The 55,335-nt window shown below is 70.3% G+C and carries 55 protein-coding genes (2 of these 55 cut by a window edge); 31 read left to right on the top strand and 24 right to left on the bottom strand.

The features are described 5' to 3' along the window. Positions 1–679 carry the 5' end (the start) of a tetratricopeptide repeat protein gene (locus ACIA8D_RS00520; protein ID WP_399227714.1) on the bottom strand. Its footprint begins 2,531 nt before the window's first position, so only the first 679 of its 3,210 coding nucleotides appear in the window; the start codon lies at positions 677–679; the stop codon falls past the left edge of the window. Between the two features lie 119 nt (positions 680–798). Between ACIA8D_RS00520 and ACIA8D_RS00515 the strand changes: the two genes are divergently transcribed. After that, positions 799–2,829, top strand: coding sequence for a thioredoxin domain-containing protein (locus ACIA8D_RS00515; protein ID WP_399227713.1), 2,031 nt, complete (start codon positions 799–801; stop codon positions 2,827–2,829). Between the two features lie 14 nt (positions 2,830–2,843). Here the strand turns inward: ACIA8D_RS00515 and ACIA8D_RS00510 are convergent, their stop codons facing one another. The 3 genes from ACIA8D_RS00510 to ACIA8D_RS00500 form a co-directional block, all read right to left on the bottom strand. Further along, on the bottom strand, positions 2,844–3,455 hold the full coding sequence (locus ACIA8D_RS00510; RefSeq protein ID WP_399227712.1) for a TetR/AcrR family transcriptional regulator: 612 nt from the start codon (positions 3,453–3,455) through the stop codon (positions 2,844–2,846). Between the two features lie 11 nt (positions 3,456–3,466). Then, a complete protein-coding gene (locus ACIA8D_RS00505; protein ID WP_399227711.1) occupies positions 3,467–5,020 on the bottom strand; it encodes a DHA2 family efflux MFS transporter permease subunit in 1,554 nt (517 codons plus the stop codon). A gap of 129 nt (positions 5,021–5,149) precedes the next feature. Then, a complete protein-coding gene (locus tag ACIA8D_RS00500; protein ID WP_399227710.1) occupies positions 5,150–5,833 on the bottom strand; it encodes a hemolysin III family protein in 684 nt (227 codons plus the stop codon). A gap of 229 nt (positions 5,834–6,062) precedes the next feature. On the opposite strand from ACIA8D_RS00500, the gene ACIA8D_RS00495 reads away from it, so the two are divergent. Further along, positions 6,063–7,901 carry a phosphoenolpyruvate carboxykinase (GTP) gene (locus ACIA8D_RS00495; protein WP_399227709.1) on the top strand — a complete coding sequence of 613 codons (1,839 nt, stop codon included), beginning with the start codon at positions 6,063–6,065 and terminating at the stop codon, positions 7,899–7,901. A gap of 61 nt (positions 7,902–7,962) precedes the next feature. On the opposite strand, the gene ACIA8D_RS00490 is transcribed toward ACIA8D_RS00495, so the two are convergent. Both ACIA8D_RS00490 and ACIA8D_RS00485 read right to left on the bottom strand, forming a co-directional pair. Then, positions 7,963–8,361: a hypothetical protein gene (locus ACIA8D_RS00490; protein ID WP_399227708.1), complete on the bottom strand. Its 399-nt coding sequence runs from the start codon at positions 8,359–8,361 to the stop codon at positions 7,963–7,965. Between the two features lie 110 nt (positions 8,362–8,471). Continuing rightward, entirely contained in the window at positions 8,472–9,683 is a 1,212-nt protein-coding gene (locus ACIA8D_RS00485; protein ID WP_399227707.1) for a pyridoxal phosphate-dependent aminotransferase, read from the bottom strand. Positions 9,684–9,934: 251 nt separating this feature from the next. Between ACIA8D_RS00485 and ACIA8D_RS00480 the strand changes: the two genes are divergently transcribed. Further along, a complete protein-coding gene (locus ACIA8D_RS00480) occupies positions 9,935–10,555 on the top strand; it encodes an alpha-ketoglutarate-dependent dioxygenase AlkB (RefSeq protein ID WP_399227706.1) in 621 nt (206 codons plus the stop codon). A gap of 17 nt (positions 10,556–10,572) precedes the next feature. On the opposite strand, the gene ACIA8D_RS00475 is transcribed toward ACIA8D_RS00480, so the two are convergent. After that, a complete protein-coding gene (locus ACIA8D_RS00475) occupies positions 10,573–12,171 on the bottom strand; it encodes an amidohydrolase family protein (protein WP_399227705.1) in 1,599 nt (532 codons plus the stop codon). A 196-nt stretch (positions 12,172–12,367) separates the two neighbouring features. Continuing rightward, on the bottom strand, positions 12,368–13,678 hold the full coding sequence (locus ACIA8D_RS00470) for an amino acid deaminase (RefSeq protein ID WP_399227704.1): 1,311 nt from the start codon (positions 13,676–13,678) through the stop codon (positions 12,368–12,370). A 133-nt stretch (positions 13,679–13,811) separates the two neighbouring features. Between ACIA8D_RS00470 and ACIA8D_RS00465 the strand changes: the two genes are divergently transcribed. From ACIA8D_RS00465 to ACIA8D_RS00440, 6 genes are all read left to right on the top strand, one after another. Beyond that, on the top strand, positions 13,812–14,888 hold the full coding sequence (locus ACIA8D_RS00465) for a sugar kinase (protein WP_399227703.1): 1,077 nt from the start codon (positions 13,812–13,814) through the stop codon (positions 14,886–14,888). Further along, entirely contained in the window at positions 14,885–15,652 is a 768-nt protein-coding gene (locus ACIA8D_RS00460; RefSeq protein WP_399227702.1) for an IclR family transcriptional regulator, read from the top strand. Before ACIA8D_RS00465 ends, ACIA8D_RS00460 begins: the two co-directional genes overlap by 4 nt. Next, positions 15,649–16,059, top strand: coding sequence for a RidA family protein (locus ACIA8D_RS00455; RefSeq protein WP_399227701.1), 411 nt, complete (start codon positions 15,649–15,651; stop codon positions 16,057–16,059). The genes ACIA8D_RS00460 and ACIA8D_RS00455 overlap by 4 nt, the downstream gene beginning before the upstream one ends. A 113-nt stretch (positions 16,060–16,172) precedes the next feature. Beyond that, complete coding sequence (locus tag ACIA8D_RS00450; protein WP_399227700.1) at positions 16,173–17,654, top strand: GntP family permease; 1,482 nt, start codon at positions 16,173–16,175, stop codon at positions 17,652–17,654. 92 nt (positions 17,655–17,746) lie between these two features. Then, on the top strand, positions 17,747–18,232 hold the full coding sequence (locus ACIA8D_RS00445) for a hypothetical protein (protein ID WP_399227699.1): 486 nt from the start codon (positions 17,747–17,749) through the stop codon (positions 18,230–18,232). Positions 18,233–18,305: 73 nt separating this feature from the next. Next, positions 18,306–19,637, top strand: a complete 1,332-nt coding sequence (locus ACIA8D_RS00440) for an Nramp family divalent metal transporter (protein ID WP_399227698.1) — start codon at positions 18,306–18,308, stop codon at positions 19,635–19,637. A gap of 64 nt (positions 19,638–19,701) precedes the next feature. Here ACIA8D_RS00440 and ACIA8D_RS00435 read toward each other — a convergent pair whose 3' ends face one another. Continuing rightward, a complete protein-coding gene (locus ACIA8D_RS00435; protein WP_399227697.1) occupies positions 19,702–20,730 on the bottom strand; it encodes a chitinase in 1,029 nt (342 codons plus the stop codon). A 280-nt stretch (positions 20,731–21,010) separates the two neighbouring features. On the opposite strand from ACIA8D_RS00435, the gene ACIA8D_RS00430 reads away from it, so the two are divergent. From ACIA8D_RS00430 to ACIA8D_RS00400, 7 genes are all read left to right on the top strand, one after another. After that, entirely contained in the window at positions 21,011–21,952 is a 942-nt protein-coding gene (locus ACIA8D_RS00430; protein ID WP_399227696.1) for a hypothetical protein, read from the top strand. A gap of 43 nt (positions 21,953–21,995) precedes the next feature. After that, positions 21,996–22,715: a Flp pilus assembly protein CpaB gene (cpaB, locus tag ACIA8D_RS00425; RefSeq protein ID WP_399227695.1), complete on the top strand. Its 720-nt coding sequence runs from the start codon at positions 21,996–21,998 to the stop codon at positions 22,713–22,715. 196 nt (positions 22,716–22,911) lie between these two features. Further along, positions 22,912–24,498 (top strand): CpaE family protein, encoded by a 1,587-nt coding sequence (locus ACIA8D_RS00420; RefSeq protein ID WP_399227694.1) that lies wholly within the window; start codon positions 22,912–22,914, stop codon positions 24,496–24,498. A 101-nt stretch (positions 24,499–24,599) separates the two neighbouring features. Then, entirely contained in the window at positions 24,600–24,929 is a 330-nt protein-coding gene (locus ACIA8D_RS00415) for a TadE/TadG family type IV pilus assembly protein (RefSeq protein WP_399227693.1), read from the top strand. Positions 24,930–24,938: 9 nt separating this feature from the next. Beyond that, entirely contained in the window at positions 24,939–26,306 is a 1,368-nt protein-coding gene (locus ACIA8D_RS00410; protein WP_399227692.1) for a CpaF family protein, read from the top strand. After that, on the top strand, positions 26,303–27,259 hold the full coding sequence (locus tag ACIA8D_RS00405; protein WP_399227691.1) for a type II secretion system F family protein: 957 nt from the start codon (positions 26,303–26,305) through the stop codon (positions 27,257–27,259). Before ACIA8D_RS00410 ends, ACIA8D_RS00405 begins: the two co-directional genes overlap by 4 nt. 7 nt (positions 27,260–27,266) lie before the next feature. Then, complete coding sequence (locus ACIA8D_RS00400; protein ID WP_399227690.1) at positions 27,267–28,169, top strand: DUF5936 domain-containing protein; 903 nt, start codon at positions 27,267–27,269, stop codon at positions 28,167–28,169. A gap of 6 nt (positions 28,170–28,175) precedes the next feature. Here the strand turns inward: ACIA8D_RS00400 and ACIA8D_RS00395 are convergent, their stop codons facing one another. From ACIA8D_RS00395 to ACIA8D_RS00385, 3 genes are read right to left on the bottom strand one after another with little or no spacing between them, the layout of a single operon-like run. Beyond that, positions 28,176–28,856: a hypothetical protein gene (locus ACIA8D_RS00395; RefSeq protein WP_399227689.1), complete on the bottom strand. Its 681-nt coding sequence runs from the start codon at positions 28,854–28,856 to the stop codon at positions 28,176–28,178. A 4-nt stretch (positions 28,857–28,860) separates the two neighbouring features. Then, positions 28,861–29,241: a hypothetical protein gene (locus ACIA8D_RS00390; protein ID WP_399227688.1), complete on the bottom strand. Its 381-nt coding sequence runs from the start codon at positions 29,239–29,241 to the stop codon at positions 28,861–28,863. A 58-nt stretch (positions 29,242–29,299) separates the two neighbouring features. Continuing rightward, entirely contained in the window at positions 29,300–30,712 is a 1,413-nt protein-coding gene (locus ACIA8D_RS00385; protein WP_399227687.1) for a zinc ribbon domain-containing protein, read from the bottom strand. A gap of 432 nt (positions 30,713–31,144) precedes the next feature. Here ACIA8D_RS00385 and ACIA8D_RS00380 point away from each other — a divergent pair, with 432 nt between their 5' ends. The 5 genes from ACIA8D_RS00380 (at position 31,145) to ACIA8D_RS00360 (ending at position 34,180) form a co-directional block, all read left to right on the top strand. Beyond that, a complete protein-coding gene (locus ACIA8D_RS00380; protein WP_399228044.1) occupies positions 31,145–31,333 on the top strand; it encodes a hypothetical protein in 189 nt (62 codons plus the stop codon). After that, positions 31,330–31,941, top strand: a complete 612-nt coding sequence (locus ACIA8D_RS00375; RefSeq protein WP_399227686.1) for a pilus assembly protein TadG-related protein — start codon at positions 31,330–31,332, stop codon at positions 31,939–31,941. Before ACIA8D_RS00380 ends, ACIA8D_RS00375 begins: the two co-directional genes overlap by 4 nt. Positions 31,942–31,962: 21 nt before the next feature. Next, positions 31,963–32,550, top strand: coding sequence for a hypothetical protein (locus tag ACIA8D_RS00370; protein ID WP_399227685.1), 588 nt, complete (start codon positions 31,963–31,965; stop codon positions 32,548–32,550). Position 32,551: 1 nt separating this feature from the next. Then, complete coding sequence (locus tag ACIA8D_RS00365) at positions 32,552–33,163, top strand: OmpA family protein (RefSeq protein ID WP_399227684.1); 612 nt, start codon at positions 32,552–32,554, stop codon at positions 33,161–33,163. 201 nt (positions 33,164–33,364) lie between these two features. After that, positions 33,365–34,180 (top strand): alpha/beta fold hydrolase, encoded by an 816-nt coding sequence (locus ACIA8D_RS00360; RefSeq protein ID WP_399227683.1) that lies wholly within the window; start codon positions 33,365–33,367, stop codon positions 34,178–34,180. 71 nt (positions 34,181–34,251) lie between these two features. Here ACIA8D_RS00360 and ACIA8D_RS00355 read toward each other — a convergent pair whose 3' ends face one another. Both ACIA8D_RS00355 and ACIA8D_RS00350 read right to left on the bottom strand, forming a co-directional pair. Then, positions 34,252–34,446: a hypothetical protein gene (locus ACIA8D_RS00355; protein WP_399227682.1), complete on the bottom strand. Its 195-nt coding sequence runs from the start codon at positions 34,444–34,446 to the stop codon at positions 34,252–34,254. Between the two features lie 109 nt (positions 34,447–34,555). Then, positions 34,556–34,861, bottom strand: a complete 306-nt coding sequence (locus ACIA8D_RS00350; protein ID WP_399227681.1) for a winged helix-turn-helix domain-containing protein — start codon at positions 34,859–34,861, stop codon at positions 34,556–34,558. A gap of 204 nt (positions 34,862–35,065) precedes the next feature. On the opposite strand from ACIA8D_RS00350, the gene ACIA8D_RS00345 reads away from it, so the two are divergent. After that, complete coding sequence (locus ACIA8D_RS00345; RefSeq protein WP_399227680.1) at positions 35,066–35,305, top strand: hypothetical protein; 240 nt, start codon at positions 35,066–35,068, stop codon at positions 35,303–35,305. Between the two features lie 193 nt (positions 35,306–35,498). Here ACIA8D_RS00345 and ACIA8D_RS00340 read toward each other — a convergent pair whose 3' ends face one another. After that, entirely contained in the window at positions 35,499–36,809 is a 1,311-nt protein-coding gene (locus ACIA8D_RS00340; protein WP_399227679.1) for a cytochrome P450, read from the bottom strand. A gap of 207 nt (positions 36,810–37,016) precedes the next feature. Between ACIA8D_RS00340 and ACIA8D_RS00335 the strand changes: the two genes are divergently transcribed. Next, positions 37,017–37,817 carry a methyltransferase domain-containing protein gene (locus ACIA8D_RS00335; RefSeq protein ID WP_399227678.1) on the top strand — a complete coding sequence of 267 codons (801 nt, stop codon included), beginning with the start codon at positions 37,017–37,019 and terminating at the stop codon, positions 37,815–37,817. Between the two features lie 62 nt (positions 37,818–37,879). Beyond that, positions 37,880–38,572, top strand: a complete 693-nt coding sequence (locus ACIA8D_RS00330) for a DUF6882 domain-containing protein (protein ID WP_399227677.1) — start codon at positions 37,880–37,882, stop codon at positions 38,570–38,572. 21 nt (positions 38,573–38,593) lie between these two features. Here ACIA8D_RS00330 and ACIA8D_RS00325 read toward each other — a convergent pair whose 3' ends face one another. Beyond that, positions 38,594–38,944, bottom strand: coding sequence for an ArsR/SmtB family transcription factor (locus ACIA8D_RS00325; RefSeq protein WP_399227676.1), 351 nt, complete (start codon positions 38,942–38,944; stop codon positions 38,594–38,596). An 80-nt stretch (positions 38,945–39,024) separates the two neighbouring features. Here ACIA8D_RS00325 and ACIA8D_RS00320 point away from each other — a divergent pair, with 80 nt between their 5' ends. After that, positions 39,025–41,007 carry a heavy metal translocating P-type ATPase gene (locus ACIA8D_RS00320; protein WP_399227675.1) on the top strand — a complete coding sequence of 661 codons (1,983 nt, stop codon included), beginning with the start codon at positions 39,025–39,027 and terminating at the stop codon, positions 41,005–41,007. 483 nt (positions 41,008–41,490) lie between these two features. Here ACIA8D_RS00320 and mgrA read toward each other — a convergent pair whose 3' ends face one another. After that, positions 41,491–42,528: an L-glyceraldehyde 3-phosphate reductase gene (gene mgrA, locus ACIA8D_RS00315; protein WP_399227674.1), complete on the bottom strand. Its 1,038-nt coding sequence runs from the start codon at positions 42,526–42,528 to the stop codon at positions 41,491–41,493. Between the two features lie 108 nt (positions 42,529–42,636). Between mgrA and ACIA8D_RS00310 the strand changes: the two genes are divergently transcribed. The 4 genes from ACIA8D_RS00310 to ACIA8D_RS00295 all read left to right on the top strand — a co-directional run bounded on the left by ACIA8D_RS00310 (position 42,637) and on the right by ACIA8D_RS00295 (position 47,655). Further along, entirely contained in the window at positions 42,637–43,410 is a 774-nt protein-coding gene (locus tag ACIA8D_RS00310; protein ID WP_399227673.1) for an isoprenyl transferase, read from the top strand. Positions 43,411–43,712: 302 nt separating this feature from the next. Continuing rightward, on the top strand, positions 43,713–45,038 hold the full coding sequence (locus ACIA8D_RS00305; RefSeq protein ID WP_399227672.1) for a PhoH family protein: 1,326 nt from the start codon (positions 43,713–43,715) through the stop codon (positions 45,036–45,038). Between the two features lie 399 nt (positions 45,039–45,437). Next, a complete protein-coding gene (locus ACIA8D_RS00300; RefSeq protein ID WP_399227671.1) occupies positions 45,438–46,178 on the top strand; it encodes a lytic transglycosylase domain-containing protein in 741 nt (246 codons plus the stop codon). Positions 46,179–46,287: 109 nt separating this feature from the next. Beyond that, positions 46,288–47,655 (top strand): AI-2E family transporter, encoded by a 1,368-nt coding sequence (locus tag ACIA8D_RS00295; protein ID WP_399227670.1) that lies wholly within the window; start codon positions 46,288–46,290, stop codon positions 47,653–47,655. A 74-nt stretch (positions 47,656–47,729) separates the two neighbouring features. Here ACIA8D_RS00295 and ACIA8D_RS00290 read toward each other — a convergent pair whose 3' ends face one another. Both ACIA8D_RS00290 and ACIA8D_RS00285 read right to left on the bottom strand, forming a co-directional pair. Further along, positions 47,730–48,260: an alkyl hydroperoxide reductase gene (locus tag ACIA8D_RS00290; RefSeq protein WP_399227669.1), complete on the bottom strand. Its 531-nt coding sequence runs from the start codon at positions 48,258–48,260 to the stop codon at positions 47,730–47,732. Between the two features lie 2 nt (positions 48,261–48,262). After that, positions 48,263–48,817, bottom strand: coding sequence for a peroxiredoxin (locus ACIA8D_RS00285; RefSeq protein ID WP_399227668.1), 555 nt, complete (start codon positions 48,815–48,817; stop codon positions 48,263–48,265). A 132-nt stretch (positions 48,818–48,949) separates the two neighbouring features. Between ACIA8D_RS00285 and ACIA8D_RS00280 the strand changes: the two genes are divergently transcribed. Further along, a complete protein-coding gene (locus ACIA8D_RS00280; RefSeq protein WP_399227667.1) occupies positions 48,950–49,912 on the top strand; it encodes a LysR substrate-binding domain-containing protein in 963 nt (320 codons plus the stop codon). A gap of 8 nt (positions 49,913–49,920) precedes the next feature. Here the strand turns inward: ACIA8D_RS00280 and ACIA8D_RS00275 are convergent, their stop codons facing one another. From ACIA8D_RS00275 to ACIA8D_RS00255, 5 genes are all read right to left on the bottom strand, one after another. After that, positions 49,921–52,317: an FtsX-like permease family protein gene (locus ACIA8D_RS00275; protein ID WP_399227666.1), complete on the bottom strand. Its 2,397-nt coding sequence runs from the start codon at positions 52,315–52,317 to the stop codon at positions 49,921–49,923. Then, a complete protein-coding gene (locus ACIA8D_RS00270) occupies positions 52,314–53,012 on the bottom strand; it encodes an ABC transporter ATP-binding protein (RefSeq protein ID WP_399227665.1) in 699 nt (232 codons plus the stop codon). The genes ACIA8D_RS00275 and ACIA8D_RS00270 overlap by 4 nt, the downstream gene beginning before the upstream one ends. Then, complete coding sequence (locus ACIA8D_RS00265; protein WP_399227664.1) at positions 53,009–53,536, bottom strand: PadR family transcriptional regulator; 528 nt, start codon at positions 53,534–53,536, stop codon at positions 53,009–53,011. The genes ACIA8D_RS00270 and ACIA8D_RS00265 overlap by 4 nt, the downstream gene beginning before the upstream one ends. A gap of 126 nt (positions 53,537–53,662) precedes the next feature. After that, positions 53,663–53,875 (bottom strand): hypothetical protein, encoded by a 213-nt coding sequence (locus tag ACIA8D_RS00260; RefSeq protein ID WP_399227663.1) that lies wholly within the window; start codon positions 53,873–53,875, stop codon positions 53,663–53,665. After that, entirely contained in the window at positions 53,872–54,807 is a 936-nt protein-coding gene (locus ACIA8D_RS00255; RefSeq protein ID WP_399227662.1) for an SPFH domain-containing protein, read from the bottom strand. Before ACIA8D_RS00255 ends, ACIA8D_RS00260 begins: the two co-directional genes overlap by 4 nt. Positions 54,808–55,055: 248 nt before the next feature. Between ACIA8D_RS00255 and ACIA8D_RS00250 the strand changes: the two genes are divergently transcribed. Beyond that, positions 55,056–55,335: the beginning of a transglycosylase domain-containing protein gene (locus ACIA8D_RS00250; protein ID WP_399227661.1), read on the top strand. Its footprint extends 1,955 nt past the window's final position; 280 of the gene's 2,235 nt are visible here — the first part of the coding sequence; it begins with the start codon at positions 55,056–55,058; its stop codon lies off the right edge, out of view.

The following is a 55,335-nucleotide window of genomic DNA, read 5'->3' as shown; positions in this document are numbered from 1 at the left end:
CGATCTGCGACATGGCGACCCGCCGCCCCGCGAACGGCCCCTCGGGCTCCGGCAGTTGCCCGAACGACTGCTCAAGAACGCTCCGCCGCCGCGCCGCCGCACTCTTGTCCGTCCGCCGCAGCTGCGGCCCCACCGTCTTCCTCGACGTACCGGTGCCCGCGGCGAGCACCCGCTGCTGATCGAGGAACGGCCTGATGCCCCGCACCTCCAGCGCGGTCAGCCACTGCAACCGCAGCTGCTCGGGCCCGCCCGGCTGATTGCGCGCCCCGGCGCTGCGGCTCGCGGCCGGCACGTGCGAAGCGGTCACCTTCGCGACGGTCGCGGCCGACCCCAGCACGGCGACGGCGACCCCCGCGCCCACGGCCGTCCCGGTCCCGGCGCCCAGCACCAGATCCGCCACACAGGCGGTCACGGCACCAATGCCCGCCACCATCAACGGAGTTGACCCGCCCTCCTTGGCAAACCGCTGCCCGAACGTCATCCGCCCCGCGTCCGCCTCGTCGAGGGCCCGCGTGAACGCGTCGTACTCGTCCGCCGCACTGCGCCCCATCGCGTCGAGCGCACCCTTCGCCCGCGACAGCAGCACGGCCCCGTCCGCGCGCCCGCCCGAACGCCTGACCTCTTCCTCCACGGCCCGAGCCAACAGCCTCTCGGCTTCCGCCCGATGGCTGTCCCGCATCTTCGGTCCCCCTCCGGTGGCGACAGTACGGGGTCAAGTGTGCTGCGTATGGGGTGTCGGCGCGAGGGTCCCGGCGATCAGAGACGCGACCCGCACCACCATGAGCGAGGATGGGAGACATGCCGAACCGACTGGCCCATGAGACGTCCCCCTACCTCCTCCAGCACGCCGACAACCCGGTGGACTGGTGGCCCTGGTCGGCCGAGGCCTTCGCGGAGGCGCAGCGGCGCGGGGTGCCGGTGCTGCTCAGCGTCGGGTATTCGAGCTGTCACTGGTGCCATGTAATGGCTCACGAATCCTTCGAGGACCAGGCCACCGCCGCCGTCCTCAACGAGAACTTCGTCAACATCAAGGTCGACCGCGAAGAGCGCCCCGACGTCGACGCCGTCTACATGGAGGCCGTGCAGGCCGCCACCGGGCAGGGCGGCTGGCCCATGACCGTGTTCCTGACGCCGGACGCCGAGCCGTTCTACTTCGGTACGTACTTCCCGCCCGAGCCGCGCCACGGCATGCCCTCGTTCACGCAGGTCCTGCACGGCGTACGGGACGCCTGGACCGAGCGGCACGGTGAGGTCACCGAGGTCGCGGGGAAGATCACCGCCGATCTGGCCGCGAGGGAACTGCCGTACGGGAACACGGATTTGCCGGGCGAGAACGAGCTGGCGCAGGCGCTGCTCGGGCTCACGCGCGAGTACGACGCGACGTACGGCGGCTTCGGCGGCGCGCCCAAGTTCCCGCCGTCCATGGTGATCGAGTTCCTGCTGCGGCACCACGCGCGTACCGGTGCGGAGGGCGCGCTGCAGATGGCCGTGGACACCTGCGAGCGGATGGCGCGCGGCGGGATCTACGACCAGCTCGGCGGCGGGTTCGCGCGGTACTCCGTGGACCGGGAGTTCACGGTGCCGCACTTCGAGAAGATGCTGTACGACAACGCGCTGTTGTGCCGTGCGTATGCGCATCTGTGGCGCTCCACCGGTTCCGAACTGGCCAAGCGGGTCGCTCTGGAGACCGCCGATTTCATGGTGCGCGAGCTGCGGACCAACGAAGGCGGGTTCGCGTCCGCGCTCGACGCCGACAGCGAGGACCCGGTCAGCGGGAAGCACGTCGAGGGCGCGTACTACGTGTGGACGCCGCAGCAGCTCGGCGAGGTGCTCGGTGAGGCCGACGCGGAGGCTGCCGCCCGCTACTACGGCGTCACGGCCGAGGGCACCTTCGAGGAGGGCGCCTCCGTGCTCCAGCTTCCGCAGGAGGACGGGGTGTTCGACGCCGGGCAGACCGAGCGGATCCGGGAGCGGCTGCGCGAGGCCAGGTCCCGGCGGCCCGCCCCCGGCCGGGACGACAAGGTCGTCGCCGCGTGGAACGGGCTGGCGATCGCCGCGCTCGCCGAGACGGGCGCGTACTTCGGCCGCCAGGACCTCGTGGACGCCGCCGTGTGCGCGGGCGACCTGCTCGTCCGCCTGCACATGGACCCGCTCGCCAGGCTCGCGCGGACCAGCAAGGACGGGCGCGTCGGGGCCAACGCGGGTGTCCTCGAGGACTACTCCGACGTCGCCGAGGGCTTCCTCGCGCTCGCGTCCGTGACCGGCGAGGGCGTCTGGCTGGAGTTCGCCGGGTTCCTGCTCGACCACGTCATCGACCGGTTCACGGACCCGGAGAGCGGCGCGCTCTACGACACCGCGTCCGACGCCGAGCAGCTCATTCGTCGCCCCCAGGACCCGACCGACAACGCGACGCCCTCCGGCTGGAGCGCCGCGGCGGGCGCCCTCCTGTCGTACGCCGCGCACACCGGCTCCGAGCCGCACCGCACCGCCGCCGAGCGCGCCCTCGGCGTCGTCAAAGCGCTGGGCCCGCGGGCGCCGCGGTTCATCGGGAACGGGCTGGCGGTCGCCGAGGCGCTGCTCGACGGTCCGCGCGAGATCGCGGTCGTGGGGGAGGCCGGGGGGCGGCTGCACCACGCGGCGCTCACCGGGACCGCTCCCGGGGCCGTCGTCGCGGCGGGTGAGGAGGGCAGCGACGAACTGCCGCTGCTGGCCGACCGGCCGCTCGTCGACGGGCGGGAGGCGGCCTACGTCTGCCGCCACTTCGTGTGCGACGCGCCGGTGACCGACGCGGAGGAGCTGAAGCGGATGCTGGGGGAGACGCAGGCGTAGCGGGGCCGCGGACGTCAGAGCCCGTGCTGCACCGTGTCGAGGGCGCGCAGCACGAGCTCGCGCAGGTCGCCCTTGTGGTCGTGCTCGGCCCAGTACATCGTGGCCTGCATCAGGGCACCGACCAGCGCCATGGCGTAGACCCGGACTTCGAGGTCGGCGGCGTCCCGGCCGGTGCGCTCGGCGATGACCCGGCACATCAGCCTGCCGGTCACCGACATGGACTCCATCATTCGGGAGCGGACCGCGGGCGTCTCCACCTGGAGGCGCATCCGCAGCCGGGTGACCTCGGGGTCCTCGTCCGCGAAGGCGATTTCCAGGCTGCGGTCGACGACGTGCCGCACGGAGTCGACGATCGATTCGTCCTGGGGCCGCTTCAGCAGCTCCCGTTCCAGGATCGGGTCGAACTCGTCCGTGAGGACGATGTCCTCCTTGGTCGGGAAGTAGCGGAAGACCGTGGACGGCGACACGTCGGCGGCCTCGGCGATCTGCTCGACCGTCGTCGCGTCGTACCCCTGATCCATGATCAGGCGGTACGTCGCCTCACGGATCGCCGTCCTGGTCTTGATCTTCTTGCGCTCGCGGAGCCCGATCCTGGGCTCCGCGGGCCGCTGTGCTGAGGCCGCCATGGCGCTCATTCTCAGGCATCGGTGCCGAGCGGGACCACCTCCGGGGCGGGGGCGGGGCCGGCCTCGGCGGGGCCGGGCAGCAGCACCGCCGTCAGGAGCGCCGCGGCCAGGGCGACGATGCCGATGACGGCGAGGGCCAGGTTCATGCCGTGGACGAACGCGCTGTTCGCCGAGGCCGTGAGCGCCGGATCGCCGAGCTTCGCCGCGACGACGTGTGCGCCGATCACCGAGTCGCGGGCCGCGTCCGCCGCCGCCCCGGGCAGCCCCGCCGTGCCGAGCTTGGCCGTGTACGCGCCGGAGAGGACGGCGCCGAGCAGGGCCACGCCGAGCGCGCTGCCGGTCTGCCGCACCGTGGACAGCAGGCCCGAGCCGCGACCTGCCTGGTCCTTGGAGAGCGCGGCCATGGCGCCGCCCATCGCGGGGATCATGGCGAAGGCCACGCCGACCCCGGCGATCGACAGCCACAGCGCCGTGAAGCCGTACCCGGAGTCGACGGTGGTGCGCGCCCCGAGGAACGCGGCGAAGGCGAGGACCACCAGAGCCGTGCAGACCACGGCCCGCGCGCCGAATTTGGTGACCAGGGGCCCCGCCAGCTTCGCCGCGAGCAGCATTCCGCCCATCATCGGCACGATCCGCACACCGGTGCCGAACGAGTCGATGCCGAGCACCGCCTGGAGGTACTGCGGCAGCAGGAACAGCAGGCCGGCCAGGATGAACATGCCGAGCGTCGCCGCCAGGGTGTTGGTGAGGAAGCCGCGGTGGGCGAGGAGCGTGAGGTCGAGCATGGGGCGCTCGACGCGCCGCTCGCGCAGCACCAGCGCGCCGATCAGCACGACGGCCGCCAGGAACCCGCCGATGACCACGACGCTCGACCAGCCCTTCTCGGGGCCCTCGATGATCGCGTAGATGAGGGCGCCGAGGCCGAGCGTGGTGAGCGCCGTGGAGAGGGCGTCGACCTTCGGGGCGGCCGGGTCCCGGCTCTCGGGGAGCAGGAACAGGCAGGCGGTGATGCCGATCGCGACCATCGGCACGTTGAGCACGAAGACCGCGCCCCACCAGAAGTGGTCGAGCAGCCAGCCGCCGACGATCGGGCCGAGCGGCAGGCCGAGGGCGGAGGCCGCCGAGATGGCGCCGATGGCCTTCGTCTGCTCCTCGCGCGCGAAGAGCGAGGGGATCACCGACATCGCGAGCGGCATGACGAACGCGCCGCCGACCCCCATCAGCGCGCGGGCCACGATCACCCAGGTCACATCGCTCGCGAGCGCGCCCACGACGGACGCCGCGAGGAAGACGCCGAGCCCGCCGATCAGCATCCGGCGCCGCCCGAACCGGTCGCCGAGCAGTCCCGCCGGGAGCATCAGCGCGGCGAACACCACGATGTACGCGTCCGCCATCCACTGCTGCTGGCCCGTGGTGGCGCCGAGGTCTCCGGCGATCGTGGGCAGCGAGACGTTGAGGATCGTCATGTCGAAGCCGAGCACGAGCATGCTCGCGACCAGGGCCCCCAGGGCCCACCAGCGCCTCGGGGCGGGGCGCGGCTCCATGTGCTGAGTGACAGTAGCCATGAAATGACAGTAACTCTCAATTTCTAGTGTCTGTCAATTACGAGTCTCCTTCGAAATCAAGCCGATCGGGCGCGCGAAAAGGCCGCGGCTGGTGGGCCGCGGCCTGGGTGTGAGGGGGAGGGGTGAGTGTCAGCCGTGCTGGTACGCCACCAGTGAGATGCCGACGTAGTGCACGACGAACGCCGCCAGGGTCAGCGAGTGGAAGACCTCGTGGAAGCCGAACCAGCGCGGTGAGGGGTTCGGGCGCTTGATGCCGTAGATGACGCCGCCCGCGCTGTAGAGCAGGCCGCCGACGATCACCAGGACGAGCACCGCGATGCCGCCCGTGCGCATGAAGTCCGGCAGGAAGAAGACCGCGGCCCAGCCCATCGCGATGTAGCAGGGCGTGTAGAGCCAGCGCGGGGCGCCGACCCAGAAGACGCGGAAGATGATCCCCGCCGCGGCCGCCGCCCAGATGCCCCACAGCAGCCACTGCCCCTTGGTGCCAGGCAGCAGCAGCATCGTCAGCGGCGTGTACGTGCCGGCGATGATCAGGAAGATGTTCGCGTGGTCCAGACGGCGCAGTACGCCGCCGGCGCGCGGCCCCCAGTTGCCGCGGTGGTAGAGCGCGCTCACGCCGAACAGCAGGCAGGCTGTGAGGACGAAGATCCCGCACGCGACGCGGCCGCGCGTCGAGTCGGCGAGAGCCGTGAGGAAGAGGCCCGAGATCAGCACGGCGGGGAACATCCCCGCGTGCAGCCAGCCGCGCAGTCTCGGCTTCAGTGCGGTCGGCTGGACGGCGGGCACTTCGGGCTGCTCGGTGGCGACGCTCATCCCCGCATGGTACCTACGCGACCGTAGGTAACGGACCGGTCGAGTGGCGATGCTCACTTCGCTCACTTGTGAGGCCCCCTGGACAGATGGGCGTTTCGGTCGGATGATCAAATGAGTGCGGTCGGCACCGGATGAGCGCCCACTGAGCTCCAGTGGACTGGGAGGCGCAGCGTCCGGGTCGCAGCCCCCACGGGGCATCAACCTCAGAACCCCTCATTTAGGAGCGATCGTGGCGCGCGACATCGCGGCTCCCTCCCTGGACACCCTCCCGACCAAGCACCAGGAACTGATCTCGTGGGTCAACGAGATCGCAGAACTCACGCAGCCGGACCGTGTGGTTTGGTGCGACGGCTCCGAGGCCGAGTACGAGCGCCTCGCCGAGGAGCTCGTCGAGAAGGGCACGTTCAAGAAGCTCGACCCCATCAAGCGCCCCAACTCGTACTACGCCGCCTCCGACCCGTCCGATGTCGCGCGGGTCGAGGACCGTACGTACATCTGCTCCGAGAAGGAGGAGGACGCCGGCCCCACGAACCACTGGAAGGCCCCCGCCGAGATGCGGGAGATCTTCCGGGGCAACGAGGGGAACGGGGGGATCTTCCGCGGCTCGATGCGCGGACGGACCATGTACGTCGTCCCGTTCTGCATGGGGCCGCTCGGCTCGCCGCTGTCCGCGATCGGCGTCGAGATCACCGACTCGGCCTACGTGGCCGTCTCCATGCGCACGATGACCCGGATGGGCCAGCCGGTCCTCGACGAGCTGGGCGAGGACGGCTTCTTCGTGAAGGCCGTGCACACGCTGGGCGCCCCGCTGGGTCCCGACGAGGCGGACGTGCCGTGGCCGTGCAACTCCACGAAGTACATCTCGCACTTCCCCGAGGACCGCGAGATCTGGTCGTACGGCTCCGGCTACGGCGGCAACGCCCTGCTCGGCAAGAAGTGCTACGCCCTGCGCATCGCGTCCGTCATGGCGCGCGACGAGGGCTGGCTCGCCGAGCACATGCTGATCCTCAAGCTCACCCCGCCGACCGGTGAGTCGAAGTACGTCGCCGCCGCCTTCCCGAGCGCCTGTGGCAAGACGAATCTCGCGATGCTGGAGCCCACGATCTCCGGCTGGACCGTCGAGACGATCGGTGACGACATCGCCTGGATGCGGTTCGGCGAGGACGGCCGGCTCTACGCGATCAACCCCGAGGCCGGTTTCTTCGGCGTCGCGCCCGGCACCGGCGAGCACACCAACGCCAACGCCATGAAGACCCTGTGGGGCAACTCGGTCTTCACGAACGTCGCGCTCACCGACGACAACGACATCTGGTGGGAGGGGATGACCGAGGAGACCCCGGCGCACCTCACCGACTGGAAGGGCAACTCCTGGACCCCGGAGTCGGGCGTCCCGGCCGCGCACCCCAACGCGCGCTTCACCACGCCCGCGTCGCAGTGCCCGATCATCGCGCCCGAGTGGGAGGACCCGAAGGGCGTGCCGATCTCGGCGATCCTCTTCGGCGGCCGCCGCGCCTCGGCAGTGCCGCTGGTCACCGAGTCCTTCGACTGGAACCACGGCGTCTTCCTCGGCGCGAACGTGGCCTCCGAGAAGACCGCCGCCGCCGAGGGCAAGGTCGGCGAGCTGCGCCGCGACCCCTTCGCCATGCTGCCCTTCTGCGGCTACAACATGGGCGACTACATGGCGCACTGGGTGAAGGTCGGTGCCGACAAGGACGCCACCAAGCTCCCGAAGATCTACTACGTCAACTGGTTCCGGAAGAACGCGGACGGCAAGTTCGTGTGGCCCGGCTTCGGTGAGAACTCCCGCGTCCTGAAGTGGATCGTGGACCGCCTCGACGGCCGCGCCGAGGGCGTCGAGACGCCGATCGGCATCCTGCCGACCAAGGAGTCCCTGGACACGAACGGCCTCGAACTGGCCGACGCCGACCTGGACTTCCTGTTGACGGTGGACAAGGAAGCCTGGCGCGACGAGGCGTCGCTGGTTCCCGCGCACCTCAACACGTTCGGCGACCACACCCCGACGGAGCTGTGGGACGAGTACCGCAAGCTCGTGGACCGGCTCGGCTGACGGGCGGAACAACCGAGTGGGCCCCCGCACGCGCCGCGTGCGGGGGCCCACTCGGTTGTGGCTAGGCAGCGACGAGTGCGTGGGCCTCCATGCGCTGCGCCGCCAGGATCGCGGCGGCGGTGTCGGCCCGCGAGGCGGCGACCACCAGGGCGCGGCCCGCGAGGGCGTGCGCCCGCTGGTGCAGCGCGTCGAGGCCGGGTTCGTGGATCGCGGCGGCCACCGACGCGCGGACCGGCATCAGGCCCCCGCGCAGCCGCGCCACCTGCGCGGCCAGCGCCTCCGCCGCCTCGTCCAGGTCGTCCCCCGGGGTGAGGTGGCGCAGTTCGTCCGTCACGGCGAGGAGCGCGGCCAGATGGCCGGCGAGCTGGATGTCCAGCTCCTCCTCGCGGGAGCGGTGCGGGAACTCGCCGCTGTCGGCCGCCGTCGAGTGGACCGACTTGGTGCGGATCGGCTCGTACATGGGAGGCCTCCAGGGCATGCGTGTCAGCTTGGCCTCCATCGTACCTTAGATTCTGTCTAAACTAGAACCTGTCCAAAGTAGGAGTGTCACCACCGGCGCGACGGCCGGCGTCACGGCTGGCTGTAGCCGTCCAGGAAGTTCCCGATCCGGGTGACCGCCTCGGTCAGCTGCCGGGTGTCGGGCAGCGTGACGACGCGGAAGTGGTCGGGCTCCGGCCAGTTGAAGCCGGTGCCGTGCACCACCATGATCTTCTCGGCCCGCAGCAGGTCGAGGACCATCTGCCGGTCGTCCTTGACCTTGAAGACCTTCGGGTCGAGCCGCGGGAAGAGGTACAGGGCTCCCTTGGGCTTCACGCACGTCACGCCCGGGATCTGCGTGAGCAGCTCGTGGGCGACGTCCCGCTGCTCCTTGAGGCGTCCGCCGGGCAGCACCAGATCGTTGACCGTCTGGCGTCCGCTGAGCGCCGCGACGACGCCGTGCTGGCCGGGCATGTTCGCGCACAGGCGCATGTTCGCCAGGATGGTCAGGCCCTCGATGTACGACTCCGCGTGCGCGCGCGGGCCGGAGATCGCCATCCAGCCGACGCGGTAGCCGGCCACCCGGTACGCCTTCGACATGCCGTTGAAGGTGAGCGTCATCAGGTCCGGCGCGATGGCGGCGGTCGGGGTGTGCGTGGCGCCGTCGTAGAGGATCTTGTCGTAGATCTCGTCGGAGCAGACGAGGAGGTTGTGGCGGCGGGCGATGTCGGTGATGCCGCGCAGCATCTCGTCGCTGTAGACGGCGCCGGTGGGGTTGTTGGGGTTGATGATGACGATCGCCTTGGTGCGGTCGGTCACCTTGCGCTCGATGTCGGCGAGGTCCGGCATCCAGTCCGACTGCTCGTCGCAGCGGTAGTGCACGGCGGTGCCGCCGGAGAGCGAGACGGCCGCGGTCCACAGCGGGTAGTCGGGGGCCGGGACGAGTACCTCGTCGCCGTCGTCGAGCAGGCCCTGCATGGCCATCACGATCAGCTCGGAGACGCCGTTGCCGATGAAGACGTGCTCGACGTCGGTCTCCACGCCGAGGATCTGGTAGTGCATCATCACCGCGCGGCGGGCGGCGAGCAGGCCCTTCGCGTCGCCGTAGCCGTGCGCGTCCCCGAGGTTGCGGAGCATGTCCTCGAGGATCTCGGGCGGGCACTCGAAGCCGAACGCCGCCGGGTTGCCGGTGTTGAGCTTCAGGATGCGGTGCCCTGCCGCCTCCAGCCGCATCGCTTCCTCGAGAACCGGGCCCCGGATCTCGTAGCAGACGTTGGAGAGCTTGGTCGACTGGATGAGCTGCATCCCCAAACTTTACGGCCGCGTTTCGGGATGCCGCGCACCGTTTGTCGGCCGGTGGAGGGGTGCGGGCGGCGCGGGTTTCGGAAGCGGTGGCACGGGGTGCCGGATACCTCCGGAACGGCGGGTTCCGGGGTGGCCGCGGCTTTGATGCGGCGGGTCCGCGGGGCGGGTGAGATGGGCCACGCCCTTCCCCCGACGGACGACACGACGTGCTCATTCGCGCGTATGTTCGAAACATTCGCTACGGTGGAGGCATGCTTCAGGGATCGCTGTTCGACCAGGCGGAGGAGGCGGTGCTCGGGCCGCTCGACGCCGTGCGGCGCACCGTGCTCGGCGACGGGGCCTGGATCGACGTGCTGCCGAGCTGGCTGAGCGGGGCCGACGAACTGTACGAACGGCTCGCGGGCGGCGTGCCGTGGAAGGCCGAGCGGCGGCAGATGTACGAGCGGATGGTCGACGTGCCGCGGCTGCTGAGGTTCTACGGGGCGGGGGAGCGGCTGCCGCACCCCGTGCTCGACACGGCGCGCGACGCGCTGTCCGCGCACTACGCGCGGGAGTTGGGCGAGCCGTTCAGTACGGCGGGCCTGTGCTACTACCGGGACGGCCGGGACAGCGTCGCCTGGCACGGCGACCGGATCGGGCGCGGCGCCCGCGAGGACACGATGGTCGCGATCCTGTCGGTGGGCACGCCGCGCGACCTGGCGCTGCGGCCGGTCGGAGGCGGCGGTCCGGTCGTGCGCAGATCACTCGGTCACGGCGACCTGATCGTCATGGGCGGGTCCTGCCAGCGGACCTGGGAGCACGCGATCCCCAAGTCCGCGCGTGCGGCCGGAGGCCGGATCAGCGTCCAGTTCCGGCCGCACGGGGTGCGGTGATCAACGAGGTGCGGTGATCAGACGGTCCTGCGCACCGAGCGGCCCGCGAGGACGTCCGTACGCTTGCCGTCCTCGACCACGAACTGCCCGTCGACGAGCACGTGCGGGATGCCGACCGGCAGCGTGCGCGGCGCCTCGAACGTGGAGCCCGCGGCGACCGTCTCCGGGTCGAACAGGACCAGGTCGGCGCGGTACCCCTCGCGGACCAGGCCGCGGTCGGGGAGCCGCAGCCGGGCCGCCGGACGCGAGGTCAGATGGGCGACCGTCTCCTCCAGGGACATGACGCCCAGGTCGCGGGCGTAGTGGCCGAGGTAGTGCGGGAACGTGCCGTACGCGCGCGGGTGCGGCTTGTAGCCCTGGAGGATGCCGTCGCTGCCGCCGGTGTGCACGGAGTGCTGCATGATCGCGCGGACGTTGTCCTCGTGACCCACGTGCTGAAGGATCGACGAGCCGAGGTTGTCGTTGATCAGCAGGCGGCGGGCGGTGACCCAGGGGGCCTCGCCGCGCTCGGCGGCGGCCTGCGCGACGGTCTTGCCGACGCACGAGGCCAGGCCCGGGTCGGAGACGCCCGAGATCTCGATCTTGTCCCACTCGATCGGCACGCCGTGACAGCCGTCGGCGCCGATCTCCTCGACGTGGTGGCGGATCCGCTCGGCGGTGCCGTCGTCCTTGAGGCGGGCGAGCGTGGCGTCGGGGCCGCCCTCGTTGGCCCAGCTCGGCAGCATCGCCACGAGCGTGGTCGCGCCCGGGGTGTACGGGTACGTGTCCAGGCTGATGTCGGCGCCGTCCGCGATGGCCTGGTCGAGGAGCGCCAGCAGGTCGACGCCCTTGCCCTTGTTCACGCCGAAGTTCATGGTGGCGTGCGCGAGGTGCAGGGAGCAGCCCGCGGTGCGGGTCAGCTCCACCATCTCCCGGTACGCGTCGAGGGCGCCGGCGCCGTAACTGCGGTGGTGCGGGCAGTAGTAGCCGTCGTACTGGGCCACCACCCGGCACAGCTCGGTGAGTTCGGCGTCCTTCGCGTACATGCCCGGGGTGTAGGTGAGGCCGGAGGACATGCCGACGGCGCCCTGCTCCATGCCCTCGGCGACGAGCTGCTTCATCCGCTCCAGCTCGGCCGGCGTCGCGTCCCGGTCGTCCCAGCCGACCGCGTACATCCGGACGGTGCCCTGCGGGATGAGGTACGCGGCGTTGACCGCGATGCCCTGGCGGTCGATGCGGTCGAGGTACTCGCCGACGGTGCGCCAGTCGAAGTCGATGTCCGAGCCGTCGCCGTTCCAGCCGGTGATGGCCTGGCGGACCTGGGCGAGGGTGCGGTCGTCGACGGGGGCGTAGGACAGGCCGTCCTGGCCGAGGACTTCGAGGGTGACGCCCTGGGCGGCCTTCGCGCTGTGGTCCGGGTCGCGGAGCACGGCGAGGTCGCTGTGCGCGTGCATGTCGATGAAGCCGGGGGAGAGGGCGAGGCCGTCCGCCTCGACGGTGCGCTCCGCGGTGGGGCGGGGGCCGTCTCCCTCGCGTCGGATCTCGGCGATCCGGCCGTCCGTGACGGCCACGTCGGCTCGGTACGAAGCGCTGCCGCTGCCGTCGATGACGCGCGCGTCGCGGATGACCAGGTCCATTTGGGGTGCCTCTCTCAATTCAAGCCCCTGCGGCGATTGAGCAGCGGGGTCCGGGGCGGAGCCCCGTGGCGGTGCCGTGGTGGGGCCGTCGTGTCGGCGCGCGGCGCCGGGGGTCGCCCTGCCCACCCGCCGCCCAAGGCGGCGATTGCCCAAGTCGGGTGCGGCCGACGCCCGTAAGGCGTCGGCCGCGGACTGGTTAGAAGTACGTGCGGATGTAGTCGACGACCGTGCCGTCGGACTCCACCAGGGGGATCAGCTGCCACTTGTCGAAGGACGTGCACGGGTGCGAAAGACCCATGCCGAGCCAGTCGCCCACCTCGACGTCCGCGCCCGGCTCAGTGCGAACCCACCCGTGCTGGTCGGAGAGCCCCGACACGGTCACGCCTGAGGCCTCACGGACCTCGCCCGTCCGCGCGTCCCGCACGACCTGCGCCTCCGGCAGGTCGATGTCGTACGCGGCGTCCCGCTTGCCCGCGTTGGTGAACGCCTGCCCCTCGTTCGGCCGCGAGACGAACTGCGCCCACAGCCGGAACGCCGGCTCGAGGGCGCCCTCCTCCGGGACCCGGTTGAACGGGGTGAGGTGCCGGTAGTGCCCGTCGTCGTGCGAGACGTACGCGCCCGAGCGCAGCAACTTCAGGACGGGGGCGCCCAGTTCGGGGATCTCCGCGAACACGTCCGCCACCGCGTCGAACCACGCGGAGCCGCCCGCGCTCACCACGATCTCGTCGAGGCCGGCGAAACGGCCCGCCTTGTCGAACTCCGCGGCCAGCGCGACCAGTCGGCGCAGCCAGGCGCGCACCCGCTCGCCGTCCGCGTCGGGCACCTCGCCCTCGTATCCGGCGACACCCACGAGCCGCAGCCTGTCCGCGGCCGCCACCGCGTCGGCGATCGCCGCGCAGTCCGCCTCGGTGCGGGCACCGGTGCGCGCGGCGTCGCCCGCGCCCAGCTCCACCACGACGTCGACCGGGCGGTTCGCGCCCGCCTCGGTCAGGGCGGCCTGCATCAGCTCGACGCCGTGCACGGAGTCGACGTAGCAGATGAAGCGGAAGGAGGGATTCGCGTCCAGCTCCTTGGAGAGCCAGCGCAGCGCCGCCGGGTCGACGACCTCGTTCGCCACGAAGATCCGGTCGATGCCGAACTCCCGTGCCACGCGCACCTGGTGGGGGACCGCGAGGGTGATGCCCCACGCGCCGTGCTCCAGCTGCCGGTGGAAGAGCTGCGGGGCCATCGACGTCTTGCCGTGCGGGGCGAACGCGAGGCCGTGCCGGGCCGAGTAGGTCTCCATGAGCGCGAGGTTGTGCTCCAGGCGCTCGGCGGACAGGGCGAGGACGGGCGTGGTGAAGCCGTCCGTGAAGAGGTTCAGGCGGCGGGCGGCCAGCTCGCCGACCGTCGCGCCGTCCGCCTCGGGGGGCAGCCCCTTGAAGCGGAAGTCCACCCGCTCCGTCGCCAGCTCCTCAAGACGAGCGGTACGGCGCTCGACGGCCTTCTCGGCGTTCTGGGCGGTCACGGCGCCTCCTCCAGGCAGTCCGTTGCACCATTTGCAACGGTCATTGCGTATGTCGCTTCATGCTGTCTAACATCCGAGCCAACGTCGGGTCAACGGAGCCCGAAGTCCCCTGCCGCGAGGAGTGCGACCCACCGTGACCGCCACCGGACCCGCAGTACCGACCAGCGCCGGCGATGTCGTCGATGGCGCCGATGTAGTCGCGCTCGGCGAGTCCATGGTCACGTTCCGGCCCACCGTGCCGGGGCGGCTCGCCGACGTGCCCTCGTTCGATCGCGGGATCGGCGGCGCCGAGTCCAACGTGGCGTGTGTGCTCGCCGCCGCCGGGCACCGCTCCGCCTGGGTCAGCCGGGTCGGCGCCGACGGCTTCGGCGACCACCTCGTGGAGGCCATCGGCGCGTACGGCGTCGACACCGGAGCCGTACGCCGCGACCTGCACCGGCCCACCGGCATCTACTTCCGCACCGCGGGCGACCGCGCCACCGCCGCCCACGAGGTCGCCTACTACCGCGCAGGGTCCGCCGCCTCCGCCATGTCCACCTCGAACCTGGACCTGGACGCGCTGCGCTCCGGCCGGATCCTGCACCTGTCCGGGATCACCGCCGCGCTCTCCGCCGGCTGCCTCGACCTGCTGCGCGAGCTGACGGCTCCGCGCGCGGGCCGCCCCCTCGTCTCCTTCGACGTCAACTACCGGCCCGGCCTGTGGTCCGGCTCCGCCGAGGGCCCCGACGTCCTCCTGGAACTCGCGCGCGGCGCCGACATCGTGTTCGTCGGCGACGACGAGGCCGAGGACGCCTGGGGCATCACCGGCGGACCCGACGCGATCCGCGAGGCGCTCCCCGAGCCCGCCCTGCTCGTCGTCAAGCGCGGCGCCGACGGCGCGGTCGCGTACGACGCCGACGGACGCCACGAGGAGCCCTCCCCGCGCGTCGACGTCGTCGCCGCCGTCGGCGCGGGCGACGCCTTCGCCGCCGGCTTCCTCTCCGCCACGCTGCGCGAACTGCCCGCCGCCGAGCGGCTGCGGCACGGCCACCTCTGGGCCGCCGTCGCCCTCACCGAGCCCGGCGACCTCGCCGCGCCCCCGAGCCGCGCCCGGGCGGACCGCCTGGTCGGCCTCGACGCCGAGCGGTGGGGGACACTGCACGTCGGCCCCGGTTGGGCGGCAGCCGATGCCGCCGACGGGCCGGCCGCAGAGGAGGTACGTACGCCATGAGCCAGACCGTCGACCGCGCGCTCAGCATCCTGCCGCTGCTCGCCGAGGGGCCCGCCGACCTGGGCCAGGTCGCCGACCGCCTGGGCGTGCACAAGTCCACGGCGCTGCGCCTGCTGCGCACCCTCCACGAGCACGGCCTGGTCTACCGGCAGACCGACCAGCGCTACCGCCTCGGCGCCCGCCTCTTCGCGCTCGCCCAGGAGGCCGTCGAGAACCTCGACGTCCGCGAGATCGCCCACGCCCACCTCGTCGAACTCAACGAGAAGGTCGGGCACACGGTTCACCTCGCGGTGTACGCGGAGAACGAGGTCCTCTACATCGACAAGGTCGAGAGCCGCTACCCGGTGCGCATGTACTCGCGCGTCGGCAAGCCGGTCGCCATCACCGTGGCCGCCGTCGCCAAGCTGCTCCTCGCCGACCTCTCCGAAGCCGAGCGCCGCGCCCTCGCGGAGAAGCTCGACTACCCCATGTACACGGCCCGTTCGACCCCCAACGCCGCAGCGTTCCTGCGGGAGTTGGAGAAGGTGCGCGAACAGGGCTGGGCCACCGACCTCGGTGGCCACGAGGAGTCCATCAACTGCGTCGGCGCCCCCATCCGCGGCGCGGACGGCCGGGTCGTCGCCGCCATGTCGGTCTCAGCGCCGAACGTCGTCGTCACCGCCGAGGAACTCCTCACCCTGCTCCCGCTGGTGCGCCGCACGGCGGAAGCCATCAGCCGGGACTACTCCGGTACCACCCCTCAAAAGGAAGTCAGCAAGCCATGACCGAGAAGACCGCGCTCACGCCCGCCACCCACACCACCCCGCCGGCGAAGTTCTCGCACGGCGTCAAGAAGGGCAACCTGCTTCAGGTCGCCGGGCAGGTCGGCTTCCTGCCGGCCGAGGAGGGCAAGGCCCCGACCCCCGCGGGCCCGACCCTCAAGGAGCAGACGCTCCAGACCTTCGCCAACGTCAAGGCGATCCTCGAAGAGGGCGGCGCGTCCTGGGACGACGTCATGATGATGCGCGTCTACCTGACGGACGTGGACCACTTCGCCGAGATGAACGCCATCTACAACGAGTACTTCGAGGGCCAGGGCCTCAAGGAGGCCCCCGCCGCCCGCACGACCGTCTACGTCGGTCTGCCCAAGGGCCTGCTCATCGAGATCGACGCGCTCGCCGTCCTGAGCTGAGCCACCCCCTCCGTGCCACGGTGCGGCGCCCCGCGGGGCGCCGCACCGCGATCCCTCCTGTCTGAAAACGCTGGAAACGCCCCGCATCCCCCCATGTACTTACGAGGTCAACGATGTCCCCGTACGCCCCCCTCGCGTCCGCCGCCGCCGACGCGCCTGAGCACACCGGTGGTCTGCTCCTCCTGATACCCGGCACGGCCGGACTGCTGACCGTTGCCGTCCTCGGCATCGTGCTGCTGCTCTTCCTGATCATCAAGGCCCGCCTGCAGCCCTTCGTGGCCCTCCTGACGGTCTCCATCGCCGTCGGCCTCGCGGCCGGCCTCTCCGTCACCGAACTCTTCGGCACGGTCCAGAAGTCCACCGCCACCTCCGTCATCGAGGACGGAATGGGCGGCACCCTCGGACACATCGCGATCATCATCGGCCTGGGCACCATGCTCGGCGCGATGCTGGAGGTGTCCGGCGGTGCGGAAGTCCTGGCATCACGCCTGATCAACCTCTTCGGAGAGAAGCGCGCGCCCGTCGCGATGGGCCTGACCGGCCTCATCTTCGGTATCCCCGTCTTCTTCGACGTCGGCATCTTCGTGCTCGCGCCGATCGTCTACGCGGCCGCCAAGCGCGGCGGCAAGTCGATCCTGCTGTACTGCCTGCCGCTGCTCGCGGGCCTGTCGATGACCCACGCGTTCCTGCCCCCGCACCCGGGTCCGGTCGCCGCCGCCGGTCTGCTCCACGTCGACCTCGGCTGGGTCATCCTCATGGGCATCGTCTGCGGTATCCCCGCCGTGCTCGCCGCGTGGGCCTGGGCCGCCTGGATCGGCAAGAAGATCTTCGTGCCCGTGCCGCACGACATGGTCGAGGCCGCCGACGAGGCGAAGGCCGCGCTCGCCGAGGAGCAGCGCAAGGAGGGCATCACGCCCCGCGAGGACCCGGTCCCGCTCGGCATCGTCTTCACGATCATCGCCATCCCGCTGGTGCTGATCCTCGCCGCGACCTTCTCCTCCATCGCCCTCGACCCGTCGACGCTCCGCTCCGTCATCGAGTTCTTCGGCAACCCGTTCGTGGCGCTCACCATCGCGCTGTTCGCCGCGTACTACCTGCTCGGCCTGCGCCGCGGCTGGTCCCGCAAGTCCCTGGAGACGGTGTCCACCGCGTCCCTGAAGCCGGTCGCCAACATCCTGCTCGTCGTCGGCGCCGGTGGTGTCTTCGGCGCCGTCCTCCAGGCCAGCGGCATCGCGCAGGCGCTGTCCGACACGTTCAACAGCATCGGCCTGCCGATCATGGTCCTCGCGTACCTGATCTCGCTGGTGCTGCGCGTCGCGCAGGGTTCGGCGACGGTCGCGATCGTCACCACGGCCGGCATCGTCGGCCCGCTGCTCCAGGCCGGCGACTACTCGCAGCCGTACACGGCGCTCGTCATCATGGCGATCTCCGCGGGCTCCATCTTCGCCTCGCACGTCAACGACGGCGGCTTCTGGATGGTCTCCAAGTACTTCGGCATCACCGAGCGCGACACCCTGCGCTCCTGGACGGTCCTGGAGTCGGTCCTCTCGGTCGCCGGCTTCGTGGTGGCCCTGGTGCTCAGCCTCTTCGTCTAGCGCCTCTTCGACCGGCGCTCCACGCCGTACGCCTGTGCCGCACCCACCCCTGGGGGAGGTGCGGCACAGGCTTGTCCGCCATACTTCCGCCCGTGGAGCAGCGTATGGAGAACGAGAAGGTCACGCCCGTCACCGGTGCCGGCTTCGACCCGGCGCACATCCCCGGTCTGACGGCTCCCGTTCGGGAGTCCGAAGCCGAGGAGGCCACGGAGGCCGAGGAGCCGGCGCAGGAGGTGACGCCGGAGCCCGAAGAGGCCGAAGAAGAGGGCGAGGAGGTGGAGGCCGGGGACGTGGAGCCCGACGCCGATGCTCCCGTCCTGGAGGCCAAGGACCGCCGCGGTTCCATCACCGTCGACGCGCAGGGCGTCCGCTTCACGCTCGACGACCAGGAGGCCGACTTCACCTGGGACGAGATCAGCGCGGTCGAGTTCGGCACCACGCGCAAGCGGCTCACGGTGACGGTCCACATGCCCAACAGCCGCTGGTTCCCGAACGACGTCGAGGCCCCCGACAAGGCCCGCCTCGCCGAGTGGACGGACCAGCTGGACAAGGCGCTGGACCGGTACTTCGAGGAGTAGCGGGGGCGGCGGCCGGCAGTTGATGCTGCCGGCCCCCTTGCCAGTGGCGCCGCTTTACGCACCCTTGATGTTCATGGCGGACACCACGGGCACCCCAGGAACCGGCAACACCACCTCCACCGACCCCGGCCCCCGCAAATCCAGCTGGAAGTACATCGGCCCCGGCATCGTCGTCGCCGCGACGGGCGTCGGGGCGGGCGACCTCGTCGCCACCCTCATCGCGGGCAGCAACTTCGGCTACACCCTGCTCTGGGCCGCCGTCCTCGGCTGCCTCGTCAAGATCAGCCTCGCGGAGGCGGCGGGCCGCTGGCATCTGGCCACGGGCCGCACCCTCTTCGACGGCTGGGCGAGCCTCGGCAAGTGGACCACGTACTTCTTCGTGATCTACGTGGTGATCTGGGGCTTCGTGTACGGCGCCGCGGCGATGTCGTCGAGCGGACTGCCCCTGCAGGCGCTGTTCCCCGACGTGTTCCCGGCCGATTGGTCGATCAAGCCGTGGGCGATCCTGTCCGGCGTGGTCGGCCTGATCTTCGTCTGGCTGAACAAGTACAGCGTCTTCGAGAAGGTCATGACGGTGCTCGTCGGCGTCATGTTCGTCGTCACCGTCTATCTGGCGATCCGCGTCACCCCGAACCTCGGCGACGCCTTCGCGGGCCTGCTCCCGGTCCTGCCGGACGAGAAGGACTCGATCCTCAACACGCTCGGCCTGATCGGTGGCGTGGGAGGCACCATCACCCTTGCCGCGTACGGCTATTGGGTCAACGCGAAGGGCTGGACGAACACCTCCTGGATGAAGGTGATGCGCCTCGACAACCGGGTCGCGTACATCACCACCGGCATCTTCGTCGTGGCGATGCTGTTCGTCGGCGCGGAGCTGCTGCACGCCTCCCACACGGCGATCGCCGAGGGCGACAAGGGCCTCGTCGACCTCTCCAAGATTCTTGAGACCCAGTACGGCACGGCGACGGCGAAGCTCTTCCTGGTCGGCTTCTTCGCGACGTCCTTCACCTCGTTGATCGGCGTCTGGCACGGCGTGAGCCTGATGTTCGCCGACTTCGTCGAGCGCTACCGGCTCTCCCGCGTCGTCACCGGCGAGGAAGTGGCGCGCGGCGACCGCGAGAAGGGCTGGCCGTTCCGCGTGTTCCTGCTGTGGATGACCTTCCCGCCGATCGCCCTGATCTTCCAGGGCCAGCCGTTCCGCCTGGTCATCATCTACGGAGTCCTCGGCGCGGCCTTCATGCCGTTCCTGGCGCTCACCCTGGTCTGGCTCCTGAACTCATCGCGCACACCCGCGAGTTGGCGCAACGGTTGGCTGAGCAACGGCATGCTGAGCGTCGCGGGCCTGCTGTTCGTCGTGCTGTGCGTGAAGCAGATCTGGGACCAGCCCTGGTCGGAGTTCTTCTGATCCGTACGGGGACCGGGTGCGGGCAGCGCCGCCGGGGGAGCGGCGGCGCTGCCCGCGCGGGGGACTACAGGCCGTCGACGTGCGGTCCGACGGCCGAGGACCACGCGTTGCCGGAACTGGCATCCCAGTTGGTCGACCAGGTCATCGCGCCGCGCAGGCCCGGGTAGGTCTTCGACGGCTTGAACGAACCGCAGTTCGTGCCCTTGGTGAGGCAGTCGAGCGCATCGTTCACGACGGAGGGCGCCACGTATCCGCTGCCCGCCGCGCTCGACGAGGCGGGCGTGCCGATGCCGACCTGCGAGGGGTCGAGCCCGCCCTCCAGCTGGATGCAGGCGAGCGCGGTCAGGAAGTCCACCGACCCCTGGCTGTAGACCTTGCCGTCGCAGCCCAGCATCGAACCGCTGTTGTAGTACTGCATGTTGACGACCGTGAGGATGTCCTTCACGGCCAGGGCCGTCTTGAAGTACTCGGCCGAGGTCGACTGCATGTCGATGGTCTGCGGCGCCATGGTGAGCACGAACCCGCTGCCCGCCTTGGCGGCGAGCGACTTCAACGCCTGCGACATGTACGTGGAGTTGAGCCCGTTCTCCAGGTCGATGTCGACGCCGTCGAACCCGTACTCCTGCATCAGCGCGTACACCGAGTCGGCGAAGTTGCCCGCGGAGGCCGCGTCGTTGACCTGGATGGTGCCCTTCTCGCCACCGATCGAGATGATCACGGACTTGCCGGCCGCCTGCTTGGCCTTGACGTCGGCCTTGAAGGCGTCCTCCGTGTAGCCGCCGAGTCCGGCCGAGTCGAGCGTGAAGTCGACGGCGCCCGGCGTCGCGGTCGCGTCGGCGAAGGCCACGGCAACGATGTCGTACGCGTCCGGAACGTCGGCGAGCTTCTGCACGGTCGCGCCGTTGTTGAAGTTCTGCCAGTAGCCAGTGACGGCGTGCGCCGGAACGGCGGCCGTGGAGCTTTCCGCCGTACTGGCCGCACTCGCCGCATTCGCCGTACTTGTCGTGGCGAGGCCGCCCACGGCGAGCGCGGCCGCCGTGAACGCGCCAAGAAGCGCGCCGAGCCGGGACCGTCTGCGATAGGAATGCGCCATTTCTGCCTCCAAGTGGGGGAGGGCTCCCGGCACCGAAGTGGGGGAGATGTGGGGGGAGTTGGGGAAGCAGCTGCTGGCCGTACAAACTGGTCCAGACCATTGAACTTGTCAAGGGTTGTCACCGACGCTTCCTCGCCAACCGGCCATCGACCCGCTCCGATCACCTCGTGAACAGTGCGAAGTGGGGTGTTGCGGGGCGGCTGCGTGGATATGGTGCTGGGGCAGTGGCACCGCGAGGCGCCGCTGGAGGGACGCAGAGCGACGACCGGGGGGTTCACGCGTGCCGACCGCCATAGCCGTGACCGACCCCGACCTGGTCCTCGCCTCACCGGACCGGCACACACCGACCGCCACCGTGCTGCCCGTGGGCGAACCGCAGCAGAAGTATCCGCTCGACCGGGCCCTGACCGACGTACACACACTGATCGAACAGCACGGATACGTGATCGTGCTCTGCCCGGAATCCGCGCCGGACGCGACCGTGCACCGCCTGCATTCGATCCGTTCGGTGCTGGAAACCGACCGTATGGCGATCCTCCGCCCGGCGCTCCCGCCCCTCGGACTCGCGGTCCTGGCGCTGCAATTGCGCCAGCTGTCGATCTGCGACTTCAGCCCCGGGGTGCTGGCGTCGGCGGCCCGCCTGCTCGCGCACTACGTGTACGCGGGGGCGGTGGTCGGCTCGGTGACGAAGCTGGACCGGGTCCCGGTCTCCCTGAAGGCGCACGCGAAGTCCTGGTCCCCGAACGCCCAGTTCGCGGTGGTCGCCTCACCACAACCCCAACTGCTGCGCCTCACCGGCTCGGAGACCCCGACAGGACCCGCCTTCGGCACCCGCATGGTCTACGCCGTCGGCCAGCACACCCCGGACTGGCTCACCGGCGTCCTCGCCCCCGCCTGGCGGGTGCAGAGCGTGTCGCGGACCCGGCTTCCCGCCGACTCGCCGCGCTGGTGGGCGACCGGCAAGCCGGGCAGCCCCGGCCGGATCGTCGAGTTCGCGGCGGCCATCCCCGACATCTCCGTGCTCTACCAGCTGGTCTCGTCCGTCCGCCGCGAGCAGTGCCACTGGTGCGGCCTCGAACTCATCGGCGACCGCTGCGGGTTCTGCTCCGCGCCGCTCGCCGGTGAGGTGCCAACCGAGGGCCCGGCCACAGCGGCGCGCTCGGCGCTCGCGCCCGCGGCGGGCTCGACCCGAACGGCGCTCCCACGCGCGACCCACCACTGACCCCACCGCCCCACTGGCCCCTACCAACGAGGTTGCTCGGTCCATGAACTCACGTCAGCGCCGCGGCGTCATACTCCTGGTCGTCTCGGCCCTGTGCGCCATCGGTGCGTTCGCCGGTGTGCTCGCCGTGATCCGTGACGTGGACTCGAAGGTGGGGTCCGAGGAGGACGCGTACGAGCTGAAGCAGGACGTGTCCCCGTACAAGCAGCTCACGGCGGACCAGTTCGAGAAGGTGCGGATGCCGAAGCGGTGGCTGTCCGACACGGCCGTCACCGACCTCGGCGAGATCCGCGGCAAGATCGCCGTCACGCAGCTCAAGAAGGGCTCCCTGCTCCAGTCCGACATGATCGTCGACCGCCCGAAGCTGGAGGCGGGCCAGCAGGAGATCGCCATCATGATCGACGCGGAGACCGGCGTCGCCGGAAAGATCAACCCCGGCTCGAAGGTCAACATCTACGCCACCTTCAAGGCCGAGAACGACAAGCAGCGCGACCAGTCCAAGGTCATCGTGGAGAACGCCGGGGTCATCGACGTGGGCAAGCTGACCCCGATCGACGAGCAGGGCGCCGCCAACAGTGAGAACTCCACCCGCCGACAGGGCGAGGCGGTCCCGATCACCTTCGCCCTCGGCCCCGCGGACGCGCAACGGGTGGCCTACGCGGAGTCGTTCGCCACGCACGTCCGCCTGGCCCTGGTCGCCCCCGGTCACGCGGAAAAGATCACGCCGGAGGACCGCTCGTACACGCTGGAGGGCGACAAGTGAGCCCCACCCGGACACCACGCCACGGGGCTCCGCCCCGGACCCCGCGCCTCAATCGCCGGCGGGGCTTGATATGCCCGTCCACTCACGCCCCGGCGCCGGTATGGGCATTTCAAGCCCCTGCGGCGATTGAGCAGCGGGGTCCGGGGCAGAGCCCCGCGACCGCAACACCGGTGCCGGTGATCGGAGGGCCCCGCCCATGACCACCCGAATCCTCCCGGCGGTAGGTGACCCGGAAACCGCCAGAGGCCTCGTCACGCTGCTCTCCCAGCTCCCCGACGCCGAACCCGCCCCACCCGTCGCCGACGCCACCGCCCTGCTCGACACCTTGGCCGGCCTCGCCGCCGAGTCCCTGGACGAACTCCCCGAGGTCGTCCTGGTCCACGAACGCATCGGCCCCGTCCCCGCCCTCGACCTCATCCGCGACCTGGTCCTCCGCTTCCCCGCGGTGGGCGTCGTCCTGCTCACCGCGGACACCGGCCCCGCCCTCCTCACCGCCGCGATGGACAGCGGAGCGCGCGGCATCGTCGCGTTCCCGCTCGGCTACGACGCCCTCGCGGAACGCGTCCAGGCCGCGGCGGCCTGGTCGGCGGGCATGCGCCGGCACCTCGCGGGCGGCACCGGCACGGAACTCGTCCCGGCGGGCGGCGGCGGCCGGGTCGTCGCGGTGGCGGGCGCGAAGGGCGGCGTCGGAACCACGGTCACCGCGGTCCAACTGGCCCTCGCAGCAAGGGCGTCCGGCCGTACGGTGGCCCTCCTCGACCTGGACCTCCAGTCCGGCGACGTGGCCTCCTACCTCGACGTCCAGTTCCGCCGCTCCGTGGCCGACCTCGCCGCGATCCGCGACATCACGCCCCGCGTCCTCCAGGACGCCGCCTTCGCCCACGAGTCCGGCGTCGACCTGATCCTGGCCCCCGCCGACGGCGAACGCGGCGAGGACGTCACGGACCGCGTGGCCCGCCAGGTGATCCACGCCCTGCGCGCCCGCTACGACGTGGTGGTCGTCGACTGCGGTACGCAGATGGGCGCCGCGAACACCACGGCCATCGAACTCGCCGACCAGGCGGCCCTCCTGCTCACCCCGGACGTCGTGGCGGTACGCGCCGCGAAACGCATGGTCCGCCTCTGGGACCGCCTCCAGGTCCGCAAGGCGGAGGAGACCCTCACGGTCGTGAACCGGCACGCCCGCTCGGCGGAGATCCAGCCGTCACTGGTGGAACGCGTGACCGGCACGAAGACGGCCCGCACCTCGGTCCCGGCCGCGTACAAGGAACTCCAGGCGGCGGTCGACGCGGGCCGCATGCAGGACCTCGACAACCGCTCGACGGTCAAGCAGGCGATGTGGGCGCTGGCGGCGGAACTCGACCTCGTGGCCACCCCCGCACCGCCCACCTCGGGCCGCCGCGCCCGCCGCCGCGGCTCCGACAAGGGCGCGGTGACCCTCGAATTCGCGGCGATGTTCCCCCTGATCCTGGTCGTGATGGGCCTGATGTGGCAGTGCGTCCTGTGGGGTTACACCTACTCCCTGGCAGGCAACGCGGCGGACGAGGCGGCGCGCGCGGCGACATCCGCGTATGCCTCCGGCGCGGACGGCCAGGGCGCCTGCGACGCGGCGGGCCGCAAGAACCTGCCGGGAGCGTGGCAGGACGCGGAGATCAACTGCTCGGACAACGGCACGGTGACCCGCGCCACCGTCAACGTCGACGTCCCCCTCTTCTTCCCGGGCGTGAACCCGGGCTGGAAGGTGAAGGGCGAGGCGGGCGCGGCAACGGAGGCGGACCGGTGACTCATCAAGCCCCGCCGGCGATTGAGGCGCGGGGTCCGGGGCAGAGCCCCGCGACCGCAACCCCGCCGCGCCGAACCCCGACCGGCGACCGCGGAGTCTCCATGCTGGAGTTCGCCGGCTTCCTCCCCTTCCTCCTGGTCATCGGAATGGCCGCGATCCAACTCGGCCTCGTCGGCTACGCCGCCAACCAGGCGGGCAGCGCGGCCCGCGCGGGCGCACGGGCGGAATCGCTCACCCCGGGCACGGGCAACGCGGCGGCCGTGACCTCCACGAGCGGCTGGCTGCAACCCGCCCCGAGCATCCCCGGCGGTGGCGACACGATCACCGCCACCGTCACGGTGAGCGTCCCGGCGATCATCCCGCTGTTCGACGACTGGCAGCTGACCCGGCACGCCACGATGCCCAACGACCGCGAGAACGAGGGGAGCTGACCCGACGAGATGAGCCTGCGCTCACGCGTGGTCGCCACCCGCGACACCCCCACCGGCACGCCCCCGGACCGCGACGAGGGCCTGGTCGCGGTCTACCGCACCAAACTCCTCGAAGAGATCGACCTCGCCGAGATGTCCACCCTCGCGGCAGCGGACCGCCGCGTCCGCCTGGAGCGCGTCCTCGGCCACATCATCAGCCGCGAGGGCCCGGTCCTCTCCTCGACCGAGCGCACCCAGCTGATCCGCCGCGTGGTGGACGAGGCCCTGGGCCTCGGCATCCTCGAACCCCTCCTCGCGGACGCCTCGATCACCGAAATCATGGTGAACGGCCCCGACGCGATCTTCGTCGAGCGCGCGGGCCGCGTGGAGCAACTCCCCCTCCGCTTCACGTCGTCCGAGCAACTCATGCAGACGATCGAACGCATCGTGTCGACCGTCAACCGCCGCGTCGACGAGTCGAACCCCATGGTCGACGCCCGCCTCCCCACCGGCGAACGCGTCAACGTGATCATCCCGCCGCTCTCGCTCACCGGCGCCACGCTCACGATCCGCCGCTTCCCGCGCGCGTACAGCCTCAATGAACTCTTGGAACTCGGCTCGCTCGACGAGCACATGCTGATGTTCCTCGCGGCCTGTGTGCGCGCCCGCTTCAACATCATCGTGAGCGGCGGCACGGGCTCCGGGAAGACGACCCTCCTGAACGCCCTGTCGGCGCTCATCCCGCCCCACGAACGCATCATCACCATCGAGGACTCGGCGGAGCTCCAGCTCCAGCAGGACCACGTGATCCGCCTGGAGTCCCGCCCCGCGAACGTGGAGGGCAAGGGCCAGATCACCATCCGCGACCTCGTCCGCAACAGCCTGCGCATGCGCCCCGACCGCATCATCGTCGGCGAGGTCCGCGGCGGCGAGACCCTCGACATGCTGCAAGCCATGTCGACGGGCCACGACGGCTCGCTCGCCACGGTCCACGCGAACACCGCCGAAGACGCCCTGACCCGCCTCCAGACCCTCGGCTCGATGTCGGAGGTCGACGTCCCCTTCGAGGCGCTGCGCGACCAGATCAACTCGGCGGTCGACGTCCTGATCCAGCTCACCCGTGCCGCGGACGGATCCCGCCGCATCACGGAGATCGCCCTCCTCATCTCCCACGGCCGCGAACAGTTCCGGATCGCGACCGCGACCCGCTTCGTCGCGCAGCCCTACGTCTCCGGGGCCACGGACGAGGAGATCCGCAGGGTCCGCGGCTACTACGAACATCTCCCGCTGCCCCGCCTCCTCGCCGACCGGCTGTACGTGGCGGGGGAGGCGGTGCCACCGGCGTTCGGCGTCGTGGAACAGGTGGAGGCGCGCAACACGAGGGAGGCGACGGGATGACGACACCGGTCCTGCTGGCCCTGGGGGCCACGGTCCTCGCCTGCGCCGTCGCGGTCGCGGGCATCCACGCCCTGGCCTCGGGCCGGGCCCGGAGCCAGGATCTCGCCGACCGCCTGGACGCGTACCCGGCGGGCGGCGACCCGGTCGCCGCGGGCGCGGGCGGCCGGGCCCGCCGCTTCACCACCATCGACCGCCGCCTGCGCCGCACCCGGCTCGGCCGCTGGGTGCACCTGCGCCTGTCGGCGACGGGCCTGGACGTGACGGCGGGCGAGTTCTCGGTCTACGTGGCCGTGGTCGCGGTGGCGCTGTGGCTGCTGGCGGCGTCGACCCTGGCGCCGTTCTTCGGCCCGATCGCGGCCCTGGTGACCGTCTACAGCGCGCTCATCTTCCTCAACTGGCAACGCCAGAAACGCATCGAGGCCTTCATCAACCAACTCCCGGACGTCGCGCGCCTCCTGGCGAACGCGACGGCTGCGGGCCTCGCCCTGCGCACGTCGCTCGCGATGGCGGCGGAGGAGCTCGAAGCGCCCGCGGGCGAGGAACTGTCGCGCGTGTCGGACCAGTTGGCGCTCGGCCGCTCGGTGGACGACGCCCTGGACGAACTGGCGGCCCGCCTGCCCTCCCGCGAACTGGTCGTCCTCGTGACGACGCTGGTCCTGTCCAACAAGGCGGGCGGCACGGTGGTCTCGTCCCTCCGGAACCTGACGAAGACCCTGGAGGACCGCAAGGAGACCCGCCGCGAGATCCGCACGATGCTCTCCGAGGTCAACGCGACGGCGTTCACGGTCCCGCTCCTCGGCCTCGGCTCCCTCCTCATGGTCAACGCCTCGAACGAGGGCGCGCTGGCACGGGTGACGGAATCGGGGGTGGGCCGCACGTTGATCCTGATCTCGCTGGCCCTCTACGGCATCGGCTTCTTCGTGATCCGCCGCCTCGGCCGAATCGAGGTGTGAGGAGACCATGTCGACGACGATGACGGGCGTACTCCTCGCGGCCCTCGCGGGGGCGGCGACCCTGGGGATCTTCCTGGGCATCCGGATGTACCGCGCGGACGCCAAGGTGCCCAGCGACCTCGCCCTGGCCCTGGAGGTGGGCGCCAGCCGGGTCTCCACGACCGGCTCCGCGGTCGACCGCATCGGCATGCGGTTCGCGCCGCTGGTGCTGCGCCTGATGGGGCCGCGCCGCGTGGACGCGAAGCGCCGGAAGATCGACATGGCGGGGAACCCCGGCGGCCTGACGATCGACCGCTACGCGGCGCGGCGGGCGGTGTACGGGGCGTTCGGCCTGGTCATGGGCCTGGTCTTCCTCTCCGCCGACAGCCCCCTCTTCGGCCTCCTGACCCTCGCGTTCGGCGCGCTGGCGGCGGACGCGCTCATCTGGCAGGCGGTACGAGAGCGCAAGGAGGTCATCGACCGCACGCTCCCGGACTTCCTGGACGTCCTCGCGGTGGTGGTCTCGGCCGGCCTCGGCTTCCGGCAGGCGCTCGACCGGGTCTCGGAGAAGTACGAGGGGCCGTGGGCCGACGAACTGCGCATCACCCTGCGCCAGATGGACATGGGCGTCCCACGCCGCCAGGCCTTCGACGAACTCCGCCGCCGCAATGCCTCCGAGCAGGTGGCCCAGTTCGTGTCGGCGCTGCAACAGGGCGAGGAACTCGGCTCCCCGATCGCGGACACCCTCATCCAACTCGCCACGGACATGCGCCGCACGGACGCGCAGAATTCACGCCGCCGGGCGGCGAAGACGATTCCGAAGGCGACGATGGTGACGCTGGTGTTCATGCTGCCGGCGACGATGATCCTGATCGGGACGGGGATGTTCCTGGGTGCGGGCACCAACTTCGGTTCGATCCTGGGACGTTGACCGCCGCTAGTACGCCTTCTGGATCTCAGCTGCGGTGATCTCCCCGTCCGTCACGGTGTACGTCCCCTCGTACCGCTCCGTCGTGCCGTCGGTCAGGGTCGAGGTGATGCGGACGTCGACCTCGTCGAAACCGTCGTCGGTGGCGTCGACCGCGATGCTCCGCGTCGTGCCGAAGCCGGAGACCCACTCGTCGTACGTCTGCTCCGTCGCGATGTTCGAGCCGCCCAGGTCCCAGGCCGCGTCGAAGTCACCGGCGTTGAGGTCGGCGTAGTACGACTCCACGACCGAGGCGGCCGTCTCGGTCTCCTGCGTCTCGGTGGGTTCGGCCGGCGGATCTGGTTCGGGTTCGGTCGGCACGGTCTCGGTGCCGGGGTCCTCGAAGGCGGGCGAGGAGGAGAACGACGTGAGGGTGGAGGGAGCCGGGCCGGTGTCGTCGTCCCTGTTGGCGACGGTGACGCCCACGGCCGTGCCCGCCGCGACGAGCACGGCGAGCAGGGCCACGGGAAGCAGCCGCGGAAGCCTGGTGGGGCCCACCCGGATGTACGCTGAGTCGTCGGCAGGGGTGTCGGCCGGTCGCGGTGCGGGCGCCGACGGCTGACCGGTGTATGCCGTGCCGCACCGCGGGCAGAACGACAGTCTCGCGTCCTCGGTGCCTGCGCCGCAGCGGATGCAGTAGCGGGTGGCCATGCGGCTACAGGTTCCGCACGGCTTCTTCGAGTGTCACGGCCAGCGAGGTGAGCCCGGTGATCCCGGGCACGGCCTCCACCAGCGCCCGCGCCACGCGCCGCAGCTTGCCGGTGCGCGGCTCGTCCGAGGCCAGCTCCTCGCGGGCGTCCTCGGCGAACTCGGCGAGATCCGCCCGGTCGGGATGGTCGGACCCGTGCAGCCCGTCGATCAGCTGCGCGAGCAGCTCACTGATCTCGGCGGGCCCCAACTGCCCCGCAGAACCGCCCTGATCGCCCGCCTCGGTGACCTGGTAGTCGACGCGCGCCCGGTCCCCCGAGGCGACCGCCACGTGGGAGACGGTCGCCTTCGCACCGGCGATCACGCCCTTGTTGATGCGCTCTTCCATGCCCGTTCTCGTCCTTTGTCCGAGGCCGGTCCCGGACCGGCCCACTGTGGGAAGGTGCTCAGTCCGTCTTGGGCCGCGGGATCTTCTTCAGCACGTTCGAGATCCGCGACCGGTCGCCGGAGGCCACCGAGGCGGACTCCACCCGGGCGCCCGCGGACGCGATGATGCCGTTGTTGATGATCGTGTCCTGGCGGCGCCTGAGGTCGCCCGGATCGATGCCGTGGTCCTCCGCGAACTCCACCAGCGCGTCGAGGATCCGCCGCTCGACAGTCTTCAGGACCATGCCGGAGTCGGCCTTCTGGAAGTACCGCTGGTGATCCCGGGACGCCGCGAGCTGCCGCACGCTCTGCCGCGCGCCGTAGTCGAAGGCCTTCAGGCTCACGATCCGCCGGCGCTGCCGCTTGCGCCTGCGCCCCATCCGGAAGTCGGGCGAGAAGCCCATGACCGCCCGGACCGGGGCGGCCAGCAGGACGAACGGCGTGCTGAACACGCTCTGTCCCAGCAGGTTCATGAACTCGCGGAAGGTCGGGCTCGGCATGAGCGAGTCGATGACCCGGTACCGGTCCTGCAGCGGGCACAGCACGGTGGGCACGGCCTCCACGAACAGGTTGGAGTCCGAGCGGACGCAGCGCAGGAAGACCGACGTCACCAACTCGCCGCCCCACCCCGTGGAATGCACCCCCAGATAGACGCGGGCCGTCTCCTCCGGCGCCCGCTTCAGTGCGTCCACCTGCCCGGCGCCCACCCGGGGGACGGGCCGCCCCATCGGTTCGGGCAGGAACCGCTGGTCGTGCAGCAGCGCCGAGCCCTCCACGAACACCCGCTCCTCGACCTCAAGACAGGGCAACGACAGCGCCCCGACCCGCCCGGCCACATACGCGTACAACTCCGCGACATCGAAGTCCCGCGGCGGGACCCCCTCGGTGTCGGGGGTCGTGACGTCGAAGGTCAACGACCACGAGTCGAGTTCCTGCCCGTACCCGGTGAAGGGCGAGAAGCCGCTGTACGCGCTGACGTTCCCGTCCGCGTACCCGTTGATCTCCGCCAGTCGCCGAGCGGCGTCCTCGTTGGGTGCCTCGGGCGCGGCGGCGGGATCGAACCGGTCGGGCCGCAGCCGTTGCAGCCGTTCGCCGTACAGCGTGGACAGCGTGAAGCCGAGAGTCGTCAGCCACGCGAGCAACAGCAGCAGCAGAAACACCACGTTCAGGAAGCTGCCGGTCAGCAGCATGACGACCAGGGCCAGACCCAGGGCCCCCAGCAGCAGATCCCGCGCGTGCCGCCTGGCGTTCGCCGCGTACGCGAACCGGAGCACGACCGGCACGTCACAGCCGGGAGCGGGCGCCGCACCGAGATGCGGCTCGGCCGCGATGTCCCTGATCAGCGCGTCCGCGTACGAGCGGTCGAGGAAGACGGCGGCGCACAAGTACCGCGTCAGATCCGCCCGCCCGCCCCACCGCGGCGCGGCGACCACACGCGAACCCTCTCGCACGACGAGCGAAGCCCCGCACTCACCGCAGTACGCGGCTCCCTCTACCGTGACCGCGGAGCAACCCACGCACGTCTCGATCACCTGACTCATCACACCCCCCGTGTGAGCGTCGTCACTGTGCATATCAAGTGCACCATCGATACGGCACGAAGGGATGTCCGATGCCCCATCAAAGGCCCATCCTTGCAACACCTTCACCTCAACTCCCGTACAGCAAAACGTAGTTGCGGATCCCGCACGACCGCAGCTGTTCGAGAGCCCTGGAAACAAGGCGACAGATTCCGGCCAAGAGCTGCACTTTTGTGCGCGAAAGCGAGTGCGGAGGGTGGCAGTTCGCGTACGTTGCGGATGGTGCTTCGGCTGCGGCAGAGACAGGGAGATCCCGTGATCAAGGACCGGCTGATCGGGGTGTGGGTGACGTGGACATACGCGGTGGGGGAGCGGGTTCGGGGGGCCCGACGGGATTCCGGCGCCGGATTTGTGGAGTATGCGGGGCTGATGATTCTGATCGCGGGGATTTTCGTGGCGATCGACGGCCTGGGGCTCGACGGGATGATTTCCAACGCGATCCTGGGCGCCATCAACAACGTCATCGGTGGTTGAGCCCGGCGCACCTTCGTAGCGATCGGGGCTCGACCCTCCCGATCTACATCTGGCTGACCGCCATCCTGCTCTTTGCCGCGTTCGCCTTCTTCGCATTCGCCCAGGCGGCATCCGCACGGAACGGAGCCCAGTCCGCTGCCGACGGGGCCGCGTTGGCAGCGGCCCAGTCCGAGCGGGACGAGTTGATGCTCGGGTTGGGCGACGCGCTCAACGGTGGTGACGACGACTGGCTGGACTGGCTGGACGGCATGGCGTTCAAGGGCAACGGTGCCGGTGCCGCGGCGGCGCGGTTGGCAGCGGCCAACGACGCCCAGGTCGTCGGTGGCCCGTCCGAGAGGGACGTCGACGGATATCCGGGCTATTGGGTCGAAGTGGAGGCTCTCGACGCAGTCGGCGACACGATCATCCCCGGCACGGAGAACCAGCGGGCGAAGGCGCACGCCACAGCGGTGGTGAAGCCGCGCTGCGATGTCCCCCTGGACGCCGACCCGAAGAAGGCCCTGCAACTCACTTGTGACGGTGAGACGTTCGACTTCGAACCCGACGACTTCGACCTTGACGACCTGCCGGACGCATCGGACCTGTTCGCCGTCCACCTGGCCGACTGACGAGAGAGGGAAGCCGCAGCGATGAACCTTCGGCGTACGACGACCACCCGCCGGGCACTGGCTGCGGCAACGCTTGCGGTCGGGCTGGTCCTGTCCATGACCGCCTGCGGAGGCGACAGCGACAAGGGCGAGGCCAAGGCCGCGAAGTCCTCGGCGCCGGCGCAGCAAGGTAGCGACGAAAAGCCGGATTCCTCGGCCTCCGCCGCGAACAAGACGCTCGCCGAGGTGAAGGGCGACGGATTGACGCTTGCGATCACGTCAGCTGAGCGTGACCAGGGTGGCTTCCTCACTGTTGAGGGCACGGTCACGAACAACACAGGTAAGCCGTGGGCGGTCGTCGACTGGCGTGGCGACGAGCGGGAGTTGGCGTCCAACGGTGGCTCCATGGCCGGTGCGGCGCTCGTTGATCAGGCCGGCAAGAAGAAGTACCTCGTGCTGCGGGACACCCAGGGGCGCTGCTTGTGCACCCGCTTTACGGGCGGTGTACTCAACGGTGCGACGAAGGACTGGTACGCCCAATTCCCGGCCCCACCCGAAGGCACCAGCAAGATCAGCCTCCAGGTCGGTGCCATGCCCCCGGCCTCCATCGACATCACCGAGGGCGATTGACATGCCCCGCCGTAACCTGACTGCAGCGGCGCTCACCGCCCTCCTGTTCACCACGGGCGTGGCCGTCGCCGACGACGAACCCACCGGCGCCCCACCCGGCGCCACCAGCAGCTCGCCGCCCCCCTCCGTGGACGCCAACAGCCCGGGTCTGAAGCTCGCCGACGGTGCGACGCTCGCGCCCGCCAAGGTGCTGGACATCAAGTCGGTCGTGGAGGACCTGTCCGGCGACGAGCGCCGTACGGACACCAACGAGGACGTGACGTTCGCCCTCCAGGCCGAGGTCCTCTTCCCCAAGGACAGCTCCAAGCTGAACCCCGACGGAGACTCCCGGATCAAGGCGATCGCCGACGAGATCGAGAACCAGAAGGCAAGCTCCGTACGCGTCTTCGGTTTCACCGACAATCTCGGTTCGTACGCCCACGGCCTCAAGCTCTCCAAAGCCCGCGCGGAAGCCGTCCACGACGCGCTCACCGCGGCGCTCGGCGCACAGGGCGGCGACATCACGTTCCAGGTGAGGGGCTACAGCGAGGACTACCCGATCGCGGACAACGGCTCGGAACAGGGCCGCAAGAAGAACCGCAGGGTGGAGGTCTCCCTCCCCAAGTCCGACTGAGCTGTGACGTGTGACCACGAAACCTTCGTTGTGGTGTCTCACAGTCGGCTGCATGCCTCCAGCCTGACTGCCCATCAATCGTGTTGGTGCAGTGAGGCTTTGGGTGTGCCTCCGCGTGTCCTTGGCCCCATGACCTGTCAGGTCATGGCGCGGGGGACAGGGGCATCCATAGGGTCGGCTCACCACGACCGAGGAGTTGGAATGTTCTTCGCAACGACTGATGGGTCCCGCTTGGCCTACGAGGACTACGGGCAGGGGCGGCCGATCGTCTTCGTCGCCAGCTGGACGCTGAGCGGCGAGATGTGGGAGTACCAACTGCCCTACTTCGTCGAAAACGGCTACCGCTGCGTCACTGTCGACCGCCGTGGGCACGGCCGCTCGGAGCGGTCCTCGACCGGGTACGACCTGGACACCGGGGCCGACGACCTGGCAGCACTCCTGGAACACCTGGACCTGAGCGATGCCGTGCTGGTCGGACACTCCGCGGGCGGGGCCGAGATCGCCCGCTGCCTGGCTCGGAGCGGCGAACAGCGTGTCGCCGGCGCCGCGTTCGTCTCGGCCGTCCTTCCGTTCCTGAAGGCGACCGCGGACAACCCCGGTGGCGTCCCGGAGGCCGCCCTGCGCGCAACGCTGTCGGCGTTCCGCTCCGACCGGCCTCAGTGGTTCGCCCGACAGGCGCAGATGTGGTTCGCCACCCACCTCAACGACGTCTCCGAGGCCACGGTCCGGCACACGATCGCCCAGTGCCTGGCCACCTCGCCGTGGGCAGGTGCCCGGCTCTTCGAGTCGATCTTCCACACGGACCACCGCGAGGCACTGCGCAGGATCTCCGTTCCCGCTCTGGTGGTCCACGGCGCCGTGGACTCCTCCGCACCGATCGACCTGACCGCCCGCCGCACCGCCGAGCTGATCCCCGGCGCTCGGCTCAAGGAGTACCCCACCGCCGGCCACGGCTTGTACATCACACACAAAGACCAGCTCAACACGGACCTGCTCGAATTCGCCAAGTCCTGCTGAGGGACACCCGACAGCGCTGCGGAGAGCCGGGCCGGCGTGAACCACCTCACCGTGGACGAGCCGTGTGCTTGTCACCGCACCAGTCGCACCAGCAGCGTCGCCACGTCCGCCAGGAACTGCAACCACGGCCGGGCCCGTTCGGCCCGCCGCCCGACGCGTCGTCCCCAACTGCGGGTCAGGCGCGCTTCCCTCCGCTGCTGAGCTCGGTCCCGTACGCGCTGCAAGGACCTGATCCGCGTCGCCCCGATACGTTTGCGTCGCCTCATGAGGTGACGCTAGCGAGTCCGAACTCCCGCTCGTACTGCGGAAGTTCGTCAAACCGGGCGGTGGGTTTCTAGGGGTAACCCAACAAAGCGGGTCCAGGGGCGTCCCCTGTCAGCTGCCGTCCGAATCGTCGCCCTCGGACGTGTCGCTCTCGGGCTCGGGGTAGGCGATGAAGGTTCCTTTGCCGGGGAGCGTGATGACGAGGCCGCGTTCGCGGAGTTCCTTGGTGGCGCGGCGGATGGTCAGGTGCGCGACGCCGTACTCGGCGGCGAGGTCGCGCTCTCCGGGGAGGCGGGCTCCGGGGCGAAGGGTTCCGTCGGTGATCTGCCCGGCGATGTAGTCCGCCAACTGCATGTACACGTAGGCGATCTTGTTGGGGTCGATCGGCTGTCGGTTCCGTCCAGACTCGGGTGCCATTCGAACACTGTACGACGCACCTGACCTGCACCTAAGAGTAGAGCGCCCACATGCGCTATACAGAGCTCATCTCTTGCTCTACCGTGAGACGCGAAAGACCCCGGCGACGGGTGGAGCCGTCCCGGGGCATGGCCAACGCTTCCAAGGAGCGTCAACGTGCTCGACCTTACCCTCCGGGCCCTCGCCCGGGTCCTACGCTTCTGCATGCCCGCCCCCACGGGGCGCCACCGCCTCGCGCCAACCCCCGCGTACGCGTACGTACCACCCCCGCCGCCAATGTTCACGGAGCGGCTGGACGGCGCGGCCTGCGCGCTCGTGCGGCCCTATGTCCTGACGCCGGAGGAGCGCCGGCTTCAGCGTGAGCGCCGCCGCGCGCTCTGCTTGGCGACGTTCGGCATCGACGTGGGGCCGCGCCCCGAGCTCATCCATGGGGGTGCCAGGTGACGACGAAGCCGCGCCGTATGTGCGCCCGCTGTCAACGCACCACGGACGAACCGGTTCTGGTTCATGAGGTGCACGCCCCGACCGGGCCCGGGTTCAACGTCTACGCGTGCCCGGACTGCGCCCCGAGTTACCCGCCCATGGCCGACCCGCTGGACATCCTCGACCGGGCGCACCGGGCCCACCGCGTGGTGAATCAGTCGACGGACACCGGTAGTGACTCCAACCCGTACACGATGGAGAGCTTGCGGAACTCCAGCTCGGAGGACTCCACGGCGAGCTTCAACTCAGGGAAACGCCGCACGAGTTGAGGGAACGCGGCGCGGAGCTCCATCTTCCCGAGTTCCGCGCCGATGCAGCGGTGGATGCCGTAGCCGAAGGCCAGGTGGGAGGAGGCGGGCGGGCGCGAGGGCAGGAAGGCGTCCATGTCGTCGCCCTCCTCGCCGAGCCGGGGATCGCGGTCCGCGGCGCTCAGGGAGACGATGACTATGTCGCCGGCGGAGAGCGTGACCCCGCCGATCTCGGTGTCCTCGCGCGCGAAGCGCGGGAAGGCGGTCTGGACGACGGTGAGGTGGCGCAGCAGTTCGTCGACGAAGGGGGCCGCGACCGTCGCCGGGTCCTCCGCGTCGCGCAGCGCCGTGAAGTGCTCGCGGTCCTTGAGCATGATCATGGTGCCGAGGGCGATCATGCTCGCCGTCGTCTCCAGGCCGCCGGTCAGGACGCCGTCCGCGAGGCCCGTGAGCTCCTCGTCCGTGATGTTCTCGCCGTGCTCGCGGACCAGCATGCCGAGCAGGCCGTCGCCGGGGTCGCGGCGCTGCTCCGCGACGACGCCACGGAGGTAGTCGAGCGACTGGGTGACCGCGCCGAACGAGGCTCCCGCGCCGCCCAGTACGTCGAAGCGGGCGACCGAGAACTGCTGGAACGCGTCGCGCTCCTCGTACGGGACGCCGAGGAGCTCGCAGATGACGAGTGCGGGCACCGGCATCGCGAAGTACTCGACGAAGTCGGCCGTGCCGTCGGGCGATTCCCGGGCCGCCTTCTCCAGCTGCGCCAGCTGCTCCTCGATGATCGCGTGGATGCGCGGCGTCAGCCTGGACAGGCGGCGCATCGTGAACTCGGGCGTCAGGAGGCGGCGCAGCCGCGTGTGGTCCGGCGGATCGCAGAAGCCGAGGCCGCCGGGGTGGTGCTCGGCCTCGGCGCCGCCCACCCCCACCAGGTTGCGGAAGTCGTTGCTGAACGCCTTCGCGTTGCCGAGGACCTCCTTCGCCTCGTCGTATCCGGACACCAGCCATACCGTCATGCCGGGAATCGGCAGTTTGCTCACGGGTTCCCGGTCGCGCAGCACGCCGATCTCGGGAACGGGGTCGACGCCTTCGCGGCGCAGCGGCAGCAGTGCGGCGTCGGGGAGTTTCGACAGTACGGAGAGGTCCAGGCTGCCCCCCTTTTTGCGCAGCCGTGAGAAGTAGAGGCGGGTCAGCCAGGTCGCTATCGCGGAACGTACGGACATGTGCTCGCATTTCTGCGGTGAGGCGGTAGGACGGACGGGCCTGATGGAGGTATGGGGGTTGGGGAATGCCAGTGGGGAACGCCAAGGGTACGTGCGATCCCCCTGTTCTACGGAAGAGGGGCAACCCCCGACCCCACCCGGGGGCTACCCCTAGGGCAGGCGAAATCGAGATGAATCCGGCCCGGCGTGACTGCGATCATGTGCGGCATGACCACTTCCGACAACCTTCGTCCCCCGCACTCGGACCGTCCCGCGGACCGTTCCTTTGACGAGCTCGTCGCCGAGGCGGTCGCCGCGCCCACCGAGGGCTGGGACTTCTCCTGGTTCGACGGGCGGGCGACAGAGGAGCGGCCCTCCTGGGGGTATGCCCGTCTCATGGGGGAGCGGCTCGCCCGCGCGGAATCCGCCCTCGATCTGCACACCGGTGGCGGCGAGGTGCTGAACCTCGCCCCGAAGCTGCCGCCCCTGATGGCCGCGACCGAGGGCTGGCCCCCGAACGTCGAGAAGGCCAACCGCCTCCTGGGTCCCCGCGGAGTGGTCGTCGTCGCCTCGCCCGACGACGCCCCGCTGCCCTTCGCCGCAGCCGCCTTCGAGCTGGTCACCTCCCGCCACCCGGTGAAGGCCTCGTTCGCGGAGCTCGCCCGCGTGCTGCGCCCCGGCGGCACGTACTTCGCCCAACACGTGGGTCCTGCAAGCGCGTTCGAGCTGGTCGAGTACTTCCTGGGGCCGCAGCCGGAGGCCAGGCGCGGCCGGGATCCGCAGGCAGAGGCTCAGCAGGCGCGGGACGCGGGCCTGGAGATCGTCGATCTGCGCGCCGAGCGGCTGCGCATGGAGTTTCACGACATCGGCGCCGTTGTCCACTTTCTGCGCAAGGTTGTGTGGATGGTGCCCGGATTCACCGTTGACGCGTACGAGTCCCAACTCCGCGCCCTGGACGAGCAGATCAGGAAGGACGGACCGTTCGTGGCCCACAGCACCCGGCATCTCATCGAGGCCCGCAAGCCGTAGCGGGGCTTCGGTCACCTCCGTAAATCTGGCCTCTACAGCGGTCTCGCGTAAGGTCCCGCCCCATGAGCCACACGCAATTCAGCCAAGCTTTCCTGTACGAGACCGAGCGGCACGCGGCGTGGGGTGGCGCTCAGCTCGAAGCTCTCATGGGGTTCCTGCCCGAAGGGGCGTCGTGGACGGCCGATCTGCCGACGTGCCGGTACCGGCAGGGTCATGTGGACCTGCGCGTCGGTGTCCTCGGCACGTACGACGCGGCCCAGCGGTCCTGGATGTGGGGCTGGGCCAACCCCGAACTGCGCGGCACGCCGATCGCGGCGCTCTCCGAGCAGGTGGGGCGTTTCGGCCAGAGCCAGGGGATAGCCGAGTTCACGACCCAGGTGCTCGACCTGTCCGGCTTCCCCGACCCCCGCCGGGCCGCCGAGACCCTCGCCTTCGCGGGGATGGGCGTGACGGGCGCCCCCGGCTACATAGGCGTGCCCGCGAACCCCGAGACCCAGGTCTACTTCCTGCCCGAGGACCCGCAGGTGCCGCGCGCGGCCCTCGACCCGGTCACGCTGCCGCGCACCCTCGTACAGGCCGAAGGGCTGCTCGGCGTCGACGCCAAGCGCCTGGTCACGGGCTTCTTCGACCACCACGGGGTGGCCTACCGGGACAACGGCGGGCAGATCGCCGCGGAGCTGCCCGGCTCCGTCCCGGCCGAGATCGGCTTCGACGAGGCGGGCCGCATCGCGGGCATCCGCCTCGCGTTGCACTGAAGGCGGCCGGGCCGCAGAAAACTACGCCTCGTCGCGCAGTCCGAGGCGCAGGTGCTCCACATGGAAGAGTGCCTGGTCGAGCAGCTGCGCGACGTGGTCGTCATACAGCGCGTAGACGATCGAGCGCCCCTTGCGCTCACTGCTGACCAGACCCAGATTGCGCAGCAGCCGCAGCTGGTGCGAGCACGCGGACTGTTCGAGGCCGGCCGCCTCCGCCAGGTCGCCGACCGCGCACGGCCCCTCCTGCAATCGGGCCAGGATGCGCAGCCGCGACGGGGTCGCGAGGGCCTGGAGCGTCGCCGCGACATCGGCCGCGCCCACGGCGTCGAGCCGCTCGCGCGTGCTGCTCTTGTGATCGATTCCATGGCCCATGGGTTCATCGTATCCAGGCGTAGGCCGCCTTCCATGGCATGCATGAAGAGGTCTTCATGTGTTCCTGTATCGTGAGGCCCATGCCTGCACCCGTGTCCGCCTCCGCCCCGCCCGAGGCCGCCGCGCCCGCCCCCGCCGCTCCGCGCGCCGCCCGCGGCGCCCGCACTCCCGTCCTGGCCCTCCCGGAGGCCCGCTGGGCGGCGGCCGCGACCGTCGCCTTCCTCCTCGCCCTCCCGCTCCAACTCCTCGACGCCGCACCCTGGTTGTGGGGCCCGCTGTACGCCGTCGCCTACGTGGCCGGCGGCTGGGAGCCCGGACTCGAAGGGCTCAGGGCGCTGCGCGAGAAGACCCTCGACGTCGACCTCCTGATGGTCGTGGCCGCGCTCGGCGCCGCCGCGATCGGGCAGGTCATGGACGGCGCCCTGCTCGTCGTGATCTTCGCGACCTCCGGGGCCCTGGAGGCGCTCGCCACCGCCCGCACCGAGGACAGCGTGCGCGGACTGCTCGACCTGGCCCCCGTGACCGCCACCCGGCTCACCGCCGACGGGGCGCAGGAGACCGTCCCGACCTCCGAACTCGCCGTCGGCGACGTCCTGTTGATCCGCCCCGGCGAACGCGTCGGCGCGGACGCCCGCGTCGTCGACGGTGCCGGCGACGTCGACCAGGCCACCATCACCGGCGAACCCCTCCCCGTGCCCAAGACCGTCGGCGACGAGGTGTTCGCCGGCACCCTCAACGGCACCGGCGCGCTTCGCGTCCGCGTCGCCCGCGCCCCCTCCGACACGGTCATCGCCCGCATCGTCGCCCTGGTCGAGGAGGCCACCCGCACCAAGGCGCCCACCCAGCTGTTCATCGAGCGCGTCGAGCAGGGCTACGCGCTCGGCATGGTCGCCGCGACCCTGGCGGTCTTCCTGGTCCCGCTCGCCCTCGGCGACGCCCTCACGGACGCGCTGCTGCGGGCCATGACGTTCATGATCGTGGCCTCGCCGTGCGCCGTGGTGCTCGCGACGATGCCGCCGTTGCTGTCGGCGATCGCGAACGCGGGCCGCCACGGCGTGCTCATCAAGTCGGCCGTGGTGATGGAGCGCATCGGCCGCACCGACACGGTCGCCTTCGACAAGACGGGCACGCTGACGGAAGGCGTCCCCCAGGTGACGGAGATCCGCCCCGAAGCCCCGTACACAGAGCACGAGTTGCTCACTCTCGCGGCTTCGGTGGAGCAGCACAGCGAACACCCGGTGGGCCGCGCGATCGTAGCGGCGGCAAGGGGCCGGGGCCTTGCCCCGCACCCCGTAGAGGCCTTCGAGTCGCTACCGGGCAGGGGTGTTTCGGCATTTAGGGGCGCGGGGAACTGCGCACCGATCCCCGGCTCCGCCGAACCCGCGAACGGCCCCCTCAAAATCGCCGCGGGCTCCCCGCACCACCTCGGCGTCGACGCCACCACCACCCCCGGCACCGAGGTGGCGATCACCGTCAACGACACCCTGGCCGGCCGCCTCACCCTGACCGACACCCTCCGCCCCACCGCGCCGGAGGCCGTCCGCGCGCTGGCCGCCCGCACGGGCACGGCGCCGATCCTCCTCACCGGCGACCACGAACACGCCGCGGCCGCCGTGGCGCAGCAGGTCGACATCGCCCCCGGCGACGTACGGGCCGGTCTGCTGCCCGACGAGAAGGCGCACGCCGTCCGCGAACTGGCGGACGCCGGCCGCACCGTCCTCCTGGTCGGCGACGGGGTCAACGACGCCCCCGCGCTCGCCGCCGCGCACACCGGCGTCGCCATGGGCCGCGGAGGTTCCGACCTCGCCCTCGAAACCGCGGACGCGGTCCTCGTGCGGGACGAACTGGGCGCCCTGGAGCGCACGGTGGCCCTGTCCCGGCGTGCGCGCAGGCTGGTCGTCCAGAACTTCGTGATCGCCGGGGTGTTCATCGCCGGACTGGTGATCTGGGACCTCGCGGGACACCTGCCGCTGCCGCTCGGCGTCGCGGGGCACGAGGGCTCGACCGTCCTGGTCGGCCTCAACGGCCTGCGCCTGCTGCGCGGGCGCGCCTGGACGCGCTGAGCGGTCGATCCGGATCGTTATCGATACGCGATCGAATGCGGCTTAAGAATCACGTAAGTTCAGACCAACGGCAATTCGCGTGAGCAAAGCTGCGCGTCGGTACCGCGCGGTGGAGGGGGCCGCGCGGTGCCCCGGCCGTCATCGCGCCATTCATCCGTGGCAGGGCCCGGCGGGCCGACCGGGTGTCAACCCCGTGCGTGACACGGGAGAGGGACGCCGCGCCGGGGGTGCCGGCCCCGCGAAATCCGCCCGCGCACCCCGTCGAACCTGCTGAGGGGCGGCTTGAAACCCCCTTCCGGGTGTCGCCGGGCGACTCCGGAGCGTAGTTGTGGCACGCCGATGCGAGCGGCTGCACTTACGAAGGGTTATGGTGGAAACCCCCCCTCGGGCCGGTCCGTATCCCCCCCCACGGACCGGCCCGTTTTCTGTCCCGGGGTCGGCCCCCGGACCCTCCGGGCGAATGCCCGCTCCCGGCAAGGGAGTTCAGCGCCGGCCGTTCCAGATGTTGGTGCCCGCCGTGGAGACGGCGAACGAGTCGATTTCGGTCAGCTCCTCGTCGGTCAGCTTCGGCCCCTCGAGCGCCGCCAGGTTCTCCTCCAGCTGCTTGACGCTGGAGGCCCCGATCAGTGCCGACGTCATCCGCTCGTCCCGCAGCACCCAGCTCAGCGCCATCTGCGCGAGCGACTGGCCCCGGCGCTGCGCGATGTCGTTCAGCCCGTTCAGTCGGCGCACCACGTCGTCGCTCAGCAGGTTCGGGTCGAGCGACTTGCCCTGCGTCGCCCGCGAGCCCTCCGGGATCTCCTTCAGGTACTTGCCGGTCAACAGGCCCTGCGCGAGCGGCGCGAAGGAGATGCAGCCCATCCCGGCCGCCTCCAGCGTGTCCAGCAGGTTGTCGTCCTCGGTCCAGCGGTTGAGCATCGAGTACGAGGGCTGGTGGATGATCGCCGGCACGCCCATCTCCCGCAGCAGGCGCGCGGCTTCGGCCGTCTGCTCACTGCTGTACGAGGAGACGCCCACGTACAGCGCCTTGCCCTGCTGGACGGCGGAGGCCAGCGCGCCCATCGTCTCTTCCAGCGGGGTGTCCGGGTCGAAGCGGTGCGAGTAGAAGATGTCGACGTAGTCGAGGTCCATCCGCTTCAGCGACGCGTCGAGCGACGACATCAGGTACTTGCGGCTGCCCCACTCCCCGTACGGGCCGGGGTGCATGCGATAGCCCGCCTTGGTCGAGACGACCAGCTCGTCCCGGTACGGCGCGAAGTCCTGGGCGAAGATCTTGCCGAAGTTCAGCTCCGCGCTGCCGGGCGGCGGCCCGTAGTTGTTCGCGAGGTCGAAGTGTGTGACGCCCAGGTCGAAGGCGCGGCGCAGGATCGAGCGCTGGCCGGCGAGTGTGCGGTCGTCACCGAAGTTGTGCCACAGTCCGAGGGAGACGGCGGGGAGCTTGAGCCCGCTGCGGCCCGTGCGCCGGTACTCCATGGAACCGTACCGACCCGCCGAGGCGACATAAGGAGAGGTGTCGTTCATGGATACGAAGCTACGTCAGGCCACCGACACCCCGTAGCCGGCACCTGGCTACGCCCGAGTAGGCTTCCGCCTTCGGGGACTTCCATCTGCACGGAGGGCAAAAAGACCGTGAACCTGCGCGACAGGCTGCGCGGCCTGCTGGTCAGGCTGTACGCACGCCGGGTGGAAGGCCACCTGGACCACGCCCAGGTGCCCAAGCACATCGGCGTCATCATGGATGGCAACCGCCGCTGGGCCAAGGCCGCCGGATCCACCACCGCCCAGGGCCACCAGGCGGGCGCGGCCAAGATCGAGGAGTTCCTCGGCTGGTGCAGCGAGACGGATGTCGAGGTCGTCACACTCTGGCTGCTGTCGACGGACAATTTCGACCGTCCCCAGGAGGAGCTGGTCCCGCTCCTCGGCATCATCGAGGACACCGTGCGCACGCTCGCCGAGGACGGCCGCTGGCGCGTGCAGCACGTGGGCAACACCGACATCCTCCCGTCGGGCATGCAGGCCGTGCTCAAGGAGGCCGAGGAGTCCACCGCCGGGCGCGACGGAATAGTGGTCAACGTCGCGATCGGCTACGGCGGCCGCCAGGAGATCGCCGACGCCGTCCGCTCGATGCTGCTCGACGCCTCCGACCAGGGGAGCTCCCTGGAGGACGTCGCCGAGACGGTCACCGTCGACGCCATCGGCAAGCACCTGTACACCAAGGAGCAGCCCGACCCCGATCTGGTCATCCGCACCAGCGGCGAGCAGCGCCTGTCCGGCTTCATGCTCTGGCAGACGGCCCACTCCGAGTACTACTTCTGTGATGTCTTCTGGCCGGCCTTCCGCAAGGTCGACTTCCTGCGCGCGATGCGCGACTACGCCGTGCGCCACCGGCGGTTCGGCGGCTGACCTCCGGTCACCGAGGGACGTACGTCATCGGGAGTTAACACACGCGCCGCCATGTGCTTTTGCATGGCGGCGCTTGTTCGAGGGAATAAGCCTTCCAAGTCGGTGCCCGCACCAAGGACACCGCATCTCAGCGGACGGCACGGGCCGTCCGCCCGGGAGGCCCTTTGCACCAGGACGACCGTACGCAGGTGGGTACGGAAGACGACTTGGAGGGCCGGCTCTCGGCCCGCGCATCGCGGCCGATGAACCGGCCCCGAAAAATCCGTCGCTCCCCGACCTCATCCGAGGGGGTACGTCCTTCCGTGGTGACCAGCAACAAGCGCCTTCCCAAGCCCGACCGGCGCACCTATGTTCTCGACACCAGCGTCCTGCTGGCCGATCCGAACTCCATGACCCGATTCGACGAACACGAAGTGGTCCTTCCTGTCGTCGTGGTCACGGAACTGGAGGCCAAGCGGAATCATCCGGAGCTGGGTTACTTCGCCAGGCAGGCACTGCGCCTGCTCGACGACTACCGGATCCGCCACGGACGCCTGGACGCGCCGATTCCGACCGGCGAACTGGGCGGCACCCTGCGCGTCGAGCTCAACCACTCCGATCCCAGCGTGCTGCCCTCGGGCTACCGCCTGGGCGACAACGACAGCCGCATCCTGGCGGTCGCCCGCAATCTGCAGGCCGAGGGGTACGACGTCACCGTCGTCTCGAAGGACCTGCCGCTGCGGATCAAGGCGTCCTCCGTGGGTCTCCTCGCCGAGGAGTACCGCGCCGAACTCGCCATCACGGACTCCGGCTGGACCGGCATGTCCGAACTGACGCTGCCCGCCGAGCAGGTCGACCTCCTCTTCGAAGAGGACACCCTCTACGTTCCGGAGGCCGCCGACCTGCCCGTGCACACGGGTCTGACGATCCAGTCCGAGCGCGGCAAGGCGCTCGGCCGCGTCACGCCCGAGGGCAACGTCCGTCTGGTGCGCGGCGACCGGGAGGCCTTCGGCCTCAAGGGGCGCAGCGCCGAGCAGCGGATCGCCCTCGATCTGCTGCTCGACCCGGACGTCGGGATCATCTCGATGGGCGGCCGGGCCGGCACCGGCAAGTCCGCGCTCGCGCTCTGCGCGGGCCTGGAGGCGGTCCTGGAGCGGCGCCAGCACCAGAAGGTGATGGTCTTCCGTCCCCTGTACGCGGTCGGCGGTCAGGAGCTCGGCTATCTGCCGGGCAGCGAGGCCGAGAAGATGGGCCCGTGGGCGCAGGCGGTCTTCGACACGCTGTCCGCCGTCACCTCGCGCGAAGTGATCGAAGAGGTCACCGCGCGCGGGATGCTGGAGGTCCTGCCGCTCACCCACATCAGGGGCCGCTCGCTGCACGACGCGTTCGTGATCGTGGACGAGGCGCAGTCCCTGGAGCGGAACGTCCTTTTGACGGTCCTTTCACGCATTGGGGCGAATTCGCGTGTCGTCCTCACCCATGACGTCGCGCAGCGCGACAACCTCCGGGTCGGCCGGTACGACGGGGTGGTCGCGGTCGTCGAGAAGCTGAAGGGACATCCGCTCTTCGCGCACGTCACGCTCACCCGATCGGAAAGGTCGCAGATCGCGGCCCTGGTGACCGAAATGCTGGAGGACGGTCAGATTTAGCCCGTACAGGGGTTGTTCGTCCACTTTGGCGCCGTTCGGCAAGGCGGGAGAGCCTAGCCGGGCGGCGCCGCGGCGTGTGCTCGTTTCCGGAAAACCCCGGGGGCAAACGGCCTGTGACCTTTCACACGCCACAGGGAATTGCCTTGCCATGCTCCGATACGGCAGAGTCACGGTCCTGTCAGGCCCCGCATACGACACTTGCGTGCCCCCAGCGGTACGAAACCACCGCAGCACCAGCTGCATCTGAACTTCATAGAGGCCGTCGTATGCCGCCCGAGCACCACGCGGCGCTCCCGTCACGGGAGTTGTCCACCGGGCCCGTGTCTCCCGTGACCCCGCAGTTGGGAGACCAGTGCCAGGGGCACGATTGCGTCCGCGACGGTCACGCTCAAGCGGGCGATGCTGGAAGGAAACCGTGTGAGCCGGATTTCGGTCCGGGGATTCGCAGTGGCCTCGGCCACCGCGGTCACCACCGTCGGCGCCGTTGTTGGTGTTGCCTCGGGCAGCACCGGTCAGCCCACCCAAGCGGCTGAGGCAACGGCGAGCGACGCGACTCTCCTCGCTGACATCCCTGCTGGACAGCAGGCGCAGGTGCAGACCTCGTCGCTGAAGCAGCAGGCGCAGACCCAGGCCATCGCGGCCGACACGGCTGCGCAGAAGTCCGCCGAGGAGTCCGCCCGGAAGCAGGCAGCCGAGGACGCGGTCGCCAAGCAGCAGGCCGCACAGGACGCCAAGGAGGCCAAGGAGAAGGCCGAGAAGGAGGCCAAGGAGCGGGAGGCAGCCAAGAAGGCGGCCGCCAGCCGCTCGGCCACCCGCGACGCCTCCGACTTCGCCACCCAGGGTTCGTACAGCGTCGCCCAGGTCCAGTCGATGGCCCGTCAGATGGTGCCGTCCGGACAGTTCCAGTGCTTCAGCAACATCGTGGACCACGAGTCCAGCTGGAACTACAAGGCCACCAACGCCTCGTCCGGCGCCTACGGTCTCTTCCAGGCCCTGCCCGGCACGAAGATGTCGTCGGCCGGTGCGGACTGGCAGACGAACCCGGCCACGCAGATAAAGTGGGGCCTCGGCTACATGAACGACCGCTACGGCAGCCCCTGCGAGGCCTGGTCGTTCTGGCAGGCCAACAACTGGTACTGAGCGACCAGTAGTTCGCAACCTCACGAAGCCCCTCACCGTCCTCACGGTGAGGGGCTTCGGCGTTTCCACGCGATACGGTCGGTGCCACAGGCTCCAAAGAGGACGGATGATGTCGCGAGTTCCAGGGTGGCTCGGCCGAGTAGGCGCGGGAATCAGCAAGGTGGGCGAGCGCCTGGACGCGCGCCGCGCGGAGGCCGAGCGCGCCGAGGAGGCCGAGCTGCCGCCCCGGCCGACGCGCGCCCCGGACAAGATCCCTGACCCGGAGTCGGATCCGCCGGGCGCGGCCGGACCACCGGCGGCGCACGACACGGACCAGGTGCCCGCCCCGCCCGCGTACGCGCCGGCCGTGGCCCCGCGGCCCGAGCCGGTCGTCGCCGTGCCGTGGGGCCTGCGGGTGGCGGCGGAGGCGGGTTGGCGGTTCCTGGTGCTCGCCGGGACGCTCTGGGTGCTGATGAAGGTCATCAGCTCGGTGCAGCTGGTGATCTTCGCGTTCGTCGCGGCGCTGCTCATCACCGCGCTGCTCCAGCCGACGGTGGCGCGGCTCATGCGCCGCGGCGTGCCGCGCGGCCTCGCCACGGCCCTGACCGCGATCCTCGGCTTCGTCATCATGGGGCTCGTCGGCTGGTTCGTGGTCTGGCAGGTCCAGGAGAACATCGACCAGCTCTCCGAACAGGTCCAGGACGGCATCGACGACCTGCGCCGCTGGCTGCTCAACAGCCCGTTCCACGTGACCGACGGTCAGATCAACGATATCGCCAAGTCGTTGCGCGACGCCGTCGGCGCGAACACGGACGAGATCACGTCCGCGGGCCTGGAGGGCGTCACCGTCATCGTCGAGGCGCTGACGGGCGTACTCCTGACGATGTTCTCGACGCTGTTCCTGCTCTACGACGGCCGGCGGATCTGGCAGTGGACCCTGGGGCTCGTCCCGGCGCAGGCCCGTCCCGGTATCGCGGGCGCGGGCCCGCGGGCGTGGCGCACGCTGACGGCCTACGTGCGCGGAACGGTGATAGTGGCCCTGATCGACGCCATCTTCATCGGCCTCGGCATCTTCTTCCTGGGCGTGCCGATGGCGGTGCCGCTCGCCGTCTTCATCTTCCTGTTCGCGTTCATCCCGCTGGTGGGCGCCGTCGTCTCGGGCGCGCTCGCCGTGGTCGTCGCGCTGGTGACACAGGGGGTGTTCGCCGCCGTGATGACGCTGGGCGTGGTGCTCGCGGTGCAGCAGATCGAGGGCCACATCCTGCAGCCGTTCATCCTGGGCCGCGCGGTACGGGTGCATCCCCTGGCCGTCGTCCTGGCGGTCGCCGCGGGCGGCATGGTGTCCGGGATCGGGGGAGCGGTGGTGGCGGTGCCACTTGTCGCGGTCACGAACACGGTGGTCGTCTACTTGCGGGCGTGGTCCCGCGAGGCCCACTTGGGCGATGCGCCGGAACCACGGGGGGCGACGGCGGTCGATTCGAGCCCCGCCGGCAAATAAGCCCCTCCGGGGCGGAGCCCCGAGACGCAAGAAACGGGGGCCGGAATGTTCCGGCCCCCGTGACATGCGACGGGTTACGCCAAGGCGTCTTCCGCGTCGAGGGTGACGCCGACCGCCTGGATCACGGACGCGATCTTGAAGGCCTCCTGCACGACCTCACGGTCGACACCGGCCTTGCGCAGCACCTGCTCGTGCGAGTCGAGGCACATGCCGCAGCCGTTGATCGCCGAGACGGCGAAGGACCACAGCTCGAAGTCGACCTTGTCGACTCCCGGGTTGCCGATGACATTCATCCGCAGACCGGCGCGCATCGTCCCGTACTCGTTGTCCGAGAGCAGGTGACGCGTGCGGTAGAAGACGTTGTTCATCGACATGATGGCGGCGGCCGACTTCGCGGCGGTGTACGCCTCGGGCGACAGGTTCGCCTTCGCCTCGGGCTCCAGCTCGCGCAGGACGCGCGGGGAGCGGGAGGCGATGGCGGTCGCCAGGACCGTGCCCCACAGCTGCTGGGCCGGAAGGTCCGAGTTGCCGATGACCGAGCCCAGGTTGAGCTTCAGGTCCTTGGCGTAGTCCGGAACGGCGGACTTCAGTTCATCGAGGGCCATGCTCACTCACCGGCCAGCAGCGCGACCGGGTCCAGCGTGTCCTCGCCCTGGCTCCAGTTGCACGGGCACAGCTCGTCCGTCTGGAGGGCGTCGAGGACCCGGAGGACCTCCTTGGGGTTACGGCCGACGGAGCCGGCGGTCACCATCGTGAACTGGATCTCGTTGTTCTGGTCGACGATGAAGACGGCGCGCTGCGCGAAGCCGTCCTCGCCCTCGATGCCGAGGTCACGCATGAGCTCGTGCTTCGAGTCGGCCATCATCGGGAAGGGCAGGTCCGTCAGGTCCGGGTGGTCCTTGCGCCAGGCGTGGTGCACGAACTCGGAGTCACCGGAGAAGCCGAGGATCTGGGCGTCACGGTCGGCGAACTCCTCGTTCAGCTTGCCGAACGCGGCGATCTCGGTGGGGCACACGAAGGTGAAGTCCTTGGGCCACGCGAAGACGATCTTCCACTTGCCCTCGTAGGTCTTGTGGTTGATCTGCTCGAACTCGGAGCCCTTCTCCAGCGAGACACAGGCAGTCAGGTCGAACTCGGGGAACTTGTCACCGACAGTGAGCACACGAACTCCTTGCAGTAGGAGACACCCCTTTTGGGGGTGTTTCCATGGGTTGGACTGCTCAAGATCGTGGCACAGGGTGCATTGATTACGGAAATAGCTAGACTCGGTCATGTTGATCGGAGGTGGCTATCAGTGGCCGTACAGAGTGGAAAGCCCGCGGGAGTCCGGCGCAGGCAGCCGAGCCTGGCGCAGCTGCGGGCATTCGCCGCGGTCGCGGAGCATCTGCACTTCCGGGACGCGGCGGCGGCGATCGGGATGAGCCAGCCCGCGCTCTCGGGCGCGGTCTCGGCCCTTGAGGAGACGCTGGGGGTGACCCTTCTCGAGCGTACGACGAGAAAGGTGCTGCTCTCGCCGGCCGGGGAGCGGATCGCGGTGCGGGCCAAGGCGGTGCTCGATGAGGTCGGCGCGCTCGTCGAGGAGGCCGAGGCGGTGCGGGCTCCGTTCACGGGAGTGCTGCGGCTCGGGGTGATTCCCACGGTGGCGCCGTACCTGTTGCCCACGGTGCTGCGGCTCGTCCACGACACGTATCCCGACCTGGACCTCCAGGTGCACGAGGAGCAGACGTCCTCGCTCATCGAGGGCCTGGGGGCGGGGCGGCTCGACCTGCTGCTGCTCGCCGTGCCGCTCGGGGTGCCGGGCGTGAGCGAACTCCCGCTGTTCGACGAGGACTTCGTGCTGGTCACGCCGCTCGACCACTGGCTCGGCGGCCGGGAGGGGATTCCGCGGGAGGCGCTGCGCGAGCTGAACCTGCTGCTGCTCGACGAGGGGCACTGCCTGCGCGACCAGGCACTCGACATCTGTCGGGAGGCGGGCCGCGACGACGCCCCCGTCGCCACGACCGCCGCCGGGCTCGCCACGCTGGTCCAGCTCGTCGCGGGCGGCCTCGGGGTGACACTGCTGCCGCGCACCGCCGTGTCCGTCGAGACGGCGCGCTCCGCGCAGTTGCTGACCGGGTACTTCGCGGAGCCCGCGCCCTCGCGCCGGGTGGCCTTCGCCATGCGGACGGGGGCCGCGCGCTCCGCGGAGTACGAGGAGCTGGCCGCGGCCCTGCGAACCGCCTTGCAGGGTTTGCCCGTCCGGATCCTCGGCGGCTGACCCGCGCGTCACTCCGTGCGCAGGCCCTCCGCGCGCATCATGCGGTACAGCGGAGGCAGGGACAGGAGGGTCACCGCCGCGACGAGGCCTGCGCCCACGCCGGTCAGCGGGAGGAACAGCAGCCAGTCGGTCACCGGTTTGTCGACCAGGCGCAGCATCAGCCAGCCGAGGGTCAGTCCGCCCGTCACGGCGATGGCCATGCCCAGTGCGACCGGGATCGCGGTCTGCCACAGCACGGACCAGGCGAGCGTCGAGCGCTTCGTGCCGTAGGCGACGAGCACCGACAACAGCCGCTTGCGCTCGCGGAGTTGCTCGATCTGCGAGACCAGCATCGACGCCGCGATGATCACCATCGTGAGGGCGGCGGCCGTGAACAGGGCCGTGCGGATGCTCGCGTACTCCTTGTCGCGGGACACGAACGCGTTCGTCCACACCTGCATGCCCGGGTCGATCGCGAACGCGGTGTTGCGCACGTGGTCCGCGGCGTCCGGAACGTTCTCGTCGATCTGGATCTGCGCGCTGGTCGACGCGGTGTGCAGACTTGACGCGTCGAGCGCGCCCGGAGTGGCGAGGATGCCGCCGTAGTACTCGCCCGCCGGGTCCTTGCGGGAGTCGACGGTGCGCACGTCCTCGGGCAGCGACCAGTGCACCGGCTTCAGGCCGGGGCGGCCGGAGTCCTCGGGGTCGTCCACGACGAGCCGACCGCCGGGCACGGCGACCTTCTCCAACTGCTCGTCGTTGTACGAGTCGTGGGAGCGGGTCACCCGGAAGACGTCGCCCTCCGAGCACGACGGCAGGTGGGCGAGTTCGCGGAGCGAGGGGCAGGAGCCGACGGACAGCGAGGTGGACGGGGGGTAACCGTCCTCCGCGGGCTTCGCGCCCACGGGTTCGGCCGAGGTGATGACTGTGCCGATGACCTTCTTGACGCCCTCGGTGGTCCGGAACTCCTTGACCATTTGGTCGGCCATCGCACCGCTCGGGAAGTTGGTGTTCGCGCCGATCTGGGCGCGTTGGGGATCCTGACCGGTCGAGTGGCTGAAGCTGTCGTTGATGCCGACGGTGTACATCTGAAGGGCGATGCCGCCGGCCACCGCGATGGTGATGCCGGAGATCGCGCGGGTGGCGCCACTGCTGTTCAACTGGAGCCTGCGGGTCGCCAGTTGCCAGGGAACGGGGCCGCCCCGCAGCCGCCGCACGACGGCCTCCACCAGCCAGGGGAGGACGAGCACCAGGCCGGTGAGGGAGAGCAGGACGCCGCCCGCGATCAGCGCCATGCCGCGGCTGGACGCGCCCGCGGCGGAGCCGGACAGAAGCAGGATCAGGATGCCGACGACGAGGAACAGCAGTCGCCACCACAGCCTGCGGCTGCGCACCCGGCCGCCCCGCACGACCCCGAGCGGCTCGATGGTCACGGAGCGCAGGGCGAACACCGTGACGGCGATCGCGGACAGCGGCACCGCCAGCAGGATCAGCGCGGCGAGCGCCGGCACCGGGGTGAAGTCCTCGGGGAACGCGGCCAGTCGCCACAGCTCGACGTGGGCGAGCACCTGCCGGCCGGCGAAGAAGAACAGCAGGCCGGCCACGAGCCCGAGGAGGGTGCCGAACAGCGCCTCACCGGCCGCCACCCATCGCGTCATCCGGGCGTCCGCGCCGACCAGGCGCAGCGCGGCGAGCCTGCGGTCGCGCCGCTCGCCGCCGAACCGCACGGCGGTCGCGACGAAGATGGCGACGGGCGCGAGCAGCACCACGCAGGCCAGCAGAATCATCAGCACCAGGGCCGGGTCGAGCTCGCGGTCCTCGCCCTGCATCCCGAAGCCGTCGACGCGGATGGCGCCGCGGTCCGTGCTCAGGCTGTCGCTGCCTGCGTACATGTACAGGTCGAAGGGGTCGCTCAGGCCCGCTTCGTGGATGGTGCCGACGTCGCGGAAGTGGTAGCGCTGCTTGAGCAGTTCGCCCTTGGGGGAGTCGAGGAGGCGGCGCAGTGCGGGCGAGACCAGCATTTCGCCGGGGCCGGGCAGTTTGTCGACGCCGGGCGGCAGGACGGGGTGCCCGCCCTCGGGCCGCACCATGTAGCCGCCGATGCTCTCGTCCCGGTACTCCGAGGAGCCGTCGAGCGTGAGCAGCGTGCGGTCCGACCGCGGCACGTCCTGTTCGAGCGTGCTGACCATGCGGGCGTCGTAGCGGTCGTTGCGCGCGCTCGTGAAGTTCGGCACGGCCGCGGCGCCCAGCAGCACGGCGACACCGAGGCCGACGCCCAGTGCGGTGAGCAGCGTACGGATCCAGCCCTCGCGGCCGCCGGAGAAGCCGAAGCGGACGCCGAGCGAGAGGTCGCGCAGACGGCCCGCGAGTCCGTGCTCCGTGGGGGCGGGCGGGGCCTGGGCGGGGCGGTCGTCGAGGAGGGTCATCGGGCGAACTCCATGTCCCGGGCCCGGCCGTCCCGTACCACGATCTCGCGGTCGGAGTACGCGGCGACCCGCGTCTCGTGGGTGACCAGGACGACGGCGGCGCCGGTGCCGCGGGCGGCGTCCGTGAGCAGCTCCATGACGCGCTCGCCGTTGAGGGAGTCGAGGGCGCCGGTGGGCTCGTCGGCGAACAGCACACGCGGCCCGGTCACCAGGGACCGGGCGACGGCGACGCGCTGGCCCTGGCCGCCGGAGACCTCGCCGGGGCGCTTGCCCGCGAGGTCGTCGACCTCGAGACGCCCCAGCCACTCGGCGGCCCGGCGCTCGGCCTCCTTGCGCTTCACACCGTTCAGGCGCAGCGGGAGCGCGACGTTCTCGACGCACGTCAACTCCGGTACGAGCTGGCCGAACTGGAACACGAAGCCGAACTCTCCGCGGCGCAGCGCACTGCGCTCCGCGTCGGACATGGCGGTCAGCTCGCGGCCGTTGTACGTGATGGTGCCGGAGTCCGGCGTGACGATCCCGGCGAGGCAGTGCAGCAGCGTCGACTTGCCCGAACCGGAGGGGCCCATGACGGCGACGACCTCGCCCGGGTGGACGGAGAAGGAGGCGCCGTCCAGGGCCGGGGTCGGCCCGTACGTCTTGTGCAGGCCGGTGGCGGCCAGCAGGGAACCGGCGGGTGCGGTGGGGGAACTCATGAAGGACGGACCTCCGCGGCGAGCTTGTCGAGGCGCGCGGCGGTCAGTTCCAGCCAGCGCAGATCGGCTTCCAGGTGGAACAGGGCGTGGTCGCAGATGAGCTGGTCGGCGAGGTCGCCCTTGCGCTTGCGGTCCGTGAGGATGCGCATCAGGCGCAGATGCTCGGAGCGCTGCGCGTCGAGCAGCTCGGTGGCGTCGCGCCGGGTCAGCAGAGCGAGGACGACCTTGGTGTAGAGGGTCGACTGGAGGTACGGCTCCGGCTTCTCCGGCGTCGCGAGCCATCGCTGTACGTCGGTGACGCCGGCTTCGGTGATCGCATACCGCTTGCGCTCCGGGCCGCCGCCGGCCTCGATCCCGTCGACCTCGACGAGACCGTTCTTCAGGAGGCGGGACATGGTCGAGTAGACCTGCCCGTAGTGCAGCGGCTTGTCGTGCCCGAACGTCTCGTCGAAGGTGCGCTTGAGGTCGTAACCGTGGCGGGGCCCGGATTCGAGCAGCCCGAGGAGGGTGTGGCCGATGGACATGCGAGGGACTATACACACCATGTATACGCGGTGTGTATAGCCGACCGTGAGAACGCCGCAGGGGCTTGATTCATCAAGCCCCTGCGGCGATTGAGCAGCGGGGTCCGGGGCGGAGCCCCGTGTCGTTCAGTCCGTCTCGTCGGCCGGGGGGCGACCCCGCCTCGGTATCGGTCCCGCCGAACCCGGTAGGCGCCCCGCCTCCTTGAGCGCCCGGCGCAGCAGGAACTCGATCTGCGCGTTGGTCGAGCGCAGATCCTCGCCCGCCCAGCGCGCGAGCGCGTCGTGCACGGCCGGATCGAGCCGGAGCAGGACCTGTTTGCGCGGCGCTCGCGGGCTCACTGGTAGAGCGTTCCCGTGTTCAGGACCGGCTGGGCGGCGCGGTCCCCGCACAGGACGACCAACAGGTTGGAGACCATGGTCGCCTTCCGCTCCTCGTCCAGCTCCACGAAGTCCTGCTCGGCGATCCGGGCGAGCGCGGCCTCGACCATGCCCACCGCCCCGTCGACGATCTGACGGCGGGCCGCCACGACCGCGCCCGCCTGCTGGCGCTGGAGCATCGCGGAGGCGATCTCGGGGGCGTACGCGAGGTGCGTGAAGCGGGACTCGATGATCTGGACGCCGGCCGCCTCCACGCGCGCGTGCAGCTCCAGGGCGAGCTTCTCCGTGATCTCCTCGGCGTTGCCGCGCAGCGACAGGCCCTCCTCGTCGTGCGCGTCGTACGGGTACTCGATGGCGATGTGCCGGACGGCCGCCTCGGTCTGCGTCGAGACGAACTCCAGGAAGTCGTCGACCTCGAAGGTCGCCTGGGCCGTGTCCTCGACCTTCCAGACGACGACCGCGGCGAGCTCGATCGGATTGCCGTACGCGTCGTTGACCTTCAGGACCGCCGTCTCGTGGTTGCGCACCCGGGTCGAGATCTTGGTGCGCGAGGTCAGCGGGTTGACCCAACGCAGGCCGTCCGTGCGGATGGTGCCCCGGTAGCGGCCGAAGAGCTGCACGACGCGGGCCTCGCCCGGCGCCACCATGTTCAGCCCCGCCATGGCGAAGACCGAGCCGATCGCGACCACGACACCGGCCGCGATGAGCGCGCCCCTGGCGCCCCCGGAGTCGGTGGAGCCGGCGATCGCGATCAGACCGCCGCCGACGATCAGGCCGATGAGGCCGAGCAGCAGGGCGAGTCCGCCGCCGATGCTGTGGGCGGTGAACTCGCGCACGTGCGCCTTCGGCATCTGCACGTCGGGAGTGTTCGGTGTGGCGTCCGTCTCGGACATGGCTGTCCCCGTCTCTCTGAGCTGGTCGTTCGTGGTCGCGCTGCCGCGAACGTGGTCTAGCAAAGTGATATCACTTTATCTCGTCCGGCAACCATCCGCACGTCTCGCTCGTCGGTTCCCATGGGGCAGGTGCTGATTGTCACGTCCGATATGGCCGAATCAACGGAGATTCGACATAAGTGACGGGTTAGGTTCTTGAGCCGATTCAGCACGATCGTGAGAACTGGAAGAAGCGGAGCGACAAGGTCATGGGCCGAGCGGATGCGAGGAAGGCGCGCAAGCGCGCGGCGCGGCCGTCGGGCATACGCCGCTTCTTCAGCTGGAAGAAGCTCCTGGGTACGTTCTTCGGGCTCGCGCTGCTGTGCATGGGCGCGTTCGTGGTGCTGTATCTGGTGATCGACGTACCGGAGGGCAACCCCGACGCCCAAGTGCAGAGCAACATCTACAAGTACAGCGACGGTTCGACGATGGCCCGCACCGGCAAGGTGAACCGGGAACTCGTGGACCTCGCCGAGGTGCCCAAGGGCG

The sequence above is a fragment of the Streptomyces sp. NPDC051684 genome, assembly GCF_044453445.1.
Taxonomy (GTDB): domain Bacteria; phylum Actinomycetota; class Actinomycetes; order Streptomycetales; family Streptomycetaceae; genus Streptomyces.
Note: the sequence above shows the minus strand (reverse complement) of the source record. Positions and strands in the feature narration are given on the sequence as shown.

Bases quoted from the DNA above. Each gene is read 5' to 3' on its own strand.
- ACIA8D_RS00475 (WP_399227705.1), bottom strand. From the start codon at position 12,171: ATGGACCTGGTCATCCGCGACGCGCGCGTCATCGACGGCAGCGGCAGC.
- ACIA8D_RS00390 (WP_399227688.1), bottom strand. From the start codon at position 29,241: ATGGAAGAGCGCATCAACAAGGGCGTGATCGCCGGTGCGAAGGCGACC.
- ACIA8D_RS00340 (WP_399227679.1), bottom strand. From the start codon at position 36,809: ATGTCCGTACGTTCCGCGATAGCGACCTGGCTGACCCGCCTCTACTTC.
- ACIA8D_RS00480 (WP_399227706.1), top strand. From the start codon at position 9,935: ATGCTTCAGGGATCGCTGTTCGACCAGGCGGAGGAGGCGGTGCTCGGG.
- ACIA8D_RS00290 (WP_399227669.1), bottom strand. From the start codon at position 48,260: ATGGCCCTCGATGAACTGAAGTCCGCCGTTCCGGACTACGCCAAGGAC.
- ACIA8D_RS00350 (WP_399227681.1), bottom strand. From the start codon at position 34,861: ATGGCACCCGAGTCTGGACGGAACCGACAGCCGATCGACCCCAACAAG.
- ACIA8D_RS00325 (WP_399227676.1), bottom strand. From the start codon at position 38,944: ATGGGCCATGGAATCGATCACAAGAGCAGCACGCGCGAGCGGCTCGAC.
- ACIA8D_RS00485 (WP_399227707.1), bottom strand. From the start codon at position 9,683: ATGCAGCTCATCCAGTCGACCAAGCTCTCCAACGTCTGCTACGAGATC.
- ACIA8D_RS00500 (WP_399227710.1), bottom strand. From the start codon at position 5,833: ATGAGCGTCGCCACCGAGCAGCCCGAAGTGCCCGCCGTCCAGCCGACC.
- ACIA8D_RS00515 (WP_399227713.1), top strand. From the start codon at position 799: ATGCCGAACCGACTGGCCCATGAGACGTCCCCCTACCTCCTCCAGCAC.
- cpaB (WP_399227695.1), top strand. From the start codon at position 21,996: ATGAACTCACGTCAGCGCCGCGGCGTCATACTCCTGGTCGTCTCGGCC.
- ACIA8D_RS00410 (WP_399227692.1), top strand. From the start codon at position 24,939: ATGAGCCTGCGCTCACGCGTGGTCGCCACCCGCGACACCCCCACCGGC.
- ACIA8D_RS00275 (WP_399227666.1), bottom strand. From the start codon at position 52,317: ATGACCCTCCTCGACGACCGCCCCGCCCAGGCCCCGCCCGCCCCCACG.
- ACIA8D_RS00395 (WP_399227689.1), bottom strand. From the start codon at position 28,856: ATGGCCACCCGCTACTGCATCCGCTGCGGCGCAGGCACCGAGGACGCG.
- mgrA (WP_399227674.1), bottom strand. From the start codon at position 42,528: ATGAACGACACCTCTCCTTATGTCGCCTCGGCGGGTCGGTACGGTTCC.
- ACIA8D_RS00450 (WP_399227700.1), top strand. From the start codon at position 16,173: ATGTCCCCGTACGCCCCCCTCGCGTCCGCCGCCGCCGACGCGCCTGAG.
- ACIA8D_RS00345 (WP_399227680.1), top strand. From the start codon at position 35,066: ATGCCCGCCCCCACGGGGCGCCACCGCCTCGCGCCAACCCCCGCGTAC.
- ACIA8D_RS00510 (WP_399227712.1), bottom strand. From the start codon at position 3,455: ATGGCGGCCTCAGCACAGCGGCCCGCGGAGCCCAGGATCGGGCTCCGC.
- ACIA8D_RS00405 (WP_399227691.1), top strand. From the start codon at position 26,303: ATGACGACACCGGTCCTGCTGGCCCTGGGGGCCACGGTCCTCGCCTGC.
- ACIA8D_RS00400 (WP_399227690.1), top strand. From the start codon at position 27,267: ATGTCGACGACGATGACGGGCGTACTCCTCGCGGCCCTCGCGGGGGCG.
- ACIA8D_RS00460 (WP_399227702.1), top strand. From the start codon at position 14,885: ATGAGCCAGACCGTCGACCGCGCGCTCAGCATCCTGCCGCTGCTCGCC.
- ACIA8D_RS00360 (WP_399227683.1), top strand. From the start codon at position 33,365: ATGTTCTTCGCAACGACTGATGGGTCCCGCTTGGCCTACGAGGACTAC.
- ACIA8D_RS00265 (WP_399227664.1), bottom strand. From the start codon at position 53,536: ATGTCCATCGGCCACACCCTCCTCGGGCTGCTCGAATCCGGGCCCCGC.
- ACIA8D_RS00490 (WP_399227708.1), bottom strand. From the start codon at position 8,361: ATGTACGAGCCGATCCGCACCAAGTCGGTCCACTCGACGGCGGCCGAC.
- ACIA8D_RS00370 (WP_399227685.1), top strand. From the start codon at position 31,963: ATGAACCTTCGGCGTACGACGACCACCCGCCGGGCACTGGCTGCGGCA.
- ACIA8D_RS00335 (WP_399227678.1), top strand. From the start codon at position 37,017: ATGACCACTTCCGACAACCTTCGTCCCCCGCACTCGGACCGTCCCGCG.
- ACIA8D_RS00420 (WP_399227694.1), top strand. From the start codon at position 22,912: ATGACCACCCGAATCCTCCCGGCGGTAGGTGACCCGGAAACCGCCAGA.
- ACIA8D_RS00330 (WP_399227677.1), top strand. From the start codon at position 37,880: ATGAGCCACACGCAATTCAGCCAAGCTTTCCTGTACGAGACCGAGCGG.
- ACIA8D_RS00295 (WP_399227670.1), top strand. From the start codon at position 46,288: ATGTCGCGAGTTCCAGGGTGGCTCGGCCGAGTAGGCGCGGGAATCAGC.
- ACIA8D_RS00455 (WP_399227701.1), top strand. From the start codon at position 15,649: ATGACCGAGAAGACCGCGCTCACGCCCGCCACCCACACCACCCCGCCG.
- ACIA8D_RS00365 (WP_399227684.1), top strand. From the start codon at position 32,552: ATGCCCCGCCGTAACCTGACTGCAGCGGCGCTCACCGCCCTCCTGTTC.
- ACIA8D_RS00255 (WP_399227662.1), bottom strand. From the start codon at position 54,807: ATGTCCGAGACGGACGCCACACCGAACACTCCCGACGTGCAGATGCCG.
- ACIA8D_RS00415 (WP_399227693.1), top strand. From the start codon at position 24,600: ATGCTGGAGTTCGCCGGCTTCCTCCCCTTCCTCCTGGTCATCGGAATG.
- ACIA8D_RS00300 (WP_399227671.1), top strand. From the start codon at position 45,438: ATGCTGGAAGGAAACCGTGTGAGCCGGATTTCGGTCCGGGGATTCGCA.
- ACIA8D_RS00505 (WP_399227711.1), bottom strand. From the start codon at position 5,020: ATGGCTACTGTCACTCAGCACATGGAGCCGCGCCCCGCCCCGAGGCGC.
- ACIA8D_RS00435 (WP_399227697.1), bottom strand. From the start codon at position 20,730: ATGGCGCATTCCTATCGCAGACGGTCCCGGCTCGGCGCGCTTCTTGGC.
- ACIA8D_RS00270 (WP_399227665.1), bottom strand. From the start codon at position 53,012: ATGAGTTCCCCCACCGCACCCGCCGGTTCCCTGCTGGCCGCCACCGGC.
- ACIA8D_RS00440 (WP_399227698.1), top strand. From the start codon at position 18,306: ATGGCGGACACCACGGGCACCCCAGGAACCGGCAACACCACCTCCACC.
- ACIA8D_RS00355 (WP_399227682.1), bottom strand. From the start codon at position 34,446: ATGAGGCGACGCAAACGTATCGGGGCGACGCGGATCAGGTCCTTGCAG.
- ACIA8D_RS00320 (WP_399227675.1), top strand. From the start codon at position 39,025: ATGCCTGCACCCGTGTCCGCCTCCGCCCCGCCCGAGGCCGCCGCGCCC.